Annotated in this window: 50 protein-coding genes, 1 other RNA gene and 1 CRISPR repeat array (1 of these 52 cut by a window edge); of the genes, 29 read left to right on the top strand and 22 right to left on the bottom strand. The window is 63.0% G+C overall.

All coding sequences use genetic code 11. From position 1 onward, the window contains the following. The 6 genes from XALGPE39_RS13625 (at position 1) to XALGPE39_RS13605 (ending at position 4374) form a co-directional block, all read left to right on the top strand. The gene (locus XALGPE39_RS13625) at positions 1-483 is read left to right on the top strand and encodes a YajQ family cyclic di-GMP-binding protein (RefSeq protein WP_045728647.1); all 483 of its coding nucleotides are present in this window, start codon (positions 1-3) and stop codon (positions 481-483) included. A gap of 71 nt (positions 484-554) precedes the next feature. Then, positions 555-1451, top strand: a complete 897-nt coding sequence (locus XALGPE39_RS13620; protein WP_045729224.1) for a DMT family transporter — start codon at positions 555-557, stop codon at positions 1449-1451. A gap of 95 nt (positions 1452-1546) precedes the next feature. Next, a non-coding RNA gene (locus tag XALGPE39_RS15310) (sX9 sRNA) lies at positions 1547-1622 on the top strand. 77 nt (positions 1623-1699) lie between these two features. Continuing rightward, complete coding sequence (locus tag XALGPE39_RS13615; protein ID WP_045729223.1) at positions 1700-2707, top strand: methionine ABC transporter ATP-binding protein; 1008 nt, start codon at positions 1700-1702, stop codon at positions 2705-2707. Further along, positions 2704-3399 carry a methionine ABC transporter permease gene (locus tag XALGPE39_RS13610; protein WP_045728646.1) on the top strand — a complete coding sequence of 232 codons (696 nt, stop codon included), beginning with the start codon at positions 2704-2706 and terminating at the stop codon, positions 3397-3399. Before XALGPE39_RS13615 ends, XALGPE39_RS13610 begins: the two co-directional genes overlap by 4 nt. A 168-nt stretch (positions 3400-3567) precedes the next feature. Next, a complete protein-coding gene (locus tag XALGPE39_RS13605) occupies positions 3568-4374 on the top strand; it encodes a MetQ/NlpA family ABC transporter substrate-binding protein (protein WP_045728645.1) in 807 nt (268 codons plus the stop codon). Positions 4375-4470: 96 nt separating this feature from the next. On the opposite strand, the gene XALGPE39_RS13600 is transcribed toward XALGPE39_RS13605, so the two are convergent. Continuing rightward, the gene (locus XALGPE39_RS13600) at positions 4471-5103 is read right to left on the bottom strand and encodes an OmpW family outer membrane protein (protein WP_045728644.1); all 633 of its coding nucleotides are present in this window, start codon (positions 5101-5103) and stop codon (positions 4471-4473) included. 153 nt (positions 5104-5256) lie between these two features. Here XALGPE39_RS13600 and XALGPE39_RS13595 point away from each other — a divergent pair, with 153 nt between their 5' ends. Next, entirely contained in the window at positions 5257-5823 is a 567-nt protein-coding gene (locus XALGPE39_RS13595) for a DNA-deoxyinosine glycosylase (protein ID WP_045728643.1), read from the top strand. A gap of 3 nt (positions 5824-5826) precedes the next feature. Here the strand turns inward: XALGPE39_RS13595 and XALGPE39_RS13590 are convergent, their stop codons facing one another. Beyond that, complete coding sequence (locus XALGPE39_RS13590) at positions 5827-6558, bottom strand: hypothetical protein (RefSeq protein ID WP_045728642.1); 732 nt, start codon at positions 6556-6558, stop codon at positions 5827-5829. A gap of 242 nt (positions 6559-6800) precedes the next feature. Between XALGPE39_RS13590 and aceF the strand changes: the two genes are divergently transcribed. The 12 genes from aceF to XALGPE39_RS13530 all read left to right on the top strand — a co-directional run bounded on the left by aceF (position 6801) and on the right by XALGPE39_RS13530 (position 19317). Beyond that, entirely contained in the window at positions 6801-8510 is a 1710-nt protein-coding gene (gene aceF / locus XALGPE39_RS13585; RefSeq protein ID WP_045728641.1) for a dihydrolipoyllysine-residue acetyltransferase, read from the top strand. Between the two features lie 134 nt (positions 8511-8644). Further along, on the top strand, positions 8645-10438 hold the full coding sequence (gene lpdA, locus XALGPE39_RS13580; protein WP_045728640.1) for a dihydrolipoyl dehydrogenase: 1794 nt from the start codon (positions 8645-8647) through the stop codon (positions 10436-10438). Positions 10439-10977: 539 nt separating this feature from the next. After that, positions 10978-11343, top strand: coding sequence for a hypothetical protein (locus XALGPE39_RS13575; protein ID WP_200893885.1), 366 nt, complete (start codon positions 10978-10980; stop codon positions 11341-11343). Between the two features lie 25 nt (positions 11344-11368). Further along, the gene (gene atpB / locus XALGPE39_RS13570) at positions 11369-12163 is read left to right on the top strand and encodes a F0F1 ATP synthase subunit A (RefSeq protein WP_045728638.1); all 795 of its coding nucleotides are present in this window, start codon (positions 11369-11371) and stop codon (positions 12161-12163) included. Between the two features lie 81 nt (positions 12164-12244). Then, a complete protein-coding gene (atpE, locus tag XALGPE39_RS13565; protein WP_045729222.1) occupies positions 12245-12544 on the top strand; it encodes a F0F1 ATP synthase subunit C in 300 nt (99 codons plus the stop codon). 115 nt (positions 12545-12659) lie between these two features. Further along, positions 12660-13130: a F0F1 ATP synthase subunit B gene (locus tag XALGPE39_RS13560; protein ID WP_045728637.1), complete on the top strand. Its 471-nt coding sequence runs from the start codon at positions 12660-12662 to the stop codon at positions 13128-13130. 1 nt (position 13131) lies between these two features. Next, on the top strand, positions 13132-13659 hold the full coding sequence (locus tag XALGPE39_RS13555) for a F0F1 ATP synthase subunit delta (protein ID WP_045728636.1): 528 nt from the start codon (positions 13132-13134) through the stop codon (positions 13657-13659). A 147-nt stretch (positions 13660-13806) separates the two neighbouring features. Continuing rightward, on the top strand, positions 13807-15354 hold the full coding sequence (gene atpA / locus XALGPE39_RS13550; protein ID WP_045729221.1) for a F0F1 ATP synthase subunit alpha: 1548 nt from the start codon (positions 13807-13809) through the stop codon (positions 15352-15354). A gap of 145 nt (positions 15355-15499) precedes the next feature. Further along, a complete protein-coding gene (gene atpG / locus XALGPE39_RS13545) occupies positions 15500-16363 on the top strand; it encodes a F0F1 ATP synthase subunit gamma (RefSeq protein ID WP_045728635.1) in 864 nt (287 codons plus the stop codon). A gap of 117 nt (positions 16364-16480) precedes the next feature. Then, positions 16481-17887: a F0F1 ATP synthase subunit beta gene (gene atpD / locus XALGPE39_RS13540; protein ID WP_045728634.1), complete on the top strand. Its 1407-nt coding sequence runs from the start codon at positions 16481-16483 to the stop codon at positions 17885-17887. A 170-nt stretch (positions 17888-18057) separates the two neighbouring features. After that, the gene (locus XALGPE39_RS13535) at positions 18058-18480 is read left to right on the top strand and encodes a F0F1 ATP synthase subunit epsilon (protein ID WP_045728633.1); all 423 of its coding nucleotides are present in this window, start codon (positions 18058-18060) and stop codon (positions 18478-18480) included. Between the two features lie 261 nt (positions 18481-18741). Beyond that, positions 18742-19317 carry a chorismate mutase gene (locus tag XALGPE39_RS13530; protein ID WP_045728632.1) on the top strand — a complete coding sequence of 192 codons (576 nt, stop codon included), beginning with the start codon at positions 18742-18744 and terminating at the stop codon, positions 19315-19317. Positions 19318-19487: 170 nt separating this feature from the next. On the opposite strand, the gene XALGPE39_RS13525 is transcribed toward XALGPE39_RS13530, so the two are convergent. Next, positions 19488-19871: a GtrA family protein gene (locus tag XALGPE39_RS13525; RefSeq protein ID WP_045728631.1), complete on the bottom strand. Its 384-nt coding sequence runs from the start codon at positions 19869-19871 to the stop codon at positions 19488-19490. Positions 19872-20005: 134 nt separating this feature from the next. On the opposite strand from XALGPE39_RS13525, the gene glmU reads away from it, so the two are divergent. Further along, positions 20006-21373, top strand: a complete 1368-nt coding sequence (gene glmU / locus XALGPE39_RS13520) for a bifunctional UDP-N-acetylglucosamine diphosphorylase/glucosamine-1-phosphate N-acetyltransferase GlmU (RefSeq protein WP_045728630.1) — start codon at positions 20006-20008, stop codon at positions 21371-21373. 31 nt (positions 21374-21404) lie between these two features. Here glmU and XALGPE39_RS13515 read toward each other — a convergent pair whose 3' ends face one another. The 8 genes from XALGPE39_RS13515 to XALGPE39_RS13480 form a co-directional block, all read right to left on the bottom strand. Then, positions 21405-22772 (bottom strand): sensor histidine kinase, encoded by a 1368-nt coding sequence (locus XALGPE39_RS13515; protein WP_045728629.1) that lies wholly within the window; start codon positions 22770-22772, stop codon positions 21405-21407. Further along, positions 22769-24106, bottom strand: coding sequence for a sigma-54 dependent transcriptional regulator (locus tag XALGPE39_RS13510; protein ID WP_045728628.1), 1338 nt, complete (start codon positions 24104-24106; stop codon positions 22769-22771). The genes XALGPE39_RS13515 and XALGPE39_RS13510 overlap by 4 nt, the downstream gene beginning before the upstream one ends. A gap of 99 nt (positions 24107-24205) precedes the next feature. After that, entirely contained in the window at positions 24206-25447 is a 1242-nt protein-coding gene (locus XALGPE39_RS13505; RefSeq protein ID WP_045728627.1) for an FtsX-like permease family protein, read from the bottom strand. A 7-nt stretch (positions 25448-25454) separates the two neighbouring features. Beyond that, the gene (locus XALGPE39_RS13500; protein ID WP_045728626.1) at positions 25455-26786 is read right to left on the bottom strand and encodes an ABC transporter permease; all 1332 of its coding nucleotides are present in this window, start codon (positions 26784-26786) and stop codon (positions 25455-25457) included. A 170-nt stretch (positions 26787-26956) separates the two neighbouring features. Continuing rightward, positions 26957-28171 carry an FtsX-like permease family protein gene (locus tag XALGPE39_RS13495; RefSeq protein ID WP_045728625.1) on the bottom strand — a complete coding sequence of 405 codons (1215 nt, stop codon included), beginning with the start codon at positions 28169-28171 and terminating at the stop codon, positions 26957-26959. A 15-nt stretch (positions 28172-28186) separates the two neighbouring features. After that, positions 28187-29509 (bottom strand): ABC transporter permease, encoded by a 1323-nt coding sequence (locus XALGPE39_RS13490; protein WP_045728624.1) that lies wholly within the window; start codon positions 29507-29509, stop codon positions 28187-28189. Positions 29510-29539: 30 nt separating this feature from the next. After that, entirely contained in the window at positions 29540-30256 is a 717-nt protein-coding gene (locus tag XALGPE39_RS13485) for an ABC transporter ATP-binding protein (protein ID WP_045728623.1), read from the bottom strand. A 117-nt stretch (positions 30257-30373) separates the two neighbouring features. Then, the gene (locus XALGPE39_RS13480) at positions 30374-31642 is read right to left on the bottom strand and encodes an efflux RND transporter periplasmic adaptor subunit (protein WP_045729220.1); all 1269 of its coding nucleotides are present in this window, start codon (positions 31640-31642) and stop codon (positions 30374-30376) included. A gap of 215 nt (positions 31643-31857) precedes the next feature. Here XALGPE39_RS13480 and glmS point away from each other — a divergent pair, with 215 nt between their 5' ends. Then, complete coding sequence (gene glmS, locus XALGPE39_RS13475; protein WP_045728622.1) at positions 31858-33690, top strand: glutamine--fructose-6-phosphate transaminase (isomerizing); 1833 nt, start codon at positions 31858-31860, stop codon at positions 33688-33690. A gap of 12 nt (positions 33691-33702) precedes the next feature. Beyond that, a CRISPR array of direct repeats spans positions 33703-34951; the repeat unit is 33 nt; unit sequence GTTTCAATCCACGCGCCCGTGTAAGGGCGCGAC. A 185-nt stretch (positions 34952-35136) separates the two neighbouring features. Here the strand turns inward: glmS and cas2 are convergent. The 9 genes from cas2 to XALGPE39_RS16010 form a co-directional block, all read right to left on the bottom strand. Further along, a complete protein-coding gene (gene cas2 / locus XALGPE39_RS13470; protein ID WP_045728621.1) occupies positions 35137-35427 on the bottom strand; it encodes a CRISPR-associated endonuclease Cas2 in 291 nt (96 codons plus the stop codon). A 15-nt stretch (positions 35428-35442) separates the two neighbouring features. Beyond that, positions 35443-36477, bottom strand: coding sequence for a type I-C CRISPR-associated endonuclease Cas1c (gene cas1c / locus XALGPE39_RS13465; protein ID WP_045728620.1), 1035 nt, complete (start codon positions 36475-36477; stop codon positions 35443-35445). 2 nt (positions 36478-36479) lie between these two features. Further along, positions 36480-37112, bottom strand: coding sequence for a CRISPR-associated protein Cas4 (gene cas4 / locus XALGPE39_RS13460; RefSeq protein WP_045728619.1), 633 nt, complete (start codon positions 37110-37112; stop codon positions 36480-36482). A 17-nt stretch (positions 37113-37129) separates the two neighbouring features. Beyond that, entirely contained in the window at positions 37130-37996 is an 867-nt protein-coding gene (cas7c, locus tag XALGPE39_RS13455; RefSeq protein ID WP_045728618.1) for a type I-C CRISPR-associated protein Cas7/Csd2, read from the bottom strand. After that, positions 37993-39834 carry a type I-C CRISPR-associated protein Cas8c/Csd1 gene (gene cas8c / locus XALGPE39_RS13450; RefSeq protein ID WP_045728617.1) on the bottom strand — a complete coding sequence of 614 codons (1842 nt, stop codon included), beginning with the start codon at positions 39832-39834 and terminating at the stop codon, positions 37993-37995. The genes cas7c and cas8c overlap by 4 nt, the downstream gene beginning before the upstream one ends. Next, positions 39831-40505: a type I-C CRISPR-associated protein Cas5c gene (cas5c, locus tag XALGPE39_RS13445; RefSeq protein ID WP_045728616.1), complete on the bottom strand. Its 675-nt coding sequence runs from the start codon at positions 40503-40505 to the stop codon at positions 39831-39833. The genes cas8c and cas5c overlap by 4 nt, the downstream gene beginning before the upstream one ends. A 107-nt stretch (positions 40506-40612) precedes the next feature. Next, complete coding sequence (locus tag XALGPE39_RS13440; protein WP_045728615.1) at positions 40613-40807, bottom strand: hypothetical protein; 195 nt, start codon at positions 40805-40807, stop codon at positions 40613-40615. Positions 40808-40887: 80 nt separating this feature from the next. Beyond that, positions 40888-43176: a CRISPR-associated endonuclease Cas3'' gene (locus tag XALGPE39_RS13435; RefSeq protein WP_045728614.1), complete on the bottom strand. Its 2289-nt coding sequence runs from the start codon at positions 43174-43176 to the stop codon at positions 40888-40890. A gap of 180 nt (positions 43177-43356) precedes the next feature. Then, positions 43357-43521: a hypothetical protein gene (locus XALGPE39_RS16010; protein ID WP_161795347.1), complete on the bottom strand. Its 165-nt coding sequence runs from the start codon at positions 43519-43521 to the stop codon at positions 43357-43359. A gap of 597 nt (positions 43522-44118) precedes the next feature. Between XALGPE39_RS16010 and XALGPE39_RS13425 the strand changes: the two genes are divergently transcribed. Beyond that, entirely contained in the window at positions 44119-46350 is a 2232-nt protein-coding gene (locus tag XALGPE39_RS13425) for an NADP-dependent isocitrate dehydrogenase (protein WP_045728612.1), read from the top strand. 192 nt (positions 46351-46542) lie between these two features. Here XALGPE39_RS13425 and rho read toward each other — a convergent pair whose 3' ends face one another. Then, positions 46543-48300, bottom strand: a complete 1758-nt coding sequence (rho, locus tag XALGPE39_RS13420) for a transcription termination factor Rho (protein ID WP_045728611.1) — start codon at positions 48298-48300, stop codon at positions 46543-46545. Between the two features lie 233 nt (positions 48301-48533). After that, a complete protein-coding gene (trxA, locus tag XALGPE39_RS13415) occupies positions 48534-48875 on the bottom strand; it encodes a thioredoxin TrxA (protein WP_045728610.1) in 342 nt (113 codons plus the stop codon). Between the two features lie 202 nt (positions 48876-49077). Between trxA and rhlB the strand changes: the two genes are divergently transcribed. From rhlB to XALGPE39_RS13380, 7 genes are all read left to right on the top strand, one after another. Continuing rightward, entirely contained in the window at positions 49078-50790 is a 1713-nt protein-coding gene (rhlB, locus tag XALGPE39_RS13410) for an ATP-dependent RNA helicase RhlB (RefSeq protein WP_045728609.1), read from the top strand. Positions 50791-50865: 75 nt separating this feature from the next. After that, entirely contained in the window at positions 50866-51552 is a 687-nt protein-coding gene (ftsE, locus tag XALGPE39_RS13405; RefSeq protein WP_045728608.1) for a cell division ATP-binding protein FtsE, read from the top strand. Then, positions 51549-52493: a permease-like cell division protein FtsX gene (gene ftsX / locus XALGPE39_RS13400; RefSeq protein ID WP_045728607.1), complete on the top strand. Its 945-nt coding sequence runs from the start codon at positions 51549-51551 to the stop codon at positions 52491-52493. The genes ftsE and ftsX overlap by 4 nt, the downstream gene beginning before the upstream one ends. A 7-nt stretch (positions 52494-52500) precedes the next feature. Continuing rightward, a complete protein-coding gene (locus XALGPE39_RS13395) occupies positions 52501-53343 on the top strand; it encodes a response regulator (RefSeq protein ID WP_045729219.1) in 843 nt (280 codons plus the stop codon). Between the two features lie 24 nt (positions 53344-53367). Further along, positions 53368-54099, top strand: coding sequence for a uracil-DNA glycosylase (gene ung, locus XALGPE39_RS13390; protein WP_045728606.1), 732 nt, complete (start codon positions 53368-53370; stop codon positions 54097-54099). Between the two features lie 221 nt (positions 54100-54320). Beyond that, positions 54321-55199, top strand: coding sequence for an RNA polymerase sigma factor RpoH (gene rpoH / locus XALGPE39_RS13385; protein WP_045728605.1), 879 nt, complete (start codon positions 54321-54323; stop codon positions 55197-55199). A gap of 350 nt (positions 55200-55549) precedes the next feature. Then, on the top strand, positions 55550-57099 hold the 5' portion of the coding sequence (locus tag XALGPE39_RS13380) for a VanW family protein (RefSeq protein ID WP_235429819.1). 184 nt of this gene lie beyond the right edge of the window; the window shows 1550 of its 1734 coding nt (coding positions 1-1550); the start codon lies at positions 55550-55552; the stop codon falls past the right edge of the window.

Below are 57099 nucleotides of genomic sequence, written 5' to 3'. Positions count from 1 at the left end.
ATGCCGTCTTTCGACGTCGTTTCCGAAGTGGACAAGCACGAACTGACCAATGCGGTGGATCAGGCCAACCGGGAACTGGCCACGCGCTTCGACTTCAAGGGCGTGCAGGCCACCTTCGAGCTGGACGATCAGGTCATCGCCCAGTCCGCGCCCAGCGATTTCCAACTCAAGCAGATGACCGATATCTTGCGCGCGCGCCTGCTTGCGCGTGGCATCGACGTGCGCTGCCTGGAGTTCGGTGACGTGGAGATCAATCTGGCTGGCGCGCGGCAGAAAGTCACTGTCAAGCAAGGTATCGAGCAGAAGCTGGCTAAAAAGATCGTCGCCACGCTCAAGGAGGCCAAGATCAAGGTGGAAGCCCAGATCAACGGCGAGAAACTACGCGTCAGCGGCAAGAAGCGCGATGATCTGCAGGACGCGATCGCTTTGCTGAAGAAGAGCGATTTCGAGCTGCCATTGCAGTTCGACAACTTCCGCGATTGAGCCCACAGCGGTGCATGGCCGCCGCCGCATGCCGATAGGCATCGGACGTGGATCGCGGCGATAATCCGCGCATGCCCCGTTCCCGTTCCAATGCTGTGGCTGCGGCGTGGATGATCGCTGCGGTCGCGTTTTTCTCGCTGATGGACGTGGCGATGAAGTTGCTCAGCGCGCATTACCCGGCGCTGCAAATGGCCACGCTGCGCGGTGCCGCCTCGCTACCGTTCGTGTTGCTCTGGGTGCTGGTCAGCGCTGGACCACGCGCGATCATGCCGGTGCGCTGGGGATTGCATCTGCTGCGCGGTGTGCTCGGCATCGTGATGATCGCCTGCTTCGCCTGGGCGTTGCGCCACCTGTCGCTGTCCACCGCCTATACCATCTACTTCGTTTCGCCGCTGCTGGTGGCGGCGTTGTCGGTGCCGTTGCTTGGCGAGCACGTCGGCCCGCGGCGCTGGGCCGCGATTGGCCTCGGCTTGGTGGGCGTGTTGGTGGTGCTGCGGCCGGGTGTGGGAGGGCTGATCTCGCTGCCAGGTCTGATGGTATTGCTGGCGGCCGGTGCCTATGCGGTGGCGACGATCCTGGTCAGCCTATTGGCGCGCAGCGATACCCCGCAGTCGCTGGTGGTCTGGTTTTTATTGCTCATGGCATTGGGTGCTGGTGCGTTGGCGCTGCCGGGATGGACGCCGCTGCAAGCGGCCGATGCGGGCTGGATCACTTTCATGGGGCTGGCCGGTGCGCTGGGCCAAGTCGCGCTGACCCAGGCATTTCGCCGTGGCGACGCCTCGCTGATCGCGCCGCTGGAATACAGCGGCCTGCTGTGGGTGATCCCCTGGGATTGGCTGCTCTGGCGCACGCTACCCGATGTCTGGACCTGGGTGGGTGGGGCGATCATCGTCGCCAGTGGCCTGTATCTGCTGCATCGCGAGCGGATACGTGCCGTGTCCCATCCGCCGCCGCAGATGCACCCCTGACTTGGTCGGTGCCGGCCATGCGATGCGGGCGTTAGCGTCGTTAACACAACGACGGTCTCGCCCTCGGACGGGCGCGGGCATTGCTCGGAATCCTCATGTACCCCCTGTACACTGCGGTTCCTGCGCGCTGTCCGCGCCCAGCCGACAGCGACTCGCGACGTGTTGTTAGCCACTCTCAACATCCGATGGGATAACACTCGCCATCCTGGCCTGATAGGCTTTGCCCCCTTTCTTGAGGGCACCGTGTGGTGATCCAGTTCGAGCGCCTGCACAAGTCCTATGACGTTGCCGACCGGCCGGTCGTGGCCCTGCATCCGCTCGATCTGCGGATCGAGGCCGGCGAGGTATTCGGCATCATCGGCCATTCCGGTGCCGGCAAATCCACCCTGATCCGGTTGATCAACCGGTTGGAGGAGCCCAGCGGTGGACGTTTGCGCATCGACGACGAAGACGTCACCGCGCTGGATCGTGCCGGGCTGCGCACGCTGCGCCAGCGTGTGGGCATGATCTTCCAGCACTTCAATCTGTTGTCCTCGCGCACCGTCGCCGGTAACGTTGCCTTTCCGCTGGAGCTGGCCGGCACGCCGCGTGCGCAGATCGATCTGCGGGTCGCCGAACTGCTGGCTCGGGTCGAATTGACCGAACACGCCAGCAAGTATCCGGCGCAATTGTCGGGCGGACAGAAGCAGCGTGTCGGCATTGCCCGCGCCCTGGCCACGCGGCCGCGCATCCTGCTGTGCGACGAGGCCACCAGTGCATTGGATCCGCAGACCACCGCCTCGGTGCTGGCGTTGCTGGCACAGATCAACCGCGAGTTGGGCCTGACCATCGTGCTGATTACTCATGAAATGGAGGTGATCCGCCGGGTCTGCGATCGCGTAGCGGTGCTGGATGCCGGGCACTTGGTGGAAATCGGAGCGGTGAGCGATGTCTTCCTGCACCCGCAGCATCCGACCACCCGCCGCTTCGTCTCCGAAGCCGAGCATGTGGACGAGAGCGAACTGCATCGCGACCTCGTCGCGGTAGCCGGACGCGTCTTGCGGTTGACCTTCCTCGGTGCCGACACCTACGCGCCGCTGCTCGGGCATATCGCCCGTACCACCGCAGTGGACTACAACATCCTGTCCGGGCGCATCGACCGGATCAAGGACACCCCGTATGGTCAGCTCACTGTGGCCCTGGTTGGTGGCGACATCGACGCGGCGCAGGCCGCATTCGTCGCTGCCGGCGTGCATGTGGAGGAACTGCGCCGATGAGCTGCTTCGCGATTGCTGCCGGTGGCTTCTTCCATCATCTCGATGCCGATAAATGGAACGAGATCGGCCGTGCCACGCTGGATACGCTGATGATGTTGGGTGGCGCGCTACCGCTGACCTTGCTGATCGGTTTGCCGCTAGGCGTGTTGTTGTTTCTGGTCGGGCCGCGCCAACTCCATCGGCGGCCGTTGCTCTACGGCATGCTGGCGCTGGCGATCAATGTGCTGCGTTCGGTGCCCTTCATCATCCTGATGATCGCGATGATTCCGCTGACCCTGTGGGCGATGGGTACTTCGTTGGGGGTACGTGGCGCGATCCTGCCGCTGGTGGTGGGCGCGGCACCGTTCTATGCGCGCCTGGTGGAGACGGCGTTGCGCGAAGTGGAGCGTGGCGTGGTCGAAGCCAGCCTGGCGATGGGCGCGACCACTTGGCAACTGGTGACGCGGGTGCTGTTGCCGGAGGCGCGGCCGGGCCTGATCGCCGGTGCCACTGTCACCACGATTGCGCTGATCGGCTTCACCGCGATGGGCGGCGCGATTGGCTCCGGTGGCCTGGGTGACTTGGCCTATCGCGATGGCTATCAACGCTCGCATGCCGACGTGGCGCTGGTCACGGTGCTGTTGCTGCTGGTATTGGTGCAGGCGTTGCAGATGCTCGGTGATCGTTTGGTTGCGCATTACAGCCGGCGCTGAGTGCAGTTATCGCAGTGGCTTCAGCCGCGCATGCGTTGCAGCAATCCTCGATGACGGCCAATCCGTTGCGAATACCAGGATTGTTCCGCACGCTGCAGTCAGGTCTGCTAGCGTGCGTCCATGGCGGTCGCCAGCCGCACTTCTTTCTCACGTTTTTGGATTCTTGCCATGACCCGACTCCCCTTGCGTCTCTTGCTCGCCGCCGCTGCCGTGCTTGCACTGGGCGCCTGCGCCAAGTCCGATTCCGCTGCCGACGTGTCTCACCTCAGCATTGCCGCCACGGCGGTGCCGCATGCCGAGATTCTGGAGGTGGTCAAGCCGATGCTGGAGCAGCAGGGGGTCATCCTGGACGTGCGCGTATTCAACGATTACGTGCAGCCCAACGACCAGGTGGTGCAGAAGCAGATCGACGTGAACTACTTCCAGACTGAGCCGTATCTGCAAGCCTATAACCGTGACCGTAAGAGCGATCTGGTGACCGTGGTCGGGGTGCACATCGAGCCGTTCGGTGCCTATTCGCGCCGTTTCAAGTCACTGGCCGAGTTGCCGCAGGGTGCCGAAGTGGTGATTCCCAACGATCCCAGCAACAACAGCCGCGCATTGATCCTGCTGGACAAGGCTGGGGTCATCAAGCTCAAGGATCCGGGTAACGCGCTCTCGACGCAGCGCGATATCGTGTCCAATCCCAAACAGTTGAAGTTCCGCGAGCTGGATTCGGCGATGCTGCCACGGGTACTGGAGCAGGTCGATCTGGCGCTGATCAACACCAACTACGCGCTCGATGCCGGGCTCAACCCGACCCGTGACGCGCTGGCGATTGAAAGCAAGGATTCGCCATATGTCAACTTCCTGGTCGCTCGTGCCGACAACAAGGATGACCCGCGCGTGCGGAAATTGGCCAAGGCGTTGACCAGTCCACAGGTGAAGGCTTTCATCCTGCGCAAGTACCAGGGCGCGGTGCTGCCGGCGTTCTGATGCGGGGGCGGGTGTGGCTTGGTCGGCGTGTCGTGTCGCGACAGAAACAAACGGGCCCGTTCGGGCCCGTTTGCTTATGCCATGGAGCGAAGGTGCTTAGAAGCGCGCACCGATACCGAAGCTGACCAACCACGGATCCAGCATCAGTTCCTTGCCGGTGCCGCTGCCGGCAACGTCCACTTCCGGACGCGAGCGCATGTAGCGGGCGTCGGCGCGGGCGAACCAGGTGGAGTTGATGTTCATGTCCACGCCGACGGTGCCCATCGGACCCTTGGCGGTGTCCAGGCTCACGTGGTCGCCGGTGGCCGAGAGCCCGTCGATCTTCTCGTGGCTGAAGTTGGACTGGTAGTAGCCGACGCCGACGAACGGACGGAACACGCTGTCCGCTGCACCGAAGTGGTACTGGCCACTCAGCGCAATCGGCTGCTGCTTGACGCTGCCGACCTTGCCGACGGCATCGGTACGGACGCGGTGGCTGAACTTGTCTGGCGCGCCCCACAGTTCGACCGCCCAGTTGTCGTCGATCAGCCAGCTGGCGCTGATGGTCGGCGCCGGGCCGCCGTCGACATGCAAGCCATTGGCAGGCTTGGAGTGCGGATCGAGCAGCGTCGCGCTACCAACGACAGAAAAATGCTTGCCGGATGCGGTGTCGGCATCCTGCGCGAACGCGGCGGGCGCAAAAGCAAGGGCGGAAAGCACAGCCAAGCTCAGAATTTGAATGGACCGCATGGGAATCTCCTCATCTTTTCTTGTTGGCCACGGGAAGTGGGCGGGGACAACGTATCCACGGAAAGATGAATCCCCGCCGACCCTGGCCGGGTGAGTGAGGATGACGTTCAGGCACGTCCTTGCGATGCTTCAAATAACGAGGTTTTAAGACTTATGAGTGTTCAATTATGTGATGGTGGCGTGAAGAATGCGCCATTGTTGCAGGGCTTACCTGCGCAGATCCGCGACGATTGTCGTGTGCTCGTCCTGGGTTCGATGCCCGGTGCGGCTTCCTTGCAACAGGCGCGCTACTACGCACATCCACGCAATCGGTTCTGGCCGCTGATGGCAGCGCTGTGCGGTTTCGATCCGGCCCTGGACGACATGCAGCGCCTGCGCGCGTTGCACCTGGCCGGTATTGGTCTGTGGGACGTGATCGGTCAATGCCAGCGCCGTGGCAGCCTGGACGCGGCGATCGTGCGCGGCAGCGAGGTGCCCAACCCCTTGCCTCAGCGGATCGCGCAGTTGCGCCAGTTACGCGCGATTGCTTGCAACGGTGCTGCTGCAGCGCAGGCGTTCGCCCGTTTCGTGCAGCCGCAGTTGTTGCCACGCGATCCACCGTTGCACCTGTTGAAATTGCCGTCCACCAGCCCGGCCAATGCGGGCTTTGCCCTACCGCGCTTGTTGCAGGCGTGGGTGCCGCTGCAGGCGTGGTTGACGTTGCCGCTGACGTCGCGTTGAACGTCAGCGCCGCGCGCGCAACCACAGTGTCTGTGCCAGCAGTGCCGCGGCCAGTGCCAGTGCCGCCCAGGCCGCGCTGTACGCCCCGTCCAGGGGGCTGCCAATCTGTTTGACGTAGACCGCCGCCAGCGCCCACAGCGCGGCTGCGGCGTAGACCGGATTGCCGCGCATCGCACGGTTCATGCTCAGTAGCAGCACGGCGGCCAGGGCGAGTAACGCCAGGCTCCACGGCAACATGTGCGTGGTCGACAGCCAGCGGTAGGCCACTATCACTTGCGCGGTGTTCAGGAAAGCCGCCAGCGAGAGCCAGCCGGCATGCAGCGACAGCGGCAACCATGCCCACGTTATCTGTTTGGGCTTGCTAGCGCGCGTGCGCGATAGCCGCAGCGCCGCCAGCCCGAGGCTGCCCAGCGCCGCCCAGATCACCGCCAGCGCCAGCAGGAAGTGTTGTTGCGAAAACACCGGCATCCAGGCCGCAGTCAGCGCGAATCCCAGCGCCGCCGGCCAGCGCACCCGCGCCAGGGTGCCGTCGTGTCGCGGTGTCAGTTGCCACAGGCCGAAGCCCACGTCGAGCAGGAAGATCACACCCCAGATCGCGAAGGCGTAGCCGGCCGCGACGATCAGGGTGGGGTAGTTGTCCGAGATCGCGCCGTTGCTCGGGCCAAACGCGCCACGTTGCGAAAACCAGGCGACCAGCGGCATTGCCAACGACATCAAGAGCACCAAGATCCGCATGAGCATCCTCACAAAAACTTGGGGGGATGTTAGAGAAGCCTTCGTTAAGGCAGTGCGCCGTCGCACGCGGCGCATCGGGTCAACATGCGCAGGCGTACAGTCCCTTGCCGATGCGGCTTGTGCCGTTCGGTAGGGGCGCGGCGATGGGCCATGACGGGTTTTTGCTCCGACAATGGTTGGCGCTGCGGCTGCGGACGGCCACAATAGGGGTTTCCTCTTATCAAGTTGCTGGAGTTCCCCGCATGGCCGAAATCAAGGAAGCACGTGTCCCCGATATCGGTGACTACAGCGATGTCCCGGTAATTGAAGTACTGGTGGCGGTGGGCGACACGGTGAAGAAAGACCAGAGTCTGGTCACGCTCGAATCGGACAAGGCAACGATGGAAGTGCCCTCGCCGTTCGCTGGCGTGGTCAAAGAGGTCAAGGTCAAGGTGGGCGATAGCCTGTCCGAGGGCAAGCTCGTGGCGCTGATCGAGGTGTCCGCAGAGGCCGCTTCCAGCGCGCCTGCGGCTGCGGCCAAGGCGCCGCCCGCGCCGGCCAAGCAGGACGTCGCCCCGGCAGCGCCGATCAAGCAGGAGACGGCCACGTCAGTACCGGCTGCGGCTGGTGGGGTGGTCGAGGCGACGGTGCCGGACATCGGCGACTACAGCGACGTGCCGGTCATCGAAGTGCTGGTGGCAGTTGGCGACACGGTGAAGAAAGACCAGAGCCTGGTCACCCTGGAGTCGGACAAGGCGACGATGGAAGTGCCTTCGCCGTTCGCTGGCGTGGTCAAGGAGCTCAAGGTCAAGGTGGGGGATCACCTGTCTCAAGGCAAGGTAGTGGCGCTGATCGAAGTGGCTGGCGCCGCCGCTGCGCCTGCCGCCGCCGCGCCGGCCGTTGCTGCGGCGCAGCCCAGCGCTCAAGCTGCTGGCGGTGCCTCGGTCCCGGCCGCGTCCACGTCAGGCGCGCAGAGCTCGGCCAAGGCCGCCGCGTCGTCCGCGACGCAGAACAGTCCGCCGGTGGAATTCAATGCCGATAGCGTGCTGCCGCACAAAGTGCCCTACGCCAGTCCAGCGGTGCGGGTGTTCGCGCGTGAGCTGGGAGTGGATCTGTCCCAGGTCAGCGGTTCCGAGCAGGGCGGTCGCATCAGCAAGGACGACGTGCAGCGCTACGTCAAGGCGGCGCTGTCCGGCGCTGCCCCCGGCGCTGTGTCGGCAGCCGGCGGCAATGGTCTGAACCTGCTGCCGTGGCCGAAGGTGGACTTCGCCAAATTCGGCGAGGTCGAGGTCAAGCCGTTGTCGCGGATCAAGAAGATTTCCGGCGCCAATCTTGCGCGCAACTGGGCGATGATTCCGCACGTCACCCAGTTCGAGCAGGCCGACATCACCGATCTGGAAGCGCTGCGCGTGGCGCTGAACAAGGAGAACGAGAAGGCTGGCATCAAGCTGACCATGCTCGCCTTCCTGCTCAAGGCCAGCGCTGCGGCGCTGAAGCAGTTCCCGGATTTCAACGCTTCGCTGGACGCCAGTGGAGAGAACCTCACCCTGAAAAAATACGTCCACATCGGTTTTGCCGCCGACACTCCAAACGGATTGGTGGTGCCGGTGATCCGCGACGTGGACAAGAAGGGCGTGGTCGAACTGGCGCGCGAGAGTGGCGAGCTGGCTAAGAAGGCTCGCGATGGCAAGCTCGGCCCGGCCGAGATGAGCGGCGGCTGTTTTTCGATCAGTTCGCTCGGCGGCATCGGCGGCACCGCGTTCACGCCGATCGTCAATGCGCCGGAAGTGGCGATCCTGGGTGTGTCCAAGTCGTCGATTCAACCGGTTTGGAACGGCAAGGAGTTCGCGCCGAAGTTGCTGCTGCCGCTGTCGCTGAGCTACGACCACCGGGTCATCGACGGTGCCGCCGCTGCCCGCTTCACCACGTATTTGAGCCAGGTGCTGGCGGATATGCGCCGCGTGCTGCTGTAACGCTAGCTGCGCCGGTGCCGCGCTTGTCGCGGCGTCCGTTACCCCTTTACCTGCGTGCGTCGCGTTCAAGCGCGGTGCGTGCCGACGAACTGCAAATGCCCATCGCTGCGCCGATGGGTCACAGGAGAAGCTGCATGGCGGTCATTGAGGTCAAAGTCCCGGATATCGGCGACTACAGCGACGTTCCGGTCATCGAGGTGCTCGTCGCCGTCGGCGATGTGGTGAAGAAGGACCAGAGCCTGGTCACCCTGGAATCGGACAAGGCCACGCTGGAGGTGCCGTCCGCGGCGTCCGGGGTGATCAAGGAGTTGAAGGTCAAGCTCGGCGACACCTTGTCCGAAGGGGCGGTGATCGCGTTGTTGGAAACGGCGCAGGACAATGCCGCGTCGCCAGTCGCCAAGGCCGAGGTGCCTGCCAGCGCGCCGTCGGTACACTCTTCGCAGCCTGCCCCGGCCGAGCGGTCGGCGCCGACGCCTGCCTCCTCCAGCGGCAAGCCTGCCGACATCACCTGCAAGATGGTGGTGCTTGGTGCCGGCCCGGGGGGCTACACCGCCGCGTTCCGGGCTGCCGACCTAGGGTTGGACACGGTGCTGGTCGAGCGCTATCCCAGCCTCGGTGGCGTCTGTCTCAATGTCGGCTGCATCCCGTCCAAGGCGCTGCTGCATGCGGCGGCGGTGATCGATGAAGTCGCGCATGCCGGCGACTTCGGCGTGGATTTCGGCGCGCCCAAGATCACCCTCGACCGCTTGCGCGAGTACAAGGAGAAGGTGGTCGGCAAGTTGACCGGCGGCCTGGCTGGCATGGCCAAACAGCGCAAGGTCCGCACCGTCACCGGCGTGGCCAGCTTCGTTTCGCCCAATGAGCTGGAGATTGTCGGCAGCGATGGCAAGACCCAGTTGCTGCGTTTTGAGTATTGCGTCGTCGCCGCTGGCTCGCAGGCGGTGAAGCTGCCGAACTTCCCGTGGGACGACAAGCGGGTCATGGATTCCACCGACGCGCTGGAATTGCAGGAAATCCCCAAGACCTTGCTGGTGGTCGGCGGCGGCATCATTGGTCTGGAAATGGCCACGGTGTACAGCGCACTGGGCAGCAAGGTCACCGTGGTCGAGTTCATGGACCAACTGATGCCCGGTGCGGATAAGGACCTGGTCAAGCCCCTGGCCGATCGGCTGAAGCAGCAGGGTGTGGAAATCCACCTGGGAACCAAGGCGGCGGCGGTCAAGGCCGAGAAGAAAGGCATCACCGTGACGTTCGAGGCCGCTGCGGCCGGGGCGGCGCCGGCATTGGCCGCGACCACCTATGACCGCGTGCTGGTTGCGGTGGGGCGCGCACCCAATGGCAAGAAGATCGGCGCCGACAAGGCCGGCATCCACGTCACCGAGCGCGGCTTCATCCCGGTCGATCGGCAGATGCGTACCAATGTGCCGCATATCTTCGCTATCGGCGACATCGTCGGGAACCCGATGCTCGCGCACAAGGCCACCCACGAAGGCAAGCTGGCCGCCGAAGTGGCCGCCGGCGAAAAGAAGGAGTGGGTGGCGCGGGTAATCCCATCGGTGGCCTATACCAATCCGGAGGTCGCCTGGGTCGGTGTCACCGAGACCGAAGCCAAGGCCAAGGGGCTGAAGGTGGGCGTGGCCAAGTTCCCGTGGGCGGCCAGTGGTCGCGCCATCGGTATTGGCCGCACCGAAGGCTTCACCAAGTTGATCTTCGACGAGCAGACGCACCGGGTCATTGGTGGCGCCATCGTGGGCGTGCATGCCGGCGACTTGCTGGCTGAAATCTGCCTGGCGATCGAGATGGGAGCCGAGGCCGAGGACATCGGTCATACCATCCATGCGCATCCGACCCTGAGCGAGTCGGTCGGGATGGCCGCCGAGGTCTATGACGGCACGATTACCGACCTGTACATCCCGAAGAAGAAATAGCATCCGCGCCGCGCCGCTTCCTGCTCACGCTGAAGCGGCGCATGCAGCCTGCGAAAGCATGCGACTGCACGCAAATGCGGCTCCATCGAGCCGCTGGCAGCGGCAAAGAATGGGGTGGATTGCCTAAAGCTTAATGCTTCAGGTCGGCTGCCGTGGTGCCGCGACAGTGTTCGCCATTGGCGGGAGTCTGTGGCGGCCCTTCGTGCTTGTAGAAAATAAGCCGAAGGCTAGAGAAAAGAGCCCCGGGGCGAGCCGGGGCTCCGTGGGTCTGCGCTGTGGTGCTGACGAGGATGCGCGCAGTCCCTAAGGCATTGGACTAGTCGGCGCGATTAAAAGTTCCCGCGCAGATTTTTGTTGTGCTGCGGCAGTCCAGGACAGGTATCGCAGGCGCTGCGTGTTATGGTGGTCTAGCCCGTGGCTGACGTTAGGGGCGGCAAAGAGCCGATGGCGGTTGTCTGGCAAATTGTCCCATTGCTATAATTCTGCGTCTCGACGGACGCCAAAACGTCCTCAATCCACCACCAACTGCAGGTTTTTCCGTGCTGAACTCCGTTGATGCGAGTCGGCGGCTGATGCTGCGCGCAGCGATTTACCCATTGGTGGCGGTGGCCGTGGTGTCCTTGGCGTTTTCGTGCCTGGGGGTGAAATACGCCATGGGTACTGCTGTGACCGGGCTGGCGACGGTGGCAGGGGGATGGTTGGCGGCCCGCATGGCGCTCGGTGGCGGTGTGCAGGCGGCGGGTTCGGCGATGGCGCGGTTGGTCGTGGCCATGGTGTTCAAGTGGGTGTTGGTGTTCGCGGTACTGGCGCTAGGTTTTGCCTGGTGGCGGTTGCCTCCTCTGGCCCTGTTGGCGGGTATCGCCGTCGGGTTGATGTTCCAAGTTCTGGCTCTGGCCAGACGTTGATCGAATCGAAAAAGGCTCAGGACTCATGGCGGGCGAGGCAGCAACCCCTACCTCCTACATCCAGCATCACCTTAAGAACCTCACCTTCCAGGTGCAGGAAGGCGGCTTCTGGCAATTGCATATCGACACGCTGGTGATGTCGTTGCTGATGGGCCTGCTGATGGTGTTTGCCTTCTGGATGGCCACGCGCAAAGCCACCGCCGGTGTGCCGGGCAAGTGGCAGGCGTTCGTGGAAATCATGCTGGAGTTCGTCGACCGTCAGGCCAAGGACACCTACCACGGCACCAGCAAGCTGGTGACACCGATTGCGATCACGCTGTTTTTCTGGATCCTGATGATGAACTTCATCAAGCTGATCCCGGCGGACTTCATCGCCATCCCGCTGGATTTGGCTGGCGTGCATCACTGGAAGCCGGTGCCCACGGCCGACGTCAATGCCACGCTCGGCATGTCGATCAGCGTGTTCTTCCTGATGGTGTTCTTCTCGCTACGCTCCAAGGGCGTGGGCGGGATGGCCAAGGAATTCCTCACTGCGCCGTTCGGCAAATGGATGTTGCCGTTCAACCTGATTCTCAACGTTGTCGAATGGCTGAGCAAGCCGGTATCGCTGGGCATGCGACTGTTCGGCAATATGTTCGGCGGCGAGATCGTGTTTTTGCTGATCTGGGTACTGGGTGGCGCTGGCATTTTCGGTGCGCTGGCCGGCGGCGCGTTCGGCTTCGGCTGGATGCTGTTCCACCTGCTGGTGATTCCGTTGCAAGCGTTCATTTTCATGATGCTGTCCATCGTGTATCTGAGCCTGGCGGAAGACAGCCACTAACGTTTCGTTTTCTGTTTCACCTGTTTCTTTAACCCTTCGTTCGTTTCATCATCCTCAAGCAACTTGTTCCTGGAGAAAACCATGTTCTTTGCTGTTCTGACCAACCTCGCCCAAGTCCAGAGCTCCACCATCCTCGCTGTCGGCATCATGATCGGTCTGGCCGCGCTGGGCGCTGGTCTTGGTCTGGCCATCATGGCCGGCAAGTTCCTGGAATCGGCCGCGCGCCAGCCGGAATTGATCCCGGTGCTGCAGGTCCGCATGTTCATCACCGCCGGTCTGATCGACGCCGCGTTCATCATCAGCGTCGCGGTTGGCCTGCTGTTCGCGATTGCCAACCCGATGATCGGCGAGTTCGTCGCGCGTCTGCCGCAGGGCGGTTGATCCCGTCGCATCGGCACGCGGTCGCGTCAGGCGGCCGCCGCTGCGCAGGAAGGTTCGGACGCGTTCGCCGTGCTGGCGGCGCGTCCACCACGTCATCTTTGGTTGAGCGTACCCCATGAATATCGGTCTCACCCTCTTTGCCCAGGCGCTTGCCTTCGCCGGTCTGATCTGGATTGTCGCGACCAAAATCTGGCCGCCGCTGATGCAGGCCATCGAAGCGCGTCAGCAGAAGATCGCCGAAGGTCTGGCTGCTGCCGATCGCAGTCAGAAGGATCTGGCTCAGGCGCAGGAAAAGGTCAACGAAGCGTTGAAGGACGCGCGTAGCAAGGCTAACGAGATTATCGACCAGGCCCACGCACGCGCGAATCAGATCGTCGAGGCGGCCAGACACGAAGCAGTCGTCGAAGCCAATCGGCAGAAGGATCTGGCGCAGGCCGAGATCGAGGCCGCGGCCAATCGCGCGCGCGAAGACCTGCGTCGCCAGGTATCGTTGCTGGCGGTGAGCGGTGCCGAAAAGCTGCTCAATCGCGAAATCGATGCCAATGCGCACAAGGCGCTGCTCGACGCGCTGGCGGCGGAGCTTTGAGATGAGTCAGTCCCTCACACTGGCGCGTCCCTACGCCCGTGCCGCGTTCGCTGCGGCTAGCGATGCTGGCAAGCTCGTGCCGTGGTCGCAGGCGCTGGCGTTTTCCGCTCAGCTCGCGGCCGATCCGCGTGTGGCCGCGTTGTTGCACAACCCGCAGTTGCAGCGCGATCAAGCGGTGACGTTGCTCGCGCCGGAGCAGGCCGACGAGCAGTATCAGCGTTTTCTGAGCCTGCTGGCGGAAGGTCAGCGCCTATCGCTGCTGCCGGAGATCGCTGGGCTTTACGATCAATTGCGTGCCGATGCCGAGCGCGTGGTCAAGGCCAATGTGACTTCTGCCGCCGCGTTGAGCGATGCGGAAGTGGCCTCGTTGAAGCTGGCATTGCGGCAGCGTTTTGGCCGCGAGGTCGAGATCACGACGGCGGTGGATGCCTCGCTGATCGGCGGTGCGGTGATCGACGCGGGAGACGTGGTCATCGACGGCTCGTTGAAAGGCAAGCTATCGCGTCTGCAGTCCGCATTGGCTCACTAAGAACCGGGAATGGCGAAGAGAGAAGAGAGAACCCGGCCTGACGACGACGTCATGCGCGATTCCCGATTTTCCACTCCCGATTCTCAAAAAAGCTAACCACACGTCGCCATTCGCCTCTGTGCGATGGACGATCCGAAGGAAACCAAGATGGCAACCACGCTCAACCCCTCCGAAATCAGCGAACTGATCAAGAACCGTATCGAGCAGGTCAAGCTGGCCGCGGAGTCGCGCAACGAAGGCACGGTCACCAGCGTGTCCGACGGTATCGTGCGCATCTTCGGCCTGGCTGACGTGATGCAGGGCGAAATGATCGAACTGCCGAACGACACCTATGCCCTGGCACTGAACCTGGAGCGCGACTCGGTCGGTGCCGTGGTGCTTGGCGACTACGAGAACCTGCGCGAAGGCGACATCGCCAAGACCACCGGCCGCATCCTGGAAGTGCCGGTGGGCAACGAGTTGCTGGGCCGCGTGGTCAACGCACTGGGCGAGCCGATCGACGGCAAGGGGCCGCTGGGCACCCATCTGACCGCGCCGGTGGAGCGTGTGGCGCCGGGCGTGATCTGGCGCAAGTCGGTCGATCAGCCGGTGCAGACCGGTTACAAGTCGGTCGATGCGATGATCCCGATCGGTCGTGGTCAGCGCGAGCTGCTCATCGGCGATCGTCAGACCGGCAAGACCGCGCTGGCCATCGACGCGGTGATTAACCAGAAGACCACCGGCATCAAGTGCGTGTATGTGGCGATCGGGCAGAAGGCGTCCACCGTCGCCAACATCGTGCGCAAGCTGGAAGAGAACGGCGCGCTGGCCCACACCATCGTGGTCGCCGCGACGGCCTCCGAATCGGCGGCGATGCAGTACATCAGCGCCTACGCCGGCTGCACGATGGGCGAATACTTCATGGATCGCGGCGAAGACGCGCTGATCGTGTATGACGATCTGTCCAAGCAGGCCGTGGCCTACCGGCAGATCTCGCTGCTGCTGAAGCGCCCGCCGGGCCGCGAAGCGTATCCGGGTGACGTGTTCTACCTGCACAGCCGTTTGCTGGAGCGCGCCGCGCGCGTGTCCGAGGAGTACGTGGAGCAGTTCACCAAGGGCGCGGTCAAGGGCAAGACCGGCTCGTTGACCGCGTTGCCGATCATCGAGACCCAGGCCGGCGACGTGTCCGCGTTCGTGCCGACCAACGTGATTTCGATCACCGACGGGCAGATCTTCCTGGAAACCGACTTGTTCAACGCGGGCATTCGCCCGGCGGTGAACGCCGGTATTTCGGTGTCGCGTGTCGGCGGTGCCGCGCAGACCAAGATCATCAAGAAGCTCTCTGGCGGCATCCGTATCTCGCTGGCGCAGTACCGCGAGCTGGCGGCGTTCGCGCAGTTCGCCTCGGATCTGGACGAAGCCACGCGTAAGCAGCTCGAGCGCGGTCAGCGCGTCACCGAGTTGATGAAGCAGAAGCAGTACCTGCCGATGTCCATCGCCAACCAGGCCTTGTCGATCTACGCGGTCAACGAGGGGTATCTGGACGACGTGCCGGTCAGCAAGATCGGCGCGTTCGAGGAAGGGCTGCACGCGCACTTCGCCAACACTGCTGGCGAGCTGATCGCCAAGGTCAACGCCAGTGGCGACTGGAATGGCGAGATCGAGGCGGCGTTCAAGAAGGGTATCGGCGAATTCAAGACCACCGGTAGCTGGTAAAGCGCCGGGCCCCGGAATCCGGAGCCCTGGACCCGCGAAAGCGGAGTCCCGGGACCGTGACCTGGGCGCCGGGTGACAACAACGAGTCGTGATCCAGGGTCTTTAGCGGGCCCTGGGTTCCGGGTCACGAGTCCCGAGAAGAGAGATGGCAGGCGGACGCGAAATCAAATCCAAGATCAAGAGCGTGCAGAACACCCGCAAGGTGACGCGTGCGCTCGAGATGGTCTCCGCTTCCAAGATCCGCAAAGCGCAGGATCGGATGAAGACCTCGCGGCCTTACGCGCAAGCGATGAAGCAGGTGATCGGGCATCTGGCGCAGGCCAGCACCGAGCACACGCATCCATTTCTGGTGCAGCGCGAAACGGTCAAGCGCGTCGGCTATATCGTGATCTCTTCCGATCGTGGCCTGGCCGGCGGGTTGAACAACAACCTGTTCCGCAAAATGCTCGGCGAAGTGCGTCAGTGGCAGGACCAGGGCGCCGAAGTGGACGTGGTCACCATCGGGCAAAAGGCGTCGGTGTTTTTCCGCCGGCTCAAGGTCAATATGGTCGGCAGCGTCAGCCACCTTGGCGATGTGCCTCACCTGGAACAGTTGGTCGGTGTGATCAAGGTCATGCTGGACGCGTTCACCGAGGGCACGCTGGATCGCGTGTATCTGGTCTACAACCACTTCATCAACACGATGACGCAGAAGGCCAGTTTCGACCAGTTGCTGCCGCTGCCAGCGGCGGAATACAAGGTCGCGCATCACGACTGGGATTATCTATACGAACCCGATGCCGAGACCGTGCTGGAGCATGTGATGCGCCGTTACATCGAGTCGCTGGTGTACCAGGCGGTGCTGGAGAACGTGGCTTCCGAGCATGCGGCGCGCATGGTCGCGATGAAGGCGGCCAGCGACAACGCCAGCAAGCTGATCAGCACCTTGCAGTTGGTTTACAACAAGGCGCGTCAGGCCGCGATCACCCAGGAAATTTCCGAAATCGTCGGCGGCGCGGCCGCTGTGTAGCCGGGAATCGGGAAAGATGCCGCAGGGCGCGTTGTCGCAAGCCGCTGCTCCCGCGCCAGATTCCCCGTTCCCCATTCCCGATACCAGATTCGCATAGACATAAGTGGAGTTACCCAAATGAGTCAGGGCAAGATCGTTCAGATCATCGGCGCAGTCGTCGACGTCGAATTCGCGCGGGCCGATGTGCCGAAGATTTACGACGCATTGAAGGTCGAAGGCACCGCCATCACGCTGGAAGTGCAGCAGCAGTTGGGCGATGGCGTCGTGCGCACCATCGCCCTCGGCTCCACCGATGGCCTGAAGCGCAATCTGATCGCGACCAACACCGGCCGCGCGATCGCGGTGCCGGTCGGCGCGGGTACGCTGGGCCGCATCATGGACGTGCTGGGCCGTCCGATCGACGAAGCCGGCGAGGTGCAGGCCACCGACCATTGGGAAATCCACCGCGCTGCGCCGACATACGAAGATCAGTCCTCGGCCACCGAATTGCTGGAAACCGGCATCAAGGTCATCGACCTGATGTGCCCGTTCGCCAAGGGCGGTAAGGTCGGCCTGTTCGGCGGCGCCGGTGTCGGCAAGACCGTCAACATGATGGAACTGATCAACAACATCGCCAAGGCGCACGCGGGCCTGTCGGTGTTCGCCGGCGTGGGCGAGCGCACCCGCGAGGGCAACGACTTCTACCACGAGATGAAAGACTCCAACGTCCTGGACAAGGTCGCGATGGTGTACGGCCAGATGAACGAGCCGCCGGGCAACCGCCTGCGCGTCGCGCTGACCGGCCTGACCATGGCCGAGTACTTCCGCGACGAGAAGGATGCCTCGGGCAAGGGTAAGGACGTGCTGTTGTTCGTCGATAACATCTATCGCTACACCCTGGCCGGTACCGAAGTGTCGGCGCTGCTGGGCCGTATGCCGTCGGCGGTGGGTTACCAGCCGACCCTGGCCGAGGAAATGGGCGTGTTGCAGGAGCGCATCACCTCCACCAAGAACGGCTCGATCACCTCGATCCAGGCGGTGTACGTGCCTGCGGACGACTTGACCGACCCGTCGCCTGCGACCACCTTCGCCCACCTCGACGCCACCGTGGTGCTGTCGCGTAACATCGCCTCGCTGGGTATCTATCCGGCGGTGGACCCGCTGGATTCGACCAGCCGCCAGCTCGATCCGAACGTGATCGGCCACGAGCATTACGACACCGCGCGCCGCGTGCAGTCCACCTTGCAGAAGTACAAGGAGCTGAAGGACATCATCGCGATCCTCGGCATGGATGAACTGTCCGAAGAGGATAAGCAGGCCGTCTCGCGTGCGCGCAAGATCGAACGCTTCTTCAGCCAACCGTTCCACGTGGCCGAAGTGTTCACCGGCTCGCCGGGCAAGTACGTGTCGCTGAAGGAGACCATCCGCGGCTTCAAGGCGATTGTCGATGGCGAGTACGACCACCTGCCGGAGCAGGCGTTCTACATGGTCGGCGGCATCGAGGAAGCGGTCGAAAAAGCCAAAAAGATGGCCGAAAAGGCCTGATCCGTGCAGCCGGCCGCACGCGGTCGGCGCGCGCATCCGCACGTCAGTTGTCAGCTATCGTCAAGGCGGGGCGCAGGACATCGAAGCACCGGGCAAGTCATACGGCCATTGAGCCGCTTGGCCACTCCCGCAGCCGCAGTCCAGCGTCCCACCTCATCCAGTGAGGCACCATGAGCACCATCCGTTGCGACATCGTCAGCGCCGAGAATGAGATCTACCACGGCGACGCGACCCTGGTGGTCGTCACCGGCGAGCTGGGCGAGTTGGGCATCGCACCCAAGCATGCGCCGCTGATCACCCGGCTCAAGCCCGGTAAGGTGGTGGTGACCACCGCTGGCGGCGAGCAGTTGGACTTCGCCATTTCTGGTGGCATCCTTGAGGTGCAGCCGCAGGTGGTCACCATCCTGGCCGACACCGCGATCCGCGCGCAGGATATCGACGAGGCGTCCGTGCGCAAGGCCAAGGAAGAAGCCGAGCGTTTGCTGGCTGGTCGCGGCGAAGGCATCGACGTGGCCGAGGCGCAGGCCAAGCTTGCACAAGTGACCGCACAGTTGCAGGCGCTGGAACGCCTGCGCAAGAACCTCAAGCACTGAGTGTCATGCGCGGCCGATGGGCGAGCCCATCGCGATAAAGACGCCGGCGCTTGCCGGCGTTGTCGTTTCTGCGCGATTTGCATCGGTATCGCGGTGGATTGTGACGCAAACCATACTTCTGGCTTTATCGTTGCTGACTCGATGGTGGCGGTATGACACAACACCGCCTTGCGTCATTGCATGGCGCAATAGCTGCGGCAAGATGTGCGCCCGATCTGCGCATCCTTCCCCCCGACTGCAGACGATTTTCGGAGAATCACGATGACCACAACCGCTTCCTCTTCCCTTGCGCATGCGCTGACGGCGCTGCTGGCCGGTACCGTCTTGATGGGCTGTGCGATCCCCGCCGCTCGCAGCTCGACTCCGCTGGAGCCGCTGTTGGATCGCATCGTCGCGCGTAATGCCATCGGCGACCAGGTAGCGTTGAGCAAATGGGATAGCGGCAAGCCGGTGCTCGATAGCACGCGCGAAGCCGCCGTGTTGGCCAAGGTGCGCGAACAAGCCCCGGCGCATGGTGTGGATCCCGACGATGCGGCGCGCTTCTTCGGCATGCAGATCGAATCCAACAAGCTGGTGCAGTACGAATTGCTATCGCGTTGGCACCTGCGTGGTCGCGCACCCGACCGTCCGCGTCCGGATTTGAGCGCGCTGCGCACACGTCTGGATCAGTTGCAGGGCGAGATGCTCGATGCCTTGCAGGCCAACGCGACGCTGCGGCAGGCGCCGGACTGTCCGGCCACGACCGCCCGCGCCGCAGAACTCTATGCGCTGCGCTGGCAATTGGATCAACTCCACCGCACCGCGCTGGTCCGCAGCCTGGGCGATTTCTGCCACTGAGTGTGGAGGTGGTGCGGTGGGTGTCGCACCGACGTGCTTCAGGAGCGCATCCAGTCGCGGCTGCGCGGTTGTCCGTCCTGTACCGGTCGCGGCCAACAGCGTTGATATCGGTGAACGCGTGCGATGGCGTCTATGCCATCGCACGCGGTCGAGCGCCGCATACCGTGTGGTCAGCGATACACCAACTGTCTGCCGAGAAAGAACGACACCACGGACAGCATGCCTTCGACCAGCGGCTTGCCCAACCAAGCCAGACGCAGACCCAGCGCGTTCGCGCATAGCGACACCAGCCAACTACTGAGGACGGTGAGCGCAAGCCACAGAGCGGCGAAACGAGCGAAGCGTTGCCAGCCCAGACGGGGGACATTGCCATTGGCGAAGGTGATGCGGCCGTTGAGCCAGAACCCGAGCATGGCCCCGCAGATGCGGCCCAGCACATTGCCGGGAATCGGTGGCATGCCCGCAGCGGTCGCCCCGACGAACACGCTCCAATCGACCAGCAATTGCAGCAGGCCGATCAGCATAAATTGGCTGCTCTGTCGCAGGAGACTCATGCAGATCCAGGGTAAGAGGCAGATCGCGCATGCTAGCGGTTGCCGTGCCCAGATACACCCCTGCTGCGTGCAGGACACAGCGCACGGCACGGCCAGCCTTTAACATTGCACATCATCCGAAACGGAACCGCCGTATGAGCCTGCCACTGCACGTCGTGATTCTCGCCGCCGGTGCGGGTAAACGGATGAACTCGGCCAAGCCCAAGGTGCTGCACTGCATTGCCGGCCGTCCGATGTTGGCGCACGCAATCGAGGCCGCGCGCCAGTTGCAGCCGCAGGCGATCCACATCGTCTACGGACATGGAGGCGACGCGGTGCGGGCCGCCTTCGCCGAGCAGACCGATTTGCTGTGGGCCGAACAGGCCCAGCAACTGGGAACTGGCCATGCGCTGCAGCAGGCGATGGCGGCAGTACCGGACGCGGCCACCGTGTTGGTGCTGTATGGCGATGTGCCGTTGATCCGTGCCGAGACGCTGTTACGCCTGTTGCACGCGCCAGGCCGCTTGGCGGTGCTCGTCGCCGAGCCGGATGACCCCACTGGCTATGGCCGTATCGTGCGCGATGCCGCCGGCAAGGTCGCGGCCATCGTCGAACAGAAGGACGCCGACGACGCGCAGCGGCGCATCCGTACTGTCAACACCGGCATCGTCACCGCCGAATCCACAGCATTGCGACGTTGGTTGGCGGGACTACGCAACGACAATGCGCAGGGCGAGTATTACTTGACGGATGTGTTCGCCGCCGCTGCCGCCGAGTTCACTCCGGCGGAGATGGTGCTGGTGGCCGATCCGATCGAGGCCGAGGGCGCCAATAATCCGTGGCAACTGGCCCAGTTGGAGCGTGCCTGGCAACTGCGCGCAGCGCGTGCGCTGTGCGAACAAGGCGTGCAGGTGCTGGATCCCAATCGCCTGGACCAGCGTGGTCGCGTGCGCGTGGGCCGCGATGTGCGCATCGATGTGAATGTGATCCTGGAAGGCGAGGTGGAACTCGGCGATGGTGTCAGCATCGGCCCATTCGTGCGGCTGAAAGATGTGATGCTGGGGCCGGGCACCGAGGTGCGCGCGCATTGCGATCTGGAGGGTGTGGTCGCCGAGGGCGCAGTGCAGATCGGGCCGTTCGCGCGGCTGCGGCCGGGCACCGTGCTGGCTGATGGCGTGCACATCGGTAACTTCGTCGAGACCAAGCAAACGGTACTTGGTGTCGGCAGCAAGGCCAATCACCTGAGCTATCTGGGCGATGCGAAGATCGGCAGCGGGGTCAATCTCGGCGCCGGCACCATTACCTGCAACTACGATGGGGTGAACAAGTCGCAGACCATCATCGGTGATGACGTGTTCGTCGGTTCCAACAGTGCGCTGGTAGCGCCGCTGGAGATCGGTGCAGGTGCCACGATCGGCGCCGGTTCGGTGATTACCCGCAGCGCGCCTGCCGGCAAGCTGAGCGTGGCCCGCGTGCGCCAGCAAACCATCGAGGGCTGGGAGCGCCCGCGTAAGCGCGACTGAGTCGGCGGCGTGGGATGGCGTGGAGTGTGCTTCAGCCCAGGCTGTTGACCGAGGTGGTGATCGGCAGCGCAATGGTCACGCACAGCCCACCCGCCTCTCGGTTGTGCAGCGACAGGCGGCCATCGTGTGCTTCGACGATTTCGCGGGTCAATGCCAAGCCAAGGCCGGTGCCATTGCGTTTGGTCGAGTAGAACGGCATCAGGGCGTGATGCAGCACCGCTTCGCTCATGCCGCTGCCGCGGTCCAGCACTTCGATGCGCAGCCAGTCCGGGCGCGTGGAGACGCGCACGCGCACGCCGTCGGCTGACATTGGCCCCTCGGGGCTGGACTCGTGTGCGTTCTTGATCAGATTGAGCAACGCCTGCTGCAGTTGTGCTGGATCGGCTCTGCTGTGTAGATCCTGTGCTTGCATCTCCAGTGCGAATGGAATCTGCTGCTGGAGTCCGGCCAGGAACTGCGCCCAGTGCACGGTCTGCAGTTGCGGCTGTGGCAGTTTGGCGAAGCGCGCGTAGCCGCGGATGAAGCCTTCCAGGTGCCGCGCGCTTTCCTCGATGGTGCCGAACACCTCTTCCAGTCGCTCTACTTTCTGTCGTCGTACCAACTCGGCGCCGGAATGCGCCAGCGACGCGATCGGGGCCAGCGAGTTGTTCAATTCGTGGCTGATGACCCGGATGACTTTCTTCCAGGTATGCACTTCCTGCCGCCGCAGCTCGGCGGTGAGCAGGCGTAGTAGGAGCAATTCGTGCGGTCGCCCGTTGAGATGGAAGCTGCGTCGCGATAGATGGTAAATCTGTTCTTCCTCCGCATCCTGCTGGTCGTTTTCGATTGAGAACAGGCTGTCACCGCCGCGTGCGATGGCGTCGCGCAACGGCGCAGGGACATTCAGTAGCAGATTGTCCAGGCGTTGGCCTTCCAGCTTCCAGCCACCATGCAGCAGCTTGCGCGCCGCCAGGTTGGAGAAGATCACGCGTTGCAGGCCGTCGCCGCCCTTGCAGGTCAGCAGCATCGCCACCGGGGTGTTCTGCACCATGGTGTCGAGCATCAGTTCGCGCTGCACCAACGCTTGTCGTTGCTCGCGCAAAATCTCGCCGAGTTGCTGGTGCGCCGCCACCATCTTCCCCAGTTCGTCGTTGCTGTGCCATGACACGCTGACGTTGTATTCGCCGTCGCGGTAGCTGCCGATGTTGCTGGCCAGGGCACGGAACAGCGAGCGCATCGATGCGGTGGCGTGGTGCATGGCCAACCACGCCAGTGCGATCAACACCAGGGCCGACAGCGTCATCGTGACCCAACTGCGCTCTATCCAATGCGTCAGCAGCCACGGCAACGTTGCCGCCAGCGCCAGCAGTGGCAGCAGGTGCAGGAACAAAGCGGTAGTGAAGGAATAGCGCTGTCTCATTCGCGCGGGATGCCGTGGCGCTCCATGCGTCTGTACAGTGCTTGTCGGCTCATACCCAGCTCGGCTGCAGCCTGGGCGATGACGCCGTGAGCACGTTCCAATACGGCCACGATGCGTTCGCGGTCCGGTTCGTCCGCGTTGCTGCGGCGTTGCGGCGCTGGCTTGGGCAGATTGAGGTCGGCCGATTGGATCTGCGCGCCGTTGGCCAGTAATTCGGCGCGTTGGATCACGTTGCGCAGCTCGCGCACGTTGCCGGGCCAGGCATGCCGTTGTAGTGCCTGCATCGCGCCGAGCGATAGCCTCTTGGTGCCGGATAGGAACGCCTCGGCCAGTGGCAGGATATCGCCAGGACGCTCGGCCAGCGCCGGCAGCGACAGTTCTACCGCGTTGAGTCGGTAGTACAGATCCTCGCGGAACGTACCTGCGCGGATCATCGCGCTCACGTCTGCATTGGTCGCGCTGAGTACCCGCACCTTGACCTGCCGCTCGCGGTTGGAGCCGAGTCGCTCGAAGCGGCCGGTCTCCAGCACGCGCAGCAGTTTCATCTGTCCAGCCAGCGAGAGGTTGCCGATCTCGTCCAGGAACAGGGTGCCGCCATCGGCGGCTTCGAACTTGCCTTCGCGGGCCTTGTTAGCGCCGGTGTAGGCGCCGGCATCGGCGCCGAACAGCTCGGCTTCGATCAGTTCGGCGGCAAGCGCGCCGCAATTCAGCGCGACGAATGGGCCGTCTCGCATCGGCGAATTGGCCTGGATGATTTCAGCGATCTTTTCCTTGCCGCTGCCGTTGGGGCCGGTGATGAGTACTGGCAACGCCGAGCGTGCGATTTGGCAAGCCAGGGCGATGACGCGCGCGCTGGCGGGATCGGCGAACACCGCGCCGCGCAGATCGTAGCGCAGGGCCAGATCCGCGCGATGGCGGCGCTCGCCGTCGCGGCGCCGCTCCAGTTCGCGGCGGGTTTCCGATAGCTCCAGCAAATTGTTGACCGTGGTCAGCAGTTTGCGATCGTCCCAGGGCTTTGCCAGATAGTCGGCGGCACCCGCCTTGACCAGCTCGACCGCGCTGCTGAGTTGAGTCCAGGCGGTCAGCAAAATCACCGGCAGGTCCGGGTGGTGCGTGCGGATCGCCTCGAACAACGCGGCCCCCTCCTCGCCGGAGGTGGTGTCGGTACTGAAGTTCATGTCCTGCAGTACCAAATCGATGCCGCCCTCGGCCAGGCGTTGCAGCCCGGTCTGCGGGTTGTCGGCGTAGACGGTCTCGATCTCGTGCAGAGAGAACAGCACCTCCAGCGCAGTGGCGACGGCGGGATTGTCGTCGATGATCAACAGACAGGGCATCGTGAACCTTGAAGGCGGGCCGGCATGCCGACGTTGGTAGCTGGACAGGATGGCATCATCGCAGCCCGTGCCGAGCTTGTCGTGCGGATTGCCAGGCGATCAGGCATGACGGGTGGCGATGGCCGGTGGCACGGCGGCGGCGCGGCGTGCTGGCCAGAACACCGCGAGCTGACCGAGCATCAACAACACACCCACTCCGATCGGTATGCAGATCGTTGGCAAGCGTGACAGTTCGTAGTGCTGCATCAGCCACAGATTGGCCGCGTAGGCCAGGGGGATGCCGAAGGTCAGCCCGGTGCCGATGATCAGCAGGTTCTCCAACTGAAACTGATGCAGGATTTGCGAGCGGGTCGCACCGAGTGCGCGGCGGATGCCGATCTGGCGCGTGCGTTGCTGGATCCAGAAACCGCTGAGGCTGGCGATGCCGATCAAGGTGATGGCCGTGACCAATGCGCTCACCGAACCGAACAGCCAGACAGCGGCACGGCGTGGTTTCAGGCGTGCGTTGCGCTGTGATTCGTAGTCGCTGACCTTGGGTTCGATGTTGCGCATCATGTCCGCGCCAAGTGCGCGTTTGAGCTGTGGCGCGATCTGTGCAATCACCGCATCGCGTTGTCCAGGGGTGACGCGCACGGCATAGTTCAGAATGGGAGTGCCGGTGATTTTGCCTGGTGTCAGCATCGAGAACTCGGCCTTGCCATCGTCGAGTTCGTCGAGCTGGTAGCGCAGCAGGTGCCGGACCAAACCGACTACCACGAAGTGATCGGGGTCTCGCGGATCTCTGCCGTTGAGGATGCCACCCAAGGCTGGCTGCGTGCCGAACAGCCTGCGCGCTAGCGCCTCGGTGAGGATGACGGGGGTGGTGCCTTTATTGAAGATGTTCGACGTTGACAGATCGATGTTATACATCTCCTCGCGGCTGAAGCGGCGGCCAGCGCTGAGTTCCAGGCCCAGCGCATCGAGTGCGGAGTCGCCGCTGTACAGGCTTGGTGTTTCCGATCCGGCGGGACCTTTCAGCAGGCCCGTTACCGTTAACGAAGAACTCATTGGCAATCCAATCATGGGTGACACTGCCTTGACGCCAGGGATCTTGCGTAGTGCATCGGTTCCCGTGAGGATTTGTGCGGCGTTCCATTGGCCGGCCTGGTTGATCACTTGGTCCACGATCACCAGTTCGCCGCTTGGGATGCCATCGGTGACCAACATCGGTGCGAGCTTTTGCCAGAGCAGAAACAGCACGTTGAGCAGGATCGCGCATGCCACGGTGGTTTGTCCGATGACCAGTAGCGGCATCAGCGGATGTCGTCGTAACGGAGCTAGATAAGGACGCAGAATAGACATGAGCACCTCAGACGCTCTTGACTTGCATGGCCGGTGAGAGTCGCGACGCGCGCCATGCGGGGATGATGCCGACCAGTAGCCCGGTGCCGATTGCCAACAGTAACAACACGCCGAATAGATCGGCCCGGAACTGGGCTAAGTCGCTGTACGTCGTACTTTGTATGCGGACCACCCACAGGCCGAACAGCGTCACCGGCAGTGCCAAAATGCCACCAAGCAATCCGATCAACCCAGACTCGGTCAGGCAGCGTACAAACACCGCGTGGCGTGGTGCGCCCAGCACACGATGGATGCCGATTTCGTGAGCGCGGCGCAGGAAGCGTGCCGCGAGCAAGCCGGCGACGTTGAGAATGCACAAGCCCAGCAGTGCCAGAGCCAACCAGAGGTTTAAATGCACGGTATCGGGCACAGCGCGATTGGCGGCCAGCCATGCGGACACGTTGTACAGCATGGCCTGCGCAGCTCGTGGGAATATTCCGGCTGTGTGCTGTACCTGTGCGAATGCCAACAACGCGCTGCGGTAGTTGTCTACTTGTGCTTCGGTCTGCAACTGCGCCCACAGCATCAGCCAGCGGCAGGCGTGCAGATTGATCTCGTTGAAGCGCATGCCGCCAGGACCATTATCGTCGCACTGCATTCCCACCAATGGTGGAGCATCGGCGTCGAGTGCGGCTTGCGCTGGGACAAAGAGTTCGATCTTTAGGTCGCTCCAGGCTTGTTCCAGTGATTGCAGAAAGTAGAATGCCGGCCGCGGTCCCCAGTCGTCGCTGATACCGATGACTTTGAATAGATGTTTGCCCAAGCGCAGTTGGTGGCCCACCCCATGTTCGGTGCCGAATAACCGCAGACTCTGCCGATGGCCGATGATCGCGACCGGCACACGGTCGAGCTCTTCTTGCGGTGTCCAATAGCGGCCTTCGCGTAGTGGCACGCCAAAAATGCGCGGCATCGGACCCAATGCCGTCACGCCGCTAACAGATGCGCTCTGACGGTGATCTTCGCTGCTGATCGTGAATTGGCTGGAAGCCAATGCGGTCTGTGGGATGTCCGGATGTGACGCCATGAAGCGCTGAACATCGGCTATTTTCCACTGCGATGGCGGCAATGGGTGTGGTTCGTCGAGCGTGCTGCTGGTGGCGGCCTCGCGCGAATCCACCCAGCCCAGATACAACTGCTGGCTGAGTCCTGGTAATGGATCGGCGGAGAGCACCTTCAGTAGCGTCAGCATCGTCATCACCGCGGCCAGGCCGAGCGCGAGTGTCAGCACGGTTAGCAGCATGGTGCGCGGATGGCGGCGTGCGCCGCGTATCCCCAGTTCAATGGCGTATGGCAGTGGCATCAGTGGCTCCGCGAGGATGGAGATGGAAAAACATCGCGCACTTCGCATCTGAACTCAGTGCGCATTGCAGCGGATGACTGATGAAATCGGGCAGCGCCGCGAGCGGCGATGCGGCGAAAGCAACGGAAGGCAAAGGTTCGAGGTAGCACGAGATGGTCCTTGGCGTGTGCTTACGTGCTGCGGGTGGCAATGGCTGGTGGTACGGCGGCCGCGCGCAGCGCCGGGCCGAGGACGGCGAGTTGGCCGAGCACGCACAGCAGTACAGCACCGACCGGTAGATCGCTGACCGGCAAGCGCTCCACTTCGAAGAAGCGCATCAGCAGCACGTTGCCGCCATAGGCCAGCAACATGCCCAGCGCCACGCCTGCACCGACGATGAGCAGATTCTCGATCTGAAAATAGAGCAGGATGTCGCGGCGGGTGGCGCCGAGCGCGCGGCGGATGCCGATATGCTTGGTGCGTTGCTGTACCCAAAAGCTGGCCAGGCCGATGATGCCGAGCGCGGTGACCAGCAGCATCGCGACGATGACCGCGACCAGAAGCTGGGTCATCGCGCGGTCGCTTTGGAAATAGCTTTGGCGCAGTTCGTCCAGCGGTCGGCTGTATATGTTGTCCAGGACGGCGTCGGGCGCGGCACGTGCCACTGCGGTGCGCGCCTGCGCGAGGACACGCGGTAACGCATGCGGATCGGCGCGCAGCACGTACATGCCCGATTGCGTCGCCTCGCTGACCGGGATCAGCACCGACCAGTCACTGCCGAGCACGCCATCTTCGCTGCGGCCTGGATCGGGCCGGGCCAGGTGATCGAGGACGCCGATCACCCGAAAGTGGCTGCTTGACCAGAATGCCCGGCCTAGCGGGTCCTGCCCTGGCCACAGGTGTTCGGCCAGAGCGCGGGTGATCCAGACGTTGACCTGTGCCGGGGCGAAGTGCTCGAACGGTTGATAGTCCGCATCGTTGAATTCGCGACCACGGCTGGGGCGCAGGCCCAGGGCGGCGACTGCGCCAGGGCTGGCGGTGTAGAAGTGCGGTACCCCGCGGTTCGTGCTGCAGTCCGGATCCAGGCACACGCCGTTATTGCCGGTCGGCGGGGCGAAGGGCACGCTGTTGATGGTGCCTGCTGCGCGCACGCCGGGCGTGCGGCGAATGGCATCGAGTATCCGGGCATCCAGGTCCACCGTGTTGCAGCCGTCGCAGCCGTGAAGAGACACCAGCCCCAGCGCGGCTTCGTCGATACCGCTATGCAGATGCACCAGCTCCAGGCGGTTGCCGATCAGCAAGCAGGCATTGCACAGCACCGCGCAGGCCAACGCGACTTCCAGCGCGATGAGCATTGCGGCGATGCGGTGGCGGGACAGGGCGGATAGGATGGGTCTGATCTGCACAGGATGCTCCGCCGCTCACAAGCTCTTGAGTTGCATGGCCGGCGCGATGCGGCTGGCGCGCAGCGCGGGAAACACGCCGGCAGCGAGGCTGCAGGCCACGGCCAGCACGAAGGTGCCAGCAAACATCGACACGTCCAAGTGCGCCAGATCGGCGTAGGCGGTGGGTTGCTGGCGCACGCTCCACAGCCCGATCAAGGTCAGTAGCCAGCCGCCTGTGCCACCGATGACACCGATCACGCTGGCTTCGACCAAGCACTGGGCGAAGATCGCATGCCTGGATGCGCCCAGTGCGCGGCGCACGCCGATTTCGCCGCCACGACGCAGGAACTTTGCCAGCAGCAGGCCGACGCTGTTGAACAGACACAGGCCCAGAAACGCCAGCGCCAGCCAGCTTTGCAGGCGCACGTCGCCGGGTACGACCCGGTTGTGGTCCAGCCACTGCGTTAGGGATAGCAAGCGTGCCGTGTCGGGGTGGCCGATGCGTCCAGCGGCGTGTTGCTCGGCGGCGTAGTCGGCGAGCAGGCGACGGTAGGCGGCGACCTTGTCGGGCGAGTCCAGTTGCACCCACAACTGTAGCCATACGCATGGTGCGCTGCGCAGATCCAGTGGCTGCGTCGGAATACCGAAACAGGTCCACGGCTGTAGATTGCCGGCGTTGATCTCCAGGCTGCTGGATAGCGGCATGAACACGTCCTGCGGCTTGCCGTAGAAACTGGCGGTATCGCCATGAGCGAAGCTGCCGCCGGCCAGCGTGTAGAACTGCGGCGACGGCCGCCAGGGCGCCAGCACGCCGACGATGCGCACGACTGTGCCGCGCACCAGCAGGTGCTGGCCGACGCTGTTGCGGCCCTGGAACAGCTTGGCATTCAAATCGTTCGAGATCACCGCCACCCGCGCATGGTCGCGGTCATCCTGCGCACGCCAGCCACTGCCGTCAGCGAACGGCACCTGGAACATCGGGAAAAAATCCGCTTGCGTGGACAATAATTGGGTCATGAACGCCGGGCCGTTGCCATCGGATGCGCGCAACTTGATCTGACTCTCGGCGACCATGGCCTGGCGATCGACATGCGCGTGCTTCCACAGGTCCATCGCAGTGCTGTAGTCGAGCTTGTCGAATGGCTGCCGGGCGGGACTGCCAGGCGGGCGTGGGTCGAGCTGCGGATAGAAGATCCGCTGGCTGCGTCCGGGCAGCGGATCGCCGGACAGCAAACGCATCACCGTCAGCGTGGTCATGGCCGCAGCGATGCCCACGGCGATGGACAGCACCATCAGCGCGGTGAGCACTGGGCTGCGGCGCAGGCTGCGCAGCGCCAGATGCAGGTAGTAGCCGAGCATGGCGTTCTTCGTGTTCCGTTGCGGTACCGGTTACGGGTTCGCCGCGATGCCATTGCCGGTATCGGTCAGCATCGGTTCGCGCAGCAGATCGGTGGCTTGGCCATCGACGATATGCACGTTGCGTTGCGCGCGTGCGGCCAGGTCGGGGTCGTGGGTGACCATGACGATGGTGGCGCCCTGTGTGTTGATTTCCTCAAGGAGTTCCATCACCCCGCGCGCCATCTGCGAATCGAGGTTGCCGGTCGGTTCGTCGGCCAGTAACAGGCGCGGACTGCCGGCCAGCGCCCGCGCGATCGCCGCGCGCTGCTGCTGTCCACCGGAGAGTTCGGATGGGTAGTGTTTCATCCGCCCACTCAGTCCAACCCGGCCCAGTGCGTCCTCGATGCGTCGCTTGCGTTCGGCGGCGGCCATGCCGCGATAGCGCAACGGCACATCGACGTTGTCGAACAGGTTTAGATCGGGGATCAAGTTGAAGCCCTGGAAAATGAAACCGATTTTTTGGTTGCGCATGCGCGAGCGCGCATCGTCGTTGAGATGGCTCACGTCTTGCCCGTCGAGCAAATACTGGCCGCTGCTGAAGGTTTCCAGCAGCCCGGCGATGTTGAGAAATGTTGTCTTGCCAGAACCGGACGGTCCGGTCACGGCGACAAATTCGCCTTCGCGCACATGCAAATCCAGCGAGCGCAACGCATGTGTCTGGACCTGTTCGGTGCGAAAGACCTTGGAAACGGAGTGCATTTGCAGCATGACGGTGTTCCTTGAAGCGGAGTGGTGGGTGGAGTCGGGATTGGCAAGCGTCAACGTATTCGATTCGCCGGTGCCGTTGCTGTCGATGTGTCGGTTGTCTGTTCCGAGTTGTGCAGGTCAGTGGATCGTCACGCGCGTTGCATCCCCGAACAGGTCGCTGCCGGAGACTACGACCCGGTCGCCTACCTGTAGGCCCGAACGCACCTCGACTTCGCTCAGGCTGGTGACGCCCAGTTGCACCGGGCGGCGGACGGCCGAATTGCCGTCCATGACGTAAGCGAAGTGGCCGCCGGATTGTTCGACAAATGGGCCGCGTTCGAGTTTGAGCACGTTGTGGCGGGTGTCCAGCAAGACCCGCGCGCTCATGCGCTGGCTCTGGCGCAGGCCCGGTGGTTGTGTGTTGGTGAAGCGAATGCGCGCGTTGACTTCGCCGTTGACCACTTCCGGCGACACCGCCGAGATTGCGCCGGCGAACGGTTCGCCGGTACCGCTGGTCAACTGCGCCGGCATGCCGATTGCCAGGTCGCGGGCGAAACTTTCCGGCACATTGATTTCCAGTTCGAACTTGGACAGATCGACCACGCTCAACACCGGCGCGTTGGCGGCGAGGTTGGTGTGCTGCGACACCTGCACCTGACCAACCTGACCATCGAACGGCGCGCGCAAGGTCAGCAGGTCCACCTGGCGTTGCACCTCGGCGACCACCGCGCGTTGGCGCTCGGCCAGCAGGCGCTTGTTGCGCGCGTCCAGGCCCGCGCCGCGGCTCTGCAGGTCTGAGTCTTTTTGTGCGTGGCGCATCGCGATATCGGCTTTCTTCAAGGTGTCCTCGGCCCTGGCCACCTCCACCTGCGGCACCGCGCCGCCGTCATAACCGTGCTGGTAACGCTCCAGGTCGCGGCGGGCGGCCTGACGCTCGATCTGCGCCTGGTCGATGGATTTGCTGGCGTTGGCACGCGCCAGCACCGCATCCAGATCGGCGCGGCTTGCTTCGGCTTCCAGTCCGGCCAGCGTCGCTTCTTCCTGGGCCAGCTTGCTGCGCAGTTCCGGGCTGTCGATTTCGGCCAGTTCCTGATCTTGTTTGACCACATCGCCTGCGACCACTTTCAGCGTCACGGTGCCGCCAGAGATCGCGTACAGGATGGGGCTATTGGCGGCAATCAGGCGACCGTCGGCGGAAAGATCGCGGACCAGGTCGCCCCGATTGACCGTGGCGATGCGCACCCGTTGCGCGTCGAACGAACGGCTGCCGGCGATCCAGCCACGCACGGCGAAGCCGATGCCCAGCAGTACTGCTAGCCCGATCAGTCCCGGCCACAGCCAACGGTGCCATGTGGCGCTGCGGGAGCGGGTGAGTACCTGGTCCTGGGTGGAGGTGTCGCGGATCATCGAATGGTGGCTGCGCGGCAGTGAGGATGGTTCATTCATCGCACAGTGCGTGCCAAGTGCAAGCGATTGAATCGCATGGTGTTCGTGCCGCTGAGTGGTGTGTCCGGCTGTCCGCGGACGTGTTCGCGGACACCTTGTCCGCTCAACGTCAATGGCGAGACATGGCGTGGACAAGGCGAATAAAATGCACGCTTTGAGCGAAGAGAGAGCGTGCCATGTGCGGTATCGTCGGCGCGATTGCCGATCGCGATGTCATCGCGCACCTGATCGAGGGGCTGAAACGCCTGGAATACCGCGGTTACGACTCCGCTGGCATCGCCGCGATTGCCGACGGTCACGTGCATCGCGTGCGTCGTACCGGGCGTGTTGCGGAAATGGAAAGCGCGGTGCTGTCGGAAGGATTGCAGGCCACACTGGGCATCGGCCACACCCGTTGGGCCACCCATGGTGGCGTCAGCGAGGTTAATGCGCATCCGCACATAAGCCATGGCGACCTGGCTCTGGTCCACAACGGCATCATCGAAAACCACGAACAGCAGCGCGAACGCCTGCGCGCGCTGGGCTATACGTTCCAATCGCAGACCGACACCGAAGTTATCGCGCATCTGATCCACTATCACATGGCCCAGGGCCGTGACCTGCTCGGCGCGTTGCAGGCGACAGTGAAGGAACTGACCGGCGCCTATGCGCTGGCGGCACTCAGCAAAGCCTATCCAGATGTACTGGTCTGCGCGCGCATGGGTTGTCCATTGCTGATTGGTTTGGGCGAGGGCGAACACTTCATCGCCTCCGACGTGTCAGCGGTGATCCAGGCGACGCGTAGGGTGATGTTCCTGGAGGAAGGCGACACGGCGCTGCTGCGCCGCGACGGCGTGCAGGTGTACGACGCTGACGACCATGCGGTGCAGCGCGAGGTGCACCTCTCCGACGTCTCGCTGGCGTCGCTGGAACTAGGCCCATACCGCCACTTCATGCAGAAAGAAATCCACGAACAGCCGCGTGCGCTGGCCGACACCTTGGAAGCATTGTGCGATGCCGGCAGTTTTGACAGCGCGCTGTTCGGCGTCAACGCCGACGCGGTGCTGGCCGATGTGGACGGCGTACAACTGTTGGCTTGCGGCACCAGCTATTACGCCGGGCTCACCGCGCGTTACTGGATCGAAGCCATCGCCGGCGTGCCGTGCAGCGTGGAAATCGCCAGCGAATATCGCTATCGCGACGCTTGCGCCAACCCGCGACACTTGATCGTGACTATTTCCCAGTCCGGCGAAACCCTGGACACGATGGAAGCACTGAAATACGCCAAGTCGTTGGGTCACACCAAGACCTTGTCGATTTGCAACGTGCCCGAGAGCGCGATCCCGCGCGTCAGCGAGTTGGTGCTGTACACCCGCGCCGGTGCCGAGATCGGCGTGGCTTCGACCAAGGCATTCACCACCCAATTGGCGGCGCTGTTCCAACTTGCTTGTGTGCTGGCCAAACAGCGCGGACGGCTGAGCGCGACGCAGGAAGCCGACTACCTGGAGCAACTACGTCATCTGCCCGGCAGCGTGCAGCACGTACTCAACCTGGAGCCGCAGATCGCGGTGTGGGCCGAGCGCTTTGCCGACAAGCACAACGCGCTGTTTCTCGGTCGTGGCCTGCATTATCCGATTGCGTTGGAGGGTGCGCTCAAACTCAAGGAAATTACCTATATCCATGCCGAGGGTTATCCGGCCGGCGAACTCAAGCACGGCCCGCTGGCGCTGGTGGATTCGACGATGCCAGTGGTGGTGATCGCACCCAACGACGCGCTTTTGGAGAAGGTGAAATCCAACATGCAGGAGGTGCGTGCGCGTGGTGGTGAATTATTCGTCTTCGCCGATCAGGATAGTAATTTTCACGCGTCCGAAGGCGTACACGTGATCCGCACGCCACGCCACGCTGGTCTGTTGAGTCCGGTACTGCACACCGTGCCGGTGCAATTGCTGGCTTACCACACCGCCTTGGCACGCGGCACGGATGTGGACAAGCCGCGTAATTTGGCTAAGTCGGTGACGGTGGAGTAGTTCAAGATGTTCGTTTCAATCCGCGCGCCCGTGTAAGGGCGCGACCGCTCGAAATGTTTGCCCGTTGGTCCGCAGCGAGTGTTTCAATCCACGCGCCCGTGTAAGGGCGCGACGACCAATGACGGCAATAGGAGGAGGTGCTTACATGTTTCAATCCACGTGCCCGTGTAAGGGCGCGACCTGCCCACGACAGGACTGCCCCATCGTTGGTAAGGTTTCAATCCACGCGCCCGTGTAAGGGCGCGACAGCCTGTGCGGCAAGAACCGAGCGCATGGATGGTCAGTTTCAATCCACGCGCCCGTGTAAGGGCGCGACTACGCACGACGTTGATCACGCGCGGTTGTGCCCAGTTTCAATCCACGCGCCCGTGTAAGGGCGCGACGTTGCTTGCACTTGCAGCATCGCATTGACGGACGTGTTTCAATCCACGCGCCCGTGTAAGGGCGCGACTAACAGCGGCTTCGTCCGGAATAACCCAAAAACTGTTTCAATCCACGCGCCCGTGTAAGGGCGCGACCTTCCGTGGCTGTTCGGTGGGCTGCTTTGCTCATGTTTCAATCCACGCGCCCGTGTAAGGGCGCGACCCTCGGGTGCTTCAGGCTTAATTCGATATTCTAAAAGTTTCAATCCACGCGCCCGTGTAAGGGCGCGACAGGAGCTTTGTCATGTATGGCCTGCGAGGCGTTGGAGTTTCAATCCACGCGCCCGTGTAAGGGCGCGACGAGGGTGCGGCAACAACGCTTAACTATGTGCAAAGTTTCAATCCACGCGCCCGTGTAAGGGCGCGACCTGCAAGATGGCATTGCGCAATCGGCCAGCGCGATGTTTCAATCCACGCGCCCGTGTAAGGGCGCGACAGCATCATCAGCACTAATGGTCGTTTGATTAACTTGTTTCAATCCACGCGCCCGTGTAAGGGCGCGACGCCGCTGCAATTCTTTGCCGCGTTGGACTTGTGTTTCAATCCACGCGCCCGTGTAAGGGCGCGACGCATCCACGGCCAGCGTCGCATGTGGACCGTCATGTTTCAATCCACGCGCCCGTGTAAGGGCGCGACCCGAGATTGATGCGAGTGGCGTCAACCCAGCGCTGGTTTCAATCCACGCGCCCGTGTAAGGGCGCGACTACAAGGGCAAGTCGTTGAAGATCAGTGGCACTGTGTTTCAATCCACGCGCCCGTGTAAGGGCGCGACCATGTCGCAGGCCGACTCACTGGTCGCACTGCCCGTTTCAATCCACGCGCCCGTGTAAGGGCGCGACGCCATCAGCATAAAGATTGGCGTGTGCTTGAGAAAACCCCTTGTTTTCGCGAATCGTGTTTCTGCGCTGGTGATTTCATCCTCTTCTGCTCTAGAACCAGGCTGAAAAGACTATTTCTCAATAAAAATCAATAAGTTAAATTTCCGCGAACATGCCGGCGAATTCACGGTCGCTTAGGGTTCGCATCAAAAGATCAGGGGGCCTTTGAGGTCGAGGCTGGGTTTGGCGCCGACGTGCTCGACGCGGGCTTCCCACTTTGCGCCGAGATGGTAGAGCCGTAGGCTGTCGATGTCCGGGTCGATGAGGTCGCAAAGGCGTTGCCTTAGTGCAGTCCATTGCGCCGGCTCCACTTCGATCTCGAAGACCGAGAACTGCACGCGTTGCCCCAGGTCGCGACAGGCTTTGGCGACCTTGCGCAGGCGCTTATCGCCCCCCGGCGAGCTGGTGCTGACGTCGTAGCTGACCAAGACCATCATGCGGCGATTGCCATTTTATTTCCAGAAAAAGGAGGGATAGCCATCCAGGTCGCCGCGCAGATGCCGGGCCAGGAGTTGCGCCTGGACGAATGGCAACAGGCCGATGTCGACCTTGTCGCCGAGGAATGCATGCTGGAGTTGCTCGCGTTTGCGTTCTTGATAAGCAATCAGCACGGTTTTGCGTGCATCGTCCTTCAGCAGGACTGCACCATTGTCGAAGACTTGGAAATCGCGTTCGTTCAATTGCCGGCGGTTGATCAGTGATAACGCCAGTCGCTCGCCGAGCAAAGGCCTGAATTCCTCGGCCAGATCCAGAGCGAGACTCGGGCGCCCTGGTCGGTCACGATGCAGAAAGCCGACCGCCGGGTCCAGGCCGACGGTCTCCAGAGCCGAGCGGCAATCGTGGGTGAGCAGAGTGTAGAGGAACGAGAGCAGAGCGTTGAAGGCGTCGCGGGGTGGTCGACGATTGCGCCCGCCGAAGCGCAGTAGGGGCTGTTCTGCACGCACCAATTGACCGAAAACGCCGAAGTAGGACTGTGCCGCTTCGCCTTCCAGTCCACGCAACACGTCCACCTCGGTTTCGATGAGGATGCGCTGGGGAATGCGTTTGAGCCGCTTCAATGCGTGCTGAAAGGCGGGCACGTCGGTCAGTCGGTCGCCATGGTCGCGCCAGCCGCGTGCAAGCACCGCACGTTGGTTGTGGATCTTGCCCACCAATAGGTGGCGGACAATGGCCGCGCAACGCGTCGGATCATCGCTGCGCCGGTATTGCTCGCGTCGTAGCAAGACGTTGCCGGAGACCGGGCCTTCGACGCGCGCCAGAAAGCGTCCCTGTGGGGTGAGGTAGCAAATACTGATGCCCTGTTCGGCGCAGAAACCGAGCAGTTGCGGGGAGACCGCGATGCGGCCAATGCAGACCAGGCTCTCGAGCATGTGCACGGGTAACCGGGCGCGCTCCTGCCGCTCGACTTCCATGACGATATTGGCGCCGTCCTTGCGTAGCCAGGCGCCTTCGGTGGTGGCGTACAGGGTGTTGAGTTGGCGGCGCATGTTCAGTCTTCCTCGGCGTCGATCTGACGGCGCAACCAGGTTTCGACGCTGCCTTGGCCGAGCAGGCGTGGTTGGCAGAGGTCGATCAGGGAGCAAGCATCGCAGCGCCGTGCGTCGTAACGCGCGCTCGGTGTGGTGCCAGTGTGCAGCATTGCGCGGGTATCGGCGATGGTGCGCAGGGTGAGGTCGCGCAAGGCGGAGTCGAAGGCAATCTCTTTGCGTCGGCGTGTTTGTCCATAGAACAGGGCGCCGCTGGGGATTGTGCGTCCCAGCATATGCTCCAGACACAAGGCTTGCGCGCATAGCTGGACTTCGTCCGCGCGATGCGTCTTGGGGCGGCCACGCTTGTACTCCACGGGGAAGGCGATCTCGCCGTCGCCATCGCGATGGAACTCCACCACATCGGCTTTGCCGGTGATGCCCAGGTCTAGCGACAGCAACGGCATCGCGGTGACGGTACGCACGCCGCGCCGACGCTCGGCCTGCGGCGCATCGGCGCGCTGGTGCAACAGCCGCCCTTCGGCGGTCTGTCGGCTCTCCGCCCATTGCTGCTCCACATGGATCAGCGCGCACTGGCGCGGGCAAAACAGGTAGTGCTGCAGGGCGGAGAGCGGGATGAGGTCGGCGTCGTCCATGTCCCGCTCCCCGGCGATCAGAACAGTTCGGTCAAGGTAATGCCAGCCGGCAGGTCGCGATCGATGACCACTTTATAGTCGGTGAAGCTACGTGCTGGTCCGTTGTCGGGGCCTTCGTCTCGCTCGATTTTGATTTTGTCGAACAGCACGTGCGCCGGGGCGTTACCCATCGGATGTTCGTGCTCGAACACGAACAGCTTGCGTGCGGCCATCTCGCCGCGTGCAGCGGAGCGGTCGTGCTCGAATAGATTGGTGAGTGCACGCCACAGTAACTGCAGGTCATCCTCGGAGAAACCCGTGCGCTCGGCCAGTTTTGCGGAAATGAAGCCGTGGACGCGGTATAGCCCGTAGGGCAGGATGTGCTTGCGGCCCATGGTGCGTTCTTTTTCGAGATCTCTCTCGTTGGTGACAGCCATACGGGTGATCGACACTTCCAGTGGCAGCACCGGCTCCACCGAACTGGCAAAGGCGAGTTGGACGGGGCCGCGCACTTGTCCGGAGTTGACCTCGGTGGTCATCACGGCGCCGAAGCTGCGCACATCGAAGAAATTTTCGCACATCCACGCGGTGAGTTTGCGTGCCTTGGCCTCGTCCTTGGGCAGTTTCTTGGCTTCCGGTTCGATGCCCAGTGCAGCATAAGCTTGCTTGTGCTGGTTGTTCAGTACCGACTTTTCCTGCATGTAGATCGCATAGCCGGATTGGCCTTCCTTTTCCAGCGCCACGTAGTTGCGGATCTTTCGCTTGAGCGCCACATCGGTGACGAGCCCGCGGTTGGTTTCCGGGTCCAGTCGCGGCAGGTTGCCGGCGTCGGGATCGCCGTTGGGGTTGCCGTTGGTGACATCGAACAGGTAAACGAACTCGTAGCGGTGGGCAATGGCGCTCATGCGTTTTCTCCTTCGGAAGTGGTGTCGTGGGCGTCCTGGCCGTCGTTGCGGGCGAAGCGCGCCTGGGTCTGGTGGTAGTAGCCGATTGCGAAGCGGCCCTGTTCCTGGATCTGCAAGCTACGCGGGAAGCTTGGAGTGAGTGCGTCGACGATCTGGCCGATTTCCTTCTCCAAGTTCACCGCTAAGCCGGCCTTCTCTTTGCGCAGCTTGCCGAAGTGGTTATGCGCATTACGTAATAGCACCGGGAAGATACTGGCCGGTGTCGCCGACGCTGCGCCATAGTAGCGGTCGCGGATGGTGGCGTTGATCTGGTTGCCAAGCGCGGCACGTTGCAGGTTTTCCAGCGATGCGAACAGTCGCCCTAGCAAGTAGCCGGGATTGGTATTGCCTGTATCTAGGCTCATGGGTGGTTCCTTCTGGTCGGTGGGCAGTCCTTGTTGCGTGTTCAAACGCGCATCGCGTGCCAAGACCGCTCGGCATAACGCAATGCGTAATGGAGTGAGTTGTCCGTCGGCGCGGAAGCGCATGACGATCGCGCCGAGCAAGTTTCCCGGATAGCGTGTGCCGGCAAGAATTGCCCGGGTCAATTCGCCTGCGAGCAATGGGGAGACGTCTTCGGCCTTGGATTTGCCATGCTCGCCGTAGATGGGGGCGGTCTGCAGTGCCAGGTAGGCTGGCGTCGGCGGGCGTTTCCATGCCGATGGGACGAGCGTCAGATCGTCGTAGTGGTCGGCCAGGCGTTTGGCGAACTGGCCGAGCGTTTGTGTCTCCCAGAAACGGATAGACAGCCGCGAGGCATTGGGTGCCAGCCCGAGCACGAAGATGTGGGCGTCGTCGTCCAGTGTGTCGTCCAACTCGCGCAGGGGCCGTGCCTGTCTGACTTGTTCGAGGGCTAGCTGTAGGCGTCGGGTGACATGGCCGTCAGCGATGCTGGGGTCGTCGGATTCGTCGACGCGCATGAAGTCGGCGAAGACGTCCTCGGCATTTTGTGCGTGTTTTGCCGTTTTCGCTTGCGCCCAGAACACTACGGTGGTGTCGCCGATCTGCACGCGCTGGCGATTGTGTGGGTCGCGCCGTAGCAGGTGGTTGAGTGCGGTGGTGTAAGCGAAGGCGGCTTGTTCTGAGATAGGGGCGTTCTCGCCCTGGCTTTTGCCGTAGGAGGTGAAGGCTTCGAGATTGAACGAGACGATGGAAGCGCCGGAACTCTGTGCGCCGTTCACCCCCTTGATGGCTGGATGCAACCGCGCCAGCGGCGCATGCGTGCCGTTGACTAGGCAGATGCCTTGGGGGCCATCAGTGCCATGGCCTTGTTGTCGGTCCCAAGCGGCACGGGCGGCTGTGCGCTGATGCAGATAACCGCTGTCGCCTTGCAGCTTGAACACGATGTTCGTATCCAACAAGGCCTCGCCATGACTGACGAACTTCGGGTGGTCCGCATACTGGGTAGGCGTCCACGTTTGCAGAAACGCCAGCAACGCCCGTAGGCCAGGATCGTCGCTATCGGCCAGTGCTTGCTGATGCAAGGCGATGAAAGCGGCATGTTCCTGCTCGCTGCGCTTGCTGTTGGCGCTGATGCCGAGTGTGTAGCTGGTTTTGTCCCATAGGAAGTTGGACTTGATTCCGGCCGTGCGCTTTTCTGGTTTTGGCAAGCTCATCGTCTTGGCGAGCCGCTTTTTGCCCTCGGTGCTGTGTTCGTCATTTACATCGACGACGCGGCCGTCGGCGGCTAGCACGACGGTGTAGCCGATCTTCTCCTGGCTGTAGCCGGGTGCGGCGATACCAGACTCGGGATCGTCCAGTAGCCGCTGATAAAAGTCGGCGAGTGCGGAGAGGATCATGTGTGTACCCCGTCGTCGTGCAGGGGTGGCACCACGACGCGACCATCCACCATGTGTGCGCGGAAGAAACGCGGCGTCATGCCATCGGCAAAGTCGATGTCGTGCAGCATCCAGCCCAGGTCGCGTTCTCCGCACAGCGACGGATCGCTGGTCGGTGGCGCGGCGTCGGCTTCGAGCAGCGCGAAACTGGCGGGGAATTCGCGGGTGCCCAGGCAAGGTGCCTGGAAGCATTGCCCGCGCCGCGCGCGGCGGTTGAAGATGTCTAAATGTTTGCCGACGTTGTCGTCGGGGCCAGCCTTGTCGCTCAACTCGAAGTGCGCGGCGATGACGTAGCCGACATCGCGCAGGAGGGTGGCGGCGCGCTGTTGCCGATCTTCATCCACATAGCTGACCAAGCCATCGGTGCGTCCTGCTTTGATCGCCTTGCTGACGCTTGCAGCCGAGAGCTTGCCACCAACTTCGTTGCGGCGGATCGACTCGAAGCGGATGGGCTTGAGTACCTGGATGCTGTCCACCACCCAGCGGATCGCAGGCTTCCAGTGGATTGCTTCCAGAATTCCCCGTGCTGCCGATGGTGTGATGATGTCATACGACATCCGCTCGACTTTCATTTCAGGACGCGTAAACAGCGCCCGCTCGCCCCAGATATGGAGCCTGACTCCGTAGCTCATCCTTGTCCTCCCACCCGTAAGAGTGTGTTTTCACGGAATGCCCCTCCCTGTTGGGAGGGGCGGGTTTTCACCACAGTCGAACTACATAAGTTTCAATCCACGTTCCTTCAGAACAATTGCTTCATTAGCTCCCCAAGCCATGGGGTGCTCATCACCAGCCTATGGAGAACGACAATCACCGCTATAAAGAGAACGAAAAACACCCAAGTCCACACAGAAAGCTTGTCTTTGCTCTTGATGTGCAATCGCAGGCTGATGATGGAATAGCTGGAATCCTTCTCTTCCTTCCTGAGCTGAGACATGGCTGGACTACCTGCTTGGCGTATTGGGTATGCTCATACTGCCAGAACTTCTTATGAAAGTTCAACTGTAGTTTTTTTACTCAGCATACATTGCCCTGAGCCTCCAAAAACTGCGGGTTGTCCCAATGCAACCCGAACCGGGCGTCGTACAGGCGTGGATTGCGTAGGTGCATGAACTGCTCGCCGTAGCGCTCCGGTGCTACCGGAGCGATGGCGTGCGCCTGCCAGAGCGCTTTGTAGGCCTGCTCGGGGACCTGCACCAGCCAGGGTTGCAGGCGGCGGGCCGCGCCGGCCACGCTGACACGCTCGGCATGCTCAAGCTCGCGTAGGACGTCGGCGACCTCGGGTACTTCCTTGTTCGACTCCATCGCGTAGGGGGCGTAAGGCACGATCAATGGGCGCATGGTGGTCTGGATCACGTTGAACTTGCGCGCAAGTGTGTCCAAGGGAAGGTTGTCGATGGTGGACTTGCGCAGTAGGTCCAGGATTGCTTCGTTGTCGAGTCTGCCATCACCAAGGCGATGGTAGAGCTTGCGAAAGTAGGTGTGGATGGCGTCCATTGCTAACAGGTCGCTGTGATGCTCGCGCTCGACATCGCGGAACACTTCGGCGAACAGTTTCAGTGCATCCGGCGGCTTCCAGTTTTTGTTGGTTGGCGCGAAGACGCGTACTTCGCTGCTGTCGATGTCCCATTCCATGTTGCGATTGCAGCGACCAGCGGCCTGGGCAATGGAATCCAGGCCTGCCTCGGCGCGTAGCACCAGCGGCACGCTCAGATCGACCCCAGCTTCAATCAAACTGCTTGAGACAATTCGGCATGGCCGACCTTCCTGCAAATCTTTTCGTATCTGTGCGAGCACCACACTGCGATGTCGCGCATGCATCAGCGTGGTCAGGTGGCGTGCGCCCGGTTGATCGGCGATTGCGTCGAACAGGGCGTGTGCGTGGCGGCGGTTGTTGACGATGCATAACACCTGTTCGCGTTGCCGGAGCTGCTCGGCCAGTGCATCGTCGTCCAGAGGGCCGACATGCCGCACGCGCACACGACGCAGTTGCGTGTACAGCGCCTCCGGTTCCTCCGCCAATTCGATGACCTGTTCGAGGCCACCGGCGAAGCCCTGATCCTGGCGCAGCGCGGGTTGGGTAGCGGTACACAGTACCGGGCTGACCCGGTAGTTGCGCGCCAGCTCGTCCAGCAGCGCCACGCAGGGGCGCAACAATTTGTGTGGTAGGGTCTGTGCTTCGTCCAGAATCACCACACTGCCGGCGATGTTGTGCAGCTTGCGGCAGCGCGAGGGGCGGTCGGCAAACAGGCTCTCGAAAAACTGCACGGCGGTGGTGACGACGATCGGTGCGTCCCAGTTTTCCATCGCCAGTTTGCGCTTTTCGATTGCCTGCAGCGCCTTGCCGGGATCGTCGAAGAAGGCGCTGTGATGTTCCAGCACTACATTGTCGTTTTCCTGCTCGCCGAGCGCATGGCGGAAGACTGCAGCGGTCTGGTCGACGATGCTGGTGAACGGGATGACGTAGATCACCCGGCGCAGTCCGTGCGCGATGGCGTGGTCCAGTGCGAATGCCAGCGATGCCAGGGTCTTGCCGCCGCCGGTTGGCACGGTGAGTGAGAACAGGCCTGGGCGCAGATGGGCCTTGCCGCGCACGTCGCGCAGGATCTGTGCGCGTACCGGATTGATGCCCCCTTCGCTCGGGAGTCCAGCCAAATGCGTGTCGAGGCGTTCGCGCAGTTCTACCAGTGTTGGTCGCCTACCCACCTCTTCTTCGCGTGTCTTGCGGCCCTCAATGCGCCGGTAGAAGTCATCGGTATCGACGAAATCGGCATCCACCAGGCAGGAGAAGATCATCCGCGCCAGTAGCGTCATCTGGAAGGCGCGGCGGTCTGGACGGGGATGGCGGGCGAAGCCCTGTGGAAGTTCCAGCTTGGTTGGTAGCGTCAGTTCGTGTTCCCAGTCCGGTAATAAGGGAGGCAACGCTTGTGCGCGGTACTCCTCCGACAGCCGCTCGTGCAGCGAGGTGCGAGAGGAGTCTTTGTCCTGGCGTCCGTCCGCCAGCCCAGCATGATGTCCGGCGATGGCGTAGGCCAACAGCTTGCCGCCATCGCCATAACGCGCACAAGCAATCCGCGCGCCCCAAGTGGCGTGATCCACCTTGGTAGGGTCGCCGTCCAGGCGCGCCTGGAATTTTGCGGTGTACTTGCCGAGATCGTGCAATTTCCCACTGACGCGGGCCATCTGTTGTCCGCCGAATGTCTCGGCGTGGCACGCAGCACGCTCACCGACGCTATTTAGATGATCCGCCAGGCCCTGCCAATCGCTGCGATCGCGGCGTTCGGTCGAATGTGCATAGAACGCCATTTTGTCTGTCTGTCTCCATTCCATAGAGAGCGTGCGCTGAAGCTGCCGCCGATGTAGCGAGCATACGCATGCCCTGTGTGGGAGATGCAGACAAATCGCTGCACCATGCTGGCGCGCCGCCAGCCGCTGCCAAGCGCCATGCGGCTGCTTCTTGGCAGGCACACGGCCCGACGCTTTACCTCATCGGCTGGGTTGCATTGTGGCTGCGGGGAAACGCTGGTCCGGCAATTCGATGAAGCGACGTTTGCGCTGACAACGCTGCCGCAGTTGCGCAAGGTAATGGTCGAAGTGGGTCGGGTCGCCCTGGCGGTAATAGAGGTGTTGCAGTGTCGGTAACAAGTTCACTGCCGTCAGATACTCTATTGTGCTGGGTGCGCGCGATAGCGGTTTCTATTCGAGCAAGGCTTCGGCTGCCAGGCGCTCTGCGCGGTTGGGCGTGGCGCTGGCGTCGTTGGTCGTGTCTTGCGCCCAGGTCAAGGCGACTCCCAGCTGATGCTTGCAGAACACGCCTTGCACACCGACTGCACAATCGCATCGCCATGCAAGGCGCGGTTGCGTCATTGCAACTGCACTTTGTAGTTCTCGGTGCCGGTCACGCGGGCCTCGACGGCGTCCGTTGTCGCGGTGAGCAAGGTCACGCGTGCATCCTACGCGTAGGCCAAGCCACGCTCGTAATGGCGCAAGTCGGTGAGTGCCAGCAGCATGCGGCGATCAATCTGTGCGTGGAGGAGTGTGCTCATTCTGTGCGTGGAGGAGTGTGCTCATTTGGTGGATTGTAAAGTCCATATCGTCAGCGGCTCTTTGCCCGCGGCCGGAAGACACGCGACAATACGCGCGATAGCCGATGTTCGGCGTTCCCGGCTGCGTGCTCATTGGTCGGAACATACGTCGCCGCACTGTCGGCCCTGCTGTCTTCTCTTGCCAGAGGTCATCCATCGCGTCATGTCGAATACGCCCAAGATCCTTTACACGCTTACCGATGAAGCTCCGTACCTGGCGACGCAGTCGCTGCTGCCGATCGTCGCTGCGTTCGCCGGTACCGCCGGCATCGCGGTGGAGACGCGCGATATTTCCTTGGCTGGCCGCTTGATCGCGCAGTTCCCCGAGTGCCTGCGCGAGGATCAGCGCATTGCCGACGATCTGGCCGAACTGGGTCAACTGGCCACCACGCCAGAAGCCAACATCATCAAGTTGCCCAACATCAGTGCCTCCGTGCCGCAGCTCAAGGCGGCGATCAAGGAGTTGCAGCAGCAGGGCTATGCGTTGCCGGATTACGTGGACGAGCCGAAAAACGCGCAGGAGCGCGACGCCAAGGCGCGCTACGACCGGGTCAAGGGCAGCGCGGTCAATCCGGTGCTGCGTGAGGGTAATTCCGACCGCCGTGCGCCAGCGTCGGTCAAGCAGTACGCGCGTAAGCATCCGCATCGCATGGGCGCGTGGAGCGCCGATTGCAAATCGCATGTGGCGCATATGGACGCGGGCGATTTCTACGGTAGCGAGCGCTCGGCGCTGATCGAACACGCCGGCAGCGTCAAGATCGAATGGGTTGGAAAGGACGGCACGGTATCGGTGCTGAAGGAAAAGACGGCGGTGCAGGCCGCTGAGATCATCGATGCGGCGGTGATGAGCAAGCGTGCGCTGGCCGCGTTCGTGCAGGCGCAGATCGCCGATGCAAAGCAGCAGGGTGTGCTGTTCTCCCTGCATCTGAAGGCGACGATGATGAAGGTCTCCGACCCGATCATGTTCGGCGTGGTGGTGGAGGCGTTCTATCGCGACGTGCTGGACAAGTACGCGGCCACCTTGAAGCAGGTGGGCTTCGATGCGAACAACGGCATCGGCGATTTGTATGCGCGCATCGCGGCGCTGCCGGACGCGCAGCGCGCGCCGATCGAGGCCGATCTGCAGGCGCTGTACGCACAGCGTCCGGCGTTGGCGATGGTCAACTCCGACAAGGGCATCACCAATTTGCACGTCCCCAGCGACGTGATCGTCGATGCCTCGATGCCGGCGATGATCCGCGACTCGGGCTGCATGTGGAACGCGCAAGGCAAGCTACAGGACACCAAGGCTGTGATTCCGGACCGCTGCTATGCCGGCGTGTATCAGGCGGTGATCGAAGACTGCAAGCGGCATGGTGCGTTCGATCCGGCGACGATGGGTAGCGTACCCAACGTCGGCCTGATGGCGCAGAAGGCCGAGGAATACGGTTCGCACGACAAGACCTTCCAGATCGCCGCCGATGGCGTGGTGCGGGTCAGCGATACCAGCGGCACGGTGCTGTTGGAGCATGCGGTGGAAGCCGGCGATATCTGGCGCATGTGTCAGACCAAGGACGCGCCGATCCAGGATTGGGTCAAGCTGGCGGTCGAGCGCGCGCGCCTGAGCGCCACCCCGGCGGTGTTCTGGTTGGACCCGCAGCGCGCCCACGATGCGTTGATGATCCAGAAGGTGGAGCGTTACCTGCGCGACCACGACGTGACCGGCCTGGACATCCGCATCCTGCCACCAGTGGAAGCCACCGCGTTGTCGTTGCAGCGCATTCGCAAGGGTGAGGACACCATTTCGGTCACTGGTAACGTGCTGCGCGATTACCTCACCGATCTATTCCCGATCATGGAACTGGGCACCAGTGCGAAGATGCTGTCGATCGTGCCGCTGATGGCCGGTGGTGGCCTGTTCGAGACCGGTGCCGGTGGCTCGGCGCCCAAGCATGTGCAGCAGTTCGTCGAAGAGAATTATTTGCGTTGGGATTCGTTGGGCGAGTTCCTGGCTCTGGCCGCGTCGCTGGAACATCTGGGCCAGCGCCACCACAGCGCTGCCATCGGCGTGCTGGCGCGTACCTTGGATCAGGCTAATGGCCGGTTCCTGGACACCGATAAGTCGCCTTCGCGTCAGGTGGGGGGGCTGGACAACCGCGGCAGTCACTTCTACCTCGCGCTGTACTGGGCGCAGGCGCTGGCCGCGCAGCACGAGGACGCCACGTTGCAGGCGCGCTTCGCGCCGCTGGCCAAGCGGCTGACCGAGCAGGAAGCGACCATCGTCGCCGAACTCAACGGCGTGCAGGGCCAGCCGGTGGACATCGCCGGTTACTACCGTCCGGACCTGGGCAAGGTGGCCGCTGCGATGCGACCCAGCAAGACCCTCAACGACGCGCTGGCGTTGTTGTCGGCCTGAGTTTCGTGTCACGCACCCGCTGCTGCATCTTGCGGTCGCGGGTGAGTGGGTAGCAGTAGAGTTGTTTTGTTGCGTTCCTCGCGACGTCGGTCGGTGGACGCGCGTATCGTCCCGCAGCGTCGGCGGGGATTGATCTCCAAAACGCAAACGCCCCGTCGGGACGGGGCGTTTGTGATGAGGCGTGGCTGGACTTCAGCGCTTCATCGAGCCGAAGAACTCGTCGTTGGACTTGGTGTTCTTCATCTTATCCAGCAGGAACTCCATCGCGGCGATCTCGTCCATCGGATGCAGCAGTTTGCGCAGGATCCAGATCTTCTGCAGCAGTTCCGGATCGATCAACAGGTCTTCGCGGCGGGTGCCGGAGCGGTTGATGTCGATTGCCGGGTACACGCGCTTCTCGGCGATGCGGCGGTTCAGGTGCACTTCGCTGTTGCCGGTGCCCTTGAACTCTTCGTAGATCACCTCGTCCATCTTGCTGCCGGTCTCCACCAGTGCGGTGGCGATGATGGTCAGCGAGCCGCCTTCCTCGACGTTGCGTGCTGCGCCGAAGAAACGCTTCGGGCGGTGCAGCGCATTGGCGTCGACGCCGCCGCTGAGCACCTTGCCGGAGGACGGCACCACGTTGTTGTAGGCGCGGGCCAGGCGGGTGATCGAGTCGAGCAGGATCACCACGTCCTTCTTGTGTTCGACCAAGCGCTTGGCGCGCTCGATCACCATCTCGGCAACCTGTACGTGGCGCGCGGCTGGTTCGTCGAAGGTGGAGGAGATGACCTCGCCGCGCACGGTGCGCTGCATTTCGGTCACTTCTTCCGGGCGCTCGTCGATCAGCAACACGATCAGGTGCACATCCGGATGGTTGGTGGTGATCGCCGTGGCCACCTGCTGCATCAGCATGGTTTTACCGGCCTTGGGTGGCGAGACGATCAAGGCACGCTGGCCTTTGCCTTGTGGCGCCATCAGGTCGAGGATGCGGCCGGAGATGTCTTCCGAGGAGCCGTTGCCGCGTTCCAGGGTGAAGCGCTTGCGCGGGAACAGCGCGGTCAAGTTCTCGAACAGGACCTTGTTCTTGCTCGCTTCCAGTGGCTCGCCGTTGATGGTGTCGACGATCGACAGCGCGAAATAGCGTTCGCCATCTTTCGGGAAACGGATGCGGCCGGACAGGTGATCGCCAGTGCGCAGGTTGAAGCGGCGGATCTGGCTGGGCGAGATGTAGGTGTCGTCCGGGCCGGCCAGGTAGCTGGCCTCGGCCGCGCGCAGGAAGCCGAAGCCGTCCGGCAGGATTTCCAGCACGCCGTCGGCGGCGACGCCTTCGCCATGGCGGGTGAGCACCTTGAGCAGCGCGAAGATCACGTCTTGCTTGCGCGCGCGCGCCACGCCGTCCTGGATGTTGAGTTGTTCGGCGATGTCGAGCAGCTTCTGCGCCGGCATCCGTTTCAGGTCGCTTAACGAGTAGATCGGGAAGCCTTCAGGCACGCTGGCATGCACGCGCGGCACGAAGACTTCGTTGGCGCCGTTGTCGCTGGGCAAGCCGTTGTCCTGGAAGCGCTCGCGGTTGCGGTCGCGGCGATTGCGGAAGCGGTCGCGGCGGTTGCCCTGCTGATTGTTGTTCTGGTTCTGATTCTGATTGTTGAAGCGCGGGTGGCCGCCTTCGCGCGGTTCTCCGCCATCGTTGGGGTTGCCGCCGTGTGGCTGTGGCGGCATGGCCGGTTGCTCGCCGTTGCCGGCTGATGGGCCATGGTTGGACGGCGTTGGCGCATGTTCCTGGTGAGCTGGGCGTGGCGCGTCGGCCTGGACTGGCGCAGCGGGCAGCGGCAGATTCGGCTGCGCGGGCGTGCCGTGGTCGGCGCTGGCTTCGGTATCGGCCGTGGCTCTGTTGACGCGCGGCTTGCGCACGCGTTTCTCGGCGGGAGCGTCGATGCTCCCGGGTTCAGATATGGTGTTATCGGACAAAGTAGCGTTCCTCGCTTAAGAGTGCGAGCACCCAAACGTAGGGGGCAAATGGATTGGGAGCGGGTCTGGGAGAGAAACTTCCAGAGGGGGTGCGGTGCGCTAGTGCGACCGGATATACCGACACTATCACCGCCGCGCAATCACGGCAAGCCCACGCTTGCAGGCGATTCAGCTACCAGCGTAAGGCCGCGGCGTCCAGAGCTGCCGCTCCGGAGCGGAGCGGCAGGTGGGCGTCAGGCAGCCGCGCCGCCCAGCGTCTTGTCGATCATCTGGGTCAGCTGGCCCTTGCCGACCGCACCGATCTGGGTGGCCTGGATCTGGCCGTTCTTGAACAGCAGCAGCATCGGGATCGAGCGGACCTGGTATTTGATCGCCGTGGCACGATTTTCGTCTACATTGATCTTTGCCACCTTCAGCCGGCCGTCGTAGGCCTCGGCGAGGTCGTCCAGCACCGGCGCGATCATCTTGCACGGGCCGCACCATTCGGCCCAGAAATCCACCAGAACCGCCTCGTCCGATTGCAGCACCTTGGCATCGAAATCGGCGTCGCCGACGTGTAGAACCTTGTCGCTCACTTTGGAAAATCTCCTGGATCAATGCGATCGACCGGACCGGGTGGCCGCCGCATTGCGGTAAACTGGGGCATTGCGCGTCGAAATCAAGGGATTCCCCCTGTCGCGCGACCCGGTATGGAAGACGCCAGTGTGCGACGCTGCCGGGACCGACGCAAGCTGCGACCTTACGCCTAGGGCGGGGTAGCCTCACGAAGATGGAAAGATGAGCGACAAACCGCTGACCGATGTGACTTTTTCCGCGTTCGACCTGGAACCGGCTCTGCTGGCGGGGCTCGAAAGCGCCGGCTTCACCCGCTGCACACCGATCCAGGCGCTGACCCTGCCGGTGGCCTTGCCGGGTCGCGACGTGGCCGGGCAGGCCCAGACCGGCACCGGCAAGACCCTGGCGTTCCTGGTGGCGGTGATGAACCGTCTGCTCAGCCGCCCGGCGTTGGCCGATCGCAAGCCGGAAGACCCGCGTGCGCTGATTCTGGCGCCGACCCGCGAACTGGCGATCCAGATCCACAAGGACGCGGTCAAGTTCGGCGCCGACATTGGCCTGCGTTTCGCGCTGGTCTATGGCGGTGTGGACTACGACAAACAGCGCGAACTGCTGCAGCAGGGCGTGGACGTAATCATCGCCACCCCCGGGCGGCTGATCGACTACGTCAAACAGCACAAAGTGGTGTCCCTGCACGCTTGCGAGATCTGCGTGCTGGACGAAGCCGACCGCATGTTCGATCTGGGTTTCATCAAGGACATCCGTTTCCTGCTGCGGCGCATGCCCGAGCGCGGCACTCGGCAGACGTTGTTGTTCTCGGCCACGCTCAGCCATCGCGTGCTGGAGCTGGCCTATGAGCACATGAACGAACCGGAAAAGCTTGTGGTCGAGGCCGAAAGCATCACCGCCGCGCGGGTGCGTCAGCGCATCTATTTCCCCTCCGACGAGGAGAAGCTGACCCTGTTGCTCGGCCTGCTGTCGCGCAGCGAGGGCGCGCGCACCATGGTGTTCGTCAACACCAAGGCGTTCGTCGAGCGCGTGGCACGGGCGCTGGAGCGCAATGGCTACCGGGTCGGCGTGCTCTCTGGCGATGTGCCGCAAAAGAAGCGCGAGACGCTGCTCAACCGTTTCCAGAAGGGCCAGTTGGAAATCCTCGTGGTCACCGACGTGGCTGCGCGCGGTCTGCATATCGACGGGGTCAAATACGTCTACAACTACGACCTGCCGTTCGACGCGGAGGATTACGTGCACCGTATCGGCCGCACTGCGCGGCTGGGCGAGGAAGGGGATGCGATCAGCTTCGCCTGCGAGCGTTACGCGATGAGCCTGCCGGACATCGAGGCCTACATCGAGCAGAAGATCCCGGTCGAGCCGGTGACGGCGGAGCTGCTGGTAGCGCTGCCGCGCACCCCGCGTGTGGCGGTGGAAGGCGAGGCGGCCGAGGCCGATGGCGATGACAGCATCGGCGAGATCTTCCGCGAAGCGCGTGCCCAGCGCGAGGCCGATGAGCAACGTCGTGGCGGCGGCAAGTCCGGTGGTGCTCGTAGTGGCCCTGGTGGGCGCGGTGAATCGCGCGGTGCCGATGGCAAGCCGCGACGCCGATCACGCACTCCGCGCCCGGTCGACGCCACCGCCGTGACCGATGCGCCAGCGCCCGCCGTGCCGAAGCCTGCCCGCGTGGCCGCCGAGGGGGTGCCGCTGGTAGAAGGCGAGCGTCCGCCGCGTAAGCGCAGGCGCCGTCGCGGTGGGCGGCCACTGGACGCGGTCGATGGAACCCAGTCAGGCAATGTCGCGGCGTCGGCCAAGCCGGTGCAGGTCGTGGCGACGCCGGTCAAGGCTCCGCGCCAGGGCGAGCGCGCGGCCGCGTCTGTCAAGAACGATTCGTTCTTGACCCGTCTCGGCCGCAAGCTGCGCTCGCTGGTGTCCGGTTCCTGAGCCGTGGCATCCGTCCGCCGCGCGCTGTATGCGCTCGGTGGACGAATACCCTGGGCGCTCCGGCATAATCGTCGGATGAGTGTTCTGCGATTCGACAATGTCACTAAACAGTACGCTGGCGGCCATACGGCGCTGGTGGATGTCAGCTTCCAGGTAGAGGAGGGCGAGATGCTGTTCGTCACCGGTCATTCCGGTGCCGGCAAGAGCACCTTGCTCAAGCTCATCCACCTCAGCGAGCGGCCCAGCCACGGTGCGGTGCTGTTCGATGAGCGCAACCTGCTCAAGGTGCGTGGGCGTCGCGTCCCGCTGCATCGGCGCGAGGTCGGCGCGGTCTACCAGGACCATCGCTTGCTCACCGATCGCAGCATCGCCGAGAACGTCGCGCTGCCGTTGATCCTGCGCGGAACCCGCCGCGCCGAGATCGGCAAGCGCGTGCGTTCGGTGCTCGAACGTATGGGCCTGGGACATCGCGAGAAGGCCTTGCCCTCGCAGTTGTCGGCCGGCGAACAGCAGCGCGTCGGCATCGCCCGGGCGATGGTCGGCGAGCCAAGGTTGCTGGTAGCCGACGAACCCACCGGCAACCTCGACCCGACCCTGTCTGCCGAGATCATGCAACTGTTCGCGCAACTGCCTGCGCGTGGTACCAGCGTGCTGGTGGTCAGCCACGACCTGGCGCTGCTCAAACAGATGCGCAAGCGCGTGCTGATCCTGGATCATGGCCGCCTGGTCGACGATATTTCTCCTCAGGATCTGGCCGAATGAGCGCGCGCAATACCGGCGCCACCGCGCCTTCGCGTCTGGGCGTGTGGTGGGATCACCATCTGCATAGCATCGTCTATAGCCTCGGTCGCGCCATGCGCAAGCCGTGGGCCACGCTGCTGACGATGGCGGTGATGGCGCTGGCTTTCACCCTGCCATTGGGGTTGTCGATCGCGCTGGATAATCTCAAGCAGTTCGCCGGTACGGTGCAGCAGTCGCGCGAGATCAACGTGTTCCTGAAGACCGATGTGGATGTCGCCGCAGCGCAGGCACTGGCGCAGACGTTGCGCGGGCGTGCCGATGTCGCCGCAGTGAACTTGCGCACACCTGCGCAGGGCATGGCCGAATTGCGCGATAGCGCGGGGCTGGGCGAGGCGCTGGATGCCCTGCACGACAATCCATTGCCGACATTGCTCACCGTGATCCCCGCCGCAGCCGACGACACCGCGCTGGCGCTGGCGTTGAGCGCCTTGCCGCAAGCCGATTTGGTCCAGCACGACGCGCTGTGGCGTAAGCGCCTGGATGGTTGGTTGCACTTCGGACAGCGCTTGGTGCAGGTGTTGTCGTTCCTGCTTGGCGCCGGCGCGGTGCTTGTCGTCGGCAACACGGTACGCCTGGATATCCAGGCGCGGCGCGAGGAAATCGGCGTGCTGCAGTTGCTCGGCGCCAGCGATGGCTTCATCCGTCGCCCGTTCCTGTACCTTGGGGCCTGGTATGGCTTCGGCGCCGGTGTGTTGGCGCTGACATTGCTTGCTGTCTCAGCGGTGGCACTGGGGCCGCCGTTGACGGCGCTGGCGGACAGCTACGGTAGCCATTTTCTGCTGCATGGACTGGACGGATTGCAGGTGTCGCTGGTTCTGCTCGGTACCTTGTTGCTGGGCTGGCTCGGTGCTTGGCTGGTGACTGGCCACTTCCTGCGCCAGACACGGCCCACCGACACGTGAAGTGCGCATGTCAGTGCACGAGTTCAAGCACCTGACCAACGCCGCCCCGCGGGTGATGGTGGTTGATGGATCCAAGCTGGTGCGCAAGCTGATCGCTGACGTGCTGCATCGCGAGTTGCTGGATGTCGAGGTGGTCGGCTGCGCCAGCATTGCCGAGGCGCGTTTGGCGTTGGAGGCTGGCCCAGTCGATCTGGTCACCACCTCGCTGGCGCTACCCGATGGCGACGGCCTGGCCCTGGCGCGCAGCGTGCGTGAGGCCGCTGGGCAGGCTTATGTGCCGGTGATCGTCGTCTCTGGCGATGCTCAGCGGCATCTGGTGGAACGCCGATTTACCGAATACGTCACCGACTATTTCGATAAGGCCCTTGGCCACAAGGCCTTGGCGACGTTCGTCCGTGGCTATGTGCAGCCGCAGCCGGTGGTTGGGGCCACCGTTCTTTATGTCGAGGACAGTCGGGTGGTGGCCGAGGCTACCAAGCGCATGCTCGAGCGCCAGCAATTGCATGTACTGCATGTCTTGAGCGCCGAGGAGGCGTTCACCCTGCTGGCCGCCGAATCCCTCGGCCGCACGACGCACCGCATCGATCTTGTGCTGACCGACGTCACATTAAAGGGTGAGCTCAACGGCCGCGACGTGGTCCAGCGTATCCGCTTGGATTTCGCCTACGGCAAGCGGCGCATGCCGGTGTTGGTGATGACCGGCGACAGCAATCCGCACAACCAGTCCGCGCTGCTGCGCGCTGGCGCCAACGATCTGGTGCAAAAGCCGATCGAAGAGCGTCTGCTGGTGACCAAAGTGTTGTTCCAATTGCGTCTGGCCAGACTCGATAGGAACGCGGTGACCTTTTGACCTGATGTGTCGAGTCCGTATGCAATGACCAACAACGAAGATGAGAGCCGGATCCAGTTAGAGCCGTCGTGGAAGGCGCAGGTCGGTGACTGGCTGTTGCGCCAGGAAATGCGCGAGTTGGCCGTCTACCTGCGTCAGCGCAAGGCGGCTGGCGCGCACGTGTTCCCGCCGGGACGGCAGATCTTCGCCGCATTCCAGGCCACCCCGTTCGATGCGGTACAAGTTGTGATCCTTGGCCAGGATCCCTACCACGGGCGTGGTCAGGCGCATGGCCTGTGTTTCTCGGTGCTGCCCGGCGTGCCGGTGCCACCATCCCTACTCAACATCTACAAAGAGATCGAGGACGATTTGGGCATCCGCCGTCCCGATCACGGCTGCCTGCTACCCTGGGCGCAGCGCGGTGTCTTGATGCTCAATGCGGTGCTTACCGTTGAGGAAGGCCGTGCCGGTGCCCACCAGGGCAAAGGCTGGGAAGGCTTCACCGACCATGTGGTGGAGACCCTCAACCGCGAGCGCGAGGGCCTGGTGTTCCTGCTTTGGGGAAGTTATGCGCAGGCCAAGGGCAAGGTCATCGATACCCGGCGCCACCGGGTGCTGAAGGCACCGCATCCCTCACCGCTGTCCGCGCACCGCGGATTCCTTGGATGCAAGCATTTCTCCGCCGCCAACGAATACCTGCGTCGTCGCGGGGCCGCCCCGATCGACTGGAGCCTGCCCACGCGCGCAGATCTGGAAGCATCGTTACGCGATGCCTGAACTGACATGGGATGTCGCTCCCACCTCGATCCCGCATGGACGCCATTTTCGCGAAGGTGGTGCTAATTTGGGATGGATAAACGGTCCGTTTCATTGTTTTGTATGATCGTTGCAATATCTCTGCCATGGCGCATTTTTCGGTTCGAATGTTTCATGAATGGAACGAAGGAACTTTTTACTGAACCCGGCAGTCCAATTAGTTGACTGCTAAGATGAGACCTATGAGCCAGACTCTCTCTACCACCGCATTGGTGGCCAACAATCTTCCGATTCCCAGTCCGCTTGGTTCGCTGGATGCCTACATTGGCGCCGTGCACCAGATCCCGGTGCTGACGTCCGAGGAGGAGCGCGCCCTGGCGGTGCGCTATCGCGACCAGGAAGACCTGGATGCGGCGCGCGAACTGGTGCATTCCCACCTGCGCTTCGTGGTCCATGTGGCCCGCGGCTACAACGGCTATGGCCTGCCGCTGGGCGATCTGGTCCAGGAGGGCAACATCGGCCTGATGAAGGCGGTCAAGCGCTTCGACCCGGACATGGGCGTGCGTTTGGTCAGCTTCGCGGTGCACTGGATCCGTGCCGAGATGCACGAGTACATTCTGAAGAACTGGCGTATCGTCAAGGTCGCCACGACCAAGGCGCAGCGCAAGCTGTTCTTCAACCTGCGTAAGTCCAAAACGCGTCTGGGCTGGATGAACGCTGCGGAAGTGACGGCCGTCGCTAAGGACCTCAACGTATCCGAGCGTGAGGTGCTGGAGATGGAGTCGCGTCTGTCCGGTCGCGATATCGGCTTTGACGCTCCGTCCGACGAGGACGACGATCATGCGCCGCCTTCTCCGGCTGCCTATTTGATGGCCAACGAAGAAGATCCATCGCAGGCTTACGAACGTGCCGACAGCGATGACAATCAACTGCAACTGTTGCGCGAAGGCTTGGCCGAACTGGATGCGCGCTCGCGCGACATCATTGCGCGGCGTTGGTTGGACGCGGACAGCAAGATCACGCTACAGGAACTAGCCGACGAATACGGCGTTTCGGCCGAACGGATCCGCCAGATCGAGGCCAACGCGCTGAAAAAGATGAAGGCACTGTTCGTCGCCTGATCCACCTGCGCTGCCGCCGGTGAATCCGTAAGGCGTCAAAGTCCGCTTTTGCCCCATGCCAGTCGGTTAAAGCTGCGGGCGCTTGATCCGCAACTGGTCTTGTCCTGGATGGGCAAGACCAGTCTGTAAAGGCCGGCCAGCGTTTGGGCGAAGAGTCACGGGCGGAGCGTTTTTAAGCCTGCCGGTTAGTCCCTGCCCGAACCCGCAAGACGGGTGGGCAATGCACAGCCACTGTGATCGGTCGATGTGCGTGCCGTCTGCGCTGCGCAAGCGATGAACCTTGTGCGTACCGCTATGGGATTTATAGTTGCATGTCGGTAGATCCGCTCAGGGAGGCGGGAGACAAAGCCATGCAAAGGACAGCGACGGAGCGGATGATGAAGCCGGATGCGTCGTGGCCTTCGCGCTGGCGTAGCCCACTGTTCTGGGCCAAGGTCGGTGCCTTGCAACTGCGCCGGGGCTTGCGTGATCTGCGCGATGGCCCGTGCCGGCACCCCCGCGACGCTGGCTTTCGCAGCGCCGACGGGTTGGTCTCCGAATCGGTTACGGCGCTTTGGCCCGAGATGGAAGAGACTGCGCCGCTGCTGGTCGCGGGCAAAATCCATAACCTACGCTTGGCCGCGCGCGTATTGCATGGCGTGGAGGTTCCGGCCGGGGCGACCTTCGGATTCTGGCGTCAACTCGGGCGTGCCTCGCGTTGGCGCGGCTTCGTTGCTGGACGCGAGTTGCGTGAAGGCTGCCTGATCCCATCGATCGGTGGCGGCCTATGTCAGTTGTCCAACGCGATTTACGATGCCGCGCTGCGGCAGGGATTGGAGATCGTCGAGCGGCACCGGCATACGCAGGTTGTCCCCGGATCGTTGGCCGAGCGCGACCGCGATGCAGTGGTGTTCTGGAACTATGTCGATCTGCGCCTGCGTGCGCCGTTGCCGTGGCGGTTGGAAGTATGGCTGGATGGCGATGCGCTGCATGTGCGCATCCTCGGCGGCGTAGCGACGCCCGTCGTCTTGCCGTTGTCGCCATTACAGCCTCGGCCCGCAGCGCGCGCTGACAGCGATTGCACGCGCTGTGACCGCCACCATTGCCCTCGGCATGTGCCAGCCGTGCTCAGTGGTCTGCGGCGTACCTGGCTGGTGGACGAGGATTGGCCTGAATTCCTTGAGGATCGCCGGCGCCGCTTATTGCCTGGCGACCGCGTGTTGACGATACGACGGGTCAGCATCGCCGGGCTGCAGGCAGCGCTGCTGATGCGTTGGTGGCTGTGGCAAGGGATGCCGTTGCCTCAGGCACGCCAGCGTGCTCAGAACATCCGACTGGCGGCACTACGGCGTCGACTCGATGCGCGCGATGTCGATTTGGTAATACCGCAGAGTCTGTTGCCGGGACTGTGGCTGGCCGGCGAGCTGCAGGGCCGGCGCTGGGACGTATGCATGACCGCGCTGCCGATGCATGTGCTGCATGCGCGCCTGGACATGGCTGCACAGCGGCATCCTGACAGCGCCACTCTGCGCGATTTCCGTGCCGATTCGGCGCTAGTGGAGGCCGAGCGCGTGGCCTTGTCGCAGGCACGCCACTGGATCACTCCGCACCGCGAGTTGCTGGCGCTCGCGGATGGACGTGGCGTTGCGCTGGCATGGCACGTGCCGGCGCTGTCAGCAGTTCCTGCCACGTCTGCTGGGATGGTTGAAGACACGGCCGAATGCGTTGTCCCCCAGGTGTTGTTGGCCTCCGCCTCGCTGGCGCGTAAAGGCGTGTTCGAACTGCGCGAGGCGCTGCGCGGCCTCCCGCTGCAACTGTTACTGCCGCCAGGCGCGCAGGAAACGATGGATTTTTGGAGCGGCTTCGATGTGCGTCGGGTGGCCTCGATGGCTGCAGGCGTGCATGCGGCGACCATCGTGGT

The organism is Xanthomonas sp. GPE 39 (assembly GCF_000963005.1).
Taxonomy (GTDB): Bacteria; Pseudomonadota; Gammaproteobacteria; order Xanthomonadales; family Xanthomonadaceae; genus Xanthomonas_A.
The sequence above is the reverse complement of the archived record's forward strand: the minus strand, read 5'-3'. Positions and strand labels throughout refer to the sequence as shown.

Excerpts from the sequence above, each read along its gene's own strand:
- XALGPE39_RS13485 (WP_045728623.1), bottom strand. The coding sequence starts at position 30,256 with ATGCTGCAAATGCACTCCGTTTCCAAGGTCTTTCGCACCGAACAGGTC.
- XALGPE39_RS13620 (WP_045729224.1), top strand. The coding sequence starts at position 555 with ATGCCCCGTTCCCGTTCCAATGCTGTGGCTGCGGCGTGGATGATCGCT.
- ung (WP_045728606.1), top strand. The coding sequence starts at position 53,368 with ATGACCAACAACGAAGATGAGAGCCGGATCCAGTTAGAGCCGTCGTGG.
- XALGPE39_RS13530 (WP_045728632.1), top strand. The coding sequence starts at position 18,742 with ATGACCACAACCGCTTCCTCTTCCCTTGCGCATGCGCTGACGGCGCTG.
- glmS (WP_045728622.1), top strand. The coding sequence starts at position 31,858 with ATGTGCGGTATCGTCGGCGCGATTGCCGATCGCGATGTCATCGCGCAC.
- atpA (WP_045729221.1), top strand. The coding sequence starts at position 13,807 with ATGGCAACCACGCTCAACCCCTCCGAAATCAGCGAACTGATCAAGAAC.
- XALGPE39_RS13435 (WP_045728614.1), bottom strand. The coding sequence starts at position 43,176 with ATGGCGTTCTATGCACATTCGACCGAACGCCGCGATCGCAGCGATTGG.
- atpD (WP_045728634.1), top strand. The coding sequence starts at position 16,481 with ATGAGTCAGGGCAAGATCGTTCAGATCATCGGCGCAGTCGTCGACGTC.
- XALGPE39_RS13425 (WP_045728612.1), top strand. The coding sequence starts at position 44,119 with ATGTCGAATACGCCCAAGATCCTTTACACGCTTACCGATGAAGCTCCG.
- XALGPE39_RS13560 (WP_045728637.1), top strand. The coding sequence starts at position 12,660 with ATGAATATCGGTCTCACCCTCTTTGCCCAGGCGCTTGCCTTCGCCGGT.
- XALGPE39_RS13535 (WP_045728633.1), top strand. The coding sequence starts at position 18,058 with ATGAGCACCATCCGTTGCGACATCGTCAGCGCCGAGAATGAGATCTAC.
- XALGPE39_RS13440 (WP_045728615.1), bottom strand. The coding sequence starts at position 40,807 with ATGTCTCAGCTCAGGAAGGAAGAGAAGGATTCCAGCTATTCCATCATC.
- XALGPE39_RS13510 (WP_045728628.1), bottom strand. The coding sequence starts at position 24,106 with ATGCCCTGTCTGTTGATCATCGACGACAATCCCGCCGTCGCCACTGCG.
- XALGPE39_RS13505 (WP_045728627.1), bottom strand. The coding sequence starts at position 25,447 with ATGTCTATTCTGCGTCCTTATCTAGCTCCGTTACGACGACATCCGCTG.
- lpdA (WP_045728640.1), top strand. The coding sequence starts at position 8,645 with ATGGCGGTCATTGAGGTCAAAGTCCCGGATATCGGCGACTACAGCGAC.
- XALGPE39_RS13610 (WP_045728646.1), top strand. The coding sequence starts at position 2,704 with ATGAGCTGCTTCGCGATTGCTGCCGGTGGCTTCTTCCATCATCTCGAT.
- rpoH (WP_045728605.1), top strand. The coding sequence starts at position 54,321 with ATGAGCCAGACTCTCTCTACCACCGCATTGGTGGCCAACAATCTTCCG.
- XALGPE39_RS13590 (WP_045728642.1), bottom strand. The coding sequence starts at position 6,558 with ATGCGGATCTTGGTGCTCTTGATGTCGTTGGCAATGCCGCTGGTCGCC.
- cas1c (WP_045728620.1), bottom strand. The coding sequence starts at position 36,477 with ATGCGCCGCCAACTCAACACCCTGTACGCCACCACCGAAGGCGCCTGG.
- cas2 (WP_045728621.1), bottom strand. The coding sequence starts at position 35,427 with ATGATGGTCTTGGTCAGCTACGACGTCAGCACCAGCTCGCCGGGGGGC.
- XALGPE39_RS13500 (WP_045728626.1), bottom strand. The coding sequence starts at position 26,786 with ATGCCACTGCCATACGCCATTGAACTGGGGATACGCGGCGCACGCCGC.
- ftsE (WP_045728608.1), top strand. The coding sequence starts at position 50,866 with ATGAGTGTTCTGCGATTCGACAATGTCACTAAACAGTACGCTGGCGGC.
- atpB (WP_045728638.1), top strand. The coding sequence starts at position 11,369 with ATGGCGGGCGAGGCAGCAACCCCTACCTCCTACATCCAGCATCACCTT.
- XALGPE39_RS13515 (WP_045728629.1), bottom strand. The coding sequence starts at position 22,772 with ATGAGACAGCGCTATTCCTTCACTACCGCTTTGTTCCTGCACCTGCTG.
- XALGPE39_RS13600 (WP_045728644.1), bottom strand. The coding sequence starts at position 5,103 with ATGCGGTCCATTCAAATTCTGAGCTTGGCTGTGCTTTCCGCCCTTGCT.
- cas5c (WP_045728616.1), bottom strand. The coding sequence starts at position 40,505 with ATGAGCTACGGAGTCAGGCTCCATATCTGGGGCGAGCGGGCGCTGTTT.
- XALGPE39_RS13605 (WP_045728645.1), top strand. The coding sequence starts at position 3,568 with ATGACCCGACTCCCCTTGCGTCTCTTGCTCGCCGCCGCTGCCGTGCTT.
- glmU (WP_045728630.1), top strand. The coding sequence starts at position 20,006 with ATGAGCCTGCCACTGCACGTCGTGATTCTCGCCGCCGGTGCGGGTAAA.
- XALGPE39_RS13555 (WP_045728636.1), top strand. The coding sequence starts at position 13,132 with ATGAGTCAGTCCCTCACACTGGCGCGTCCCTACGCCCGTGCCGCGTTC.
- aceF (WP_045728641.1), top strand. The coding sequence starts at position 6,801 with ATGGCCGAAATCAAGGAAGCACGTGTCCCCGATATCGGTGACTACAGC.
- XALGPE39_RS13525 (WP_045728631.1), bottom strand. The coding sequence starts at position 19,871 with ATGAGTCTCCTGCGACAGAGCAGCCAATTTATGCTGATCGGCCTGCTG.
- cas7c (WP_045728618.1), bottom strand. The coding sequence starts at position 37,996 with ATGAGCGCCATTGCCCACCGCTACGAGTTCGTTTACCTGTTCGATGTC.
- cas8c (WP_045728617.1), bottom strand. The coding sequence starts at position 39,834 with ATGATCCTCTCCGCACTCGCCGACTTTTATCAGCGGCTACTGGACGAT.
- XALGPE39_RS13490 (WP_045728624.1), bottom strand. The coding sequence starts at position 29,509 with ATGCTCGGCTACTACCTGCATCTGGCGCTGCGCAGCCTGCGCCGCAGC.
- atpE (WP_045729222.1), top strand. The coding sequence starts at position 12,245 with ATGTTCTTTGCTGTTCTGACCAACCTCGCCCAAGTCCAGAGCTCCACC.
- cas4 (WP_045728619.1), bottom strand. The coding sequence starts at position 37,112 with ATGGACGACGCCGACCTCATCCCGCTCTCCGCCCTGCAGCACTACCTG.
- XALGPE39_RS13395 (WP_045729219.1), top strand. The coding sequence starts at position 52,501 with ATGTCAGTGCACGAGTTCAAGCACCTGACCAACGCCGCCCCGCGGGTG.
- ftsX (WP_045728607.1), top strand. The coding sequence starts at position 51,549 with ATGAGCGCGCGCAATACCGGCGCCACCGCGCCTTCGCGTCTGGGCGTG.
- XALGPE39_RS13480 (WP_045729220.1), bottom strand. The coding sequence starts at position 31,642 with ATGATCCGCGACACCTCCACCCAGGACCAGGTACTCACCCGCTCCCGC.
- XALGPE39_RS13625 (WP_045728647.1), top strand. The coding sequence starts at position 1 with ATGCCGTCTTTCGACGTCGTTTCCGAAGTGGACAAGCACGAACTGACC.
- atpG (WP_045728635.1), top strand. The coding sequence starts at position 15,500 with ATGGCAGGCGGACGCGAAATCAAATCCAAGATCAAGAGCGTGCAGAAC.
- rhlB (WP_045728609.1), top strand. The coding sequence starts at position 49,078 with ATGAGCGACAAACCGCTGACCGATGTGACTTTTTCCGCGTTCGACCTG.
- XALGPE39_RS13595 (WP_045728643.1), top strand. The coding sequence starts at position 5,257 with ATGAGTGTTCAATTATGTGATGGTGGCGTGAAGAATGCGCCATTGTTG.